The 57,408-nt window shown below is 58.9% G+C and carries 51 protein-coding genes and 2 pseudogenes (2 of these 53 cut by a window edge); 11 read left to right on the forward strand and 42 right to left on the reverse strand.

Going from position 1 to position 57,408, the window contains the following annotated elements; all coding sequences use genetic code 11:
• Positions 1–798, reverse strand: partial view of an acyl-CoA reductase gene (locus ACF8O8_RS17530; protein ID WP_392510062.1) — the 5' portion only. 609 nt of this gene lie to the left of the window's left edge; the window shows 798 of its 1,407 coding nt (coding positions 1–798); the start codon lies at positions 796–798; its stop codon lies off the left edge, out of view.
• A complete protein-coding gene (locus ACF8O8_RS17535) occupies positions 795–2,153 on the reverse strand; it encodes a hypothetical protein (protein WP_392510063.1) in 1,359 nt (452 codons plus the stop codon). Before ACF8O8_RS17535 ends, ACF8O8_RS17530 begins: the two co-directional genes overlap by 4 nt.
• A gap of 201 nt (positions 2,154–2,354) precedes the next feature.
• On the opposite strand from ACF8O8_RS17535, the gene ACF8O8_RS17540 reads away from it, so the two are divergent.
• Positions 2,355–3,170: a metalloregulator ArsR/SmtB family transcription factor gene (locus ACF8O8_RS17540; RefSeq protein WP_392510064.1), complete on the forward strand. Its 816-nt coding sequence runs from the start codon at positions 2,355–2,357 to the stop codon at positions 3,168–3,170.
• A 27-nt stretch (positions 3,171–3,197) separates the two neighbouring features.
• Here ACF8O8_RS17540 and ACF8O8_RS17545 read toward each other — a convergent pair whose 3' ends face one another.
• The 15 genes from ACF8O8_RS17545 to ACF8O8_RS17615 form a co-directional block, all read right to left on the reverse strand.
• Entirely contained in the window at positions 3,198–4,175 is a 978-nt protein-coding gene (locus ACF8O8_RS17545; protein ID WP_392510178.1) for an NAD(P)H-dependent flavin oxidoreductase, read from the reverse strand.
• A gap of 85 nt (positions 4,176–4,260) precedes the next feature.
• Positions 4,261–5,235 (reverse strand): NAD(P)H-dependent flavin oxidoreductase, encoded by a 975-nt coding sequence (locus tag ACF8O8_RS17550; protein ID WP_392510065.1) that lies wholly within the window; start codon positions 5,233–5,235, stop codon positions 4,261–4,263.
• 56 nt (positions 5,236–5,291) lie between these two features.
• Entirely contained in the window at positions 5,292–6,833 is a 1,542-nt protein-coding gene (locus tag ACF8O8_RS17555; protein WP_392510066.1) for a carboxylesterase/lipase family protein, read from the reverse strand.
• Between the two features lie 94 nt (positions 6,834–6,927).
• Positions 6,928–8,427: an aldehyde dehydrogenase family protein gene (locus ACF8O8_RS17560; protein ID WP_392510067.1), complete on the reverse strand. Its 1,500-nt coding sequence runs from the start codon at positions 8,425–8,427 to the stop codon at positions 6,928–6,930.
• Positions 8,428–8,505: 78 nt separating this feature from the next.
• Entirely contained in the window at positions 8,506–9,333 is an 828-nt protein-coding gene (locus ACF8O8_RS17565) for an SDR family NAD(P)-dependent oxidoreductase (RefSeq protein ID WP_392510068.1), read from the reverse strand.
• 116 nt (positions 9,334–9,449) lie between these two features.
• On the reverse strand, positions 9,450–10,457 hold the full coding sequence (locus ACF8O8_RS17570; RefSeq protein ID WP_392510069.1) for a phytanoyl-CoA dioxygenase family protein: 1,008 nt from the start codon (positions 10,455–10,457) through the stop codon (positions 9,450–9,452).
• 146 nt (positions 10,458–10,603) lie between these two features.
• Complete coding sequence (locus ACF8O8_RS17575) at positions 10,604–11,353, reverse strand: SDR family NAD(P)-dependent oxidoreductase (protein ID WP_392510070.1); 750 nt, start codon at positions 11,351–11,353, stop codon at positions 10,604–10,606.
• Between the two features lie 41 nt (positions 11,354–11,394).
• Positions 11,395–13,299 (reverse strand): sulfate adenylyltransferase subunit CysN, encoded by a 1,905-nt coding sequence (gene cysN, locus ACF8O8_RS17580; protein WP_392510071.1) that lies wholly within the window; start codon positions 13,297–13,299, stop codon positions 11,395–11,397.
• Positions 13,299–14,201: a sulfate adenylyltransferase subunit CysD gene (gene cysD / locus ACF8O8_RS17585; protein ID WP_392510072.1), complete on the reverse strand. Its 903-nt coding sequence runs from the start codon at positions 14,199–14,201 to the stop codon at positions 13,299–13,301. Before cysD ends, cysN begins: the two co-directional genes overlap by 1 nt.
• Positions 14,194–14,970 (reverse strand): 3'(2'),5'-bisphosphate nucleotidase CysQ, encoded by a 777-nt coding sequence (locus ACF8O8_RS17590; RefSeq protein ID WP_392510073.1) that lies wholly within the window; start codon positions 14,968–14,970, stop codon positions 14,194–14,196. The genes cysD and ACF8O8_RS17590 overlap by 8 nt, the downstream gene beginning before the upstream one ends.
• A 30-nt stretch (positions 14,971–15,000) precedes the next feature.
• Positions 15,001–16,164: a sulfotransferase family protein gene (locus ACF8O8_RS17595; protein WP_392510074.1), complete on the reverse strand. Its 1,164-nt coding sequence runs from the start codon at positions 16,162–16,164 to the stop codon at positions 15,001–15,003.
• Between the two features lie 60 nt (positions 16,165–16,224).
• Entirely contained in the window at positions 16,225–17,013 is a 789-nt protein-coding gene (locus ACF8O8_RS17600; protein ID WP_392510075.1) for an SDR family NAD(P)-dependent oxidoreductase, read from the reverse strand.
• Between the two features lie 12 nt (positions 17,014–17,025).
• A complete protein-coding gene (locus tag ACF8O8_RS17605; RefSeq protein WP_392510076.1) occupies positions 17,026–18,210 on the reverse strand; it encodes a DUF1214 domain-containing protein in 1,185 nt (394 codons plus the stop codon).
• A gap of 67 nt (positions 18,211–18,277) precedes the next feature.
• A complete protein-coding gene (locus tag ACF8O8_RS17610) occupies positions 18,278–19,258 on the reverse strand; it encodes a zinc-binding dehydrogenase (RefSeq protein WP_392510179.1) in 981 nt (326 codons plus the stop codon).
• Between the two features lie 161 nt (positions 19,259–19,419).
• Complete coding sequence (locus ACF8O8_RS17615) at positions 19,420–20,241, reverse strand: metalloregulator ArsR/SmtB family transcription factor (protein ID WP_392510077.1); 822 nt, start codon at positions 20,239–20,241, stop codon at positions 19,420–19,422.
• 172 nt (positions 20,242–20,413) lie between these two features.
• Between ACF8O8_RS17615 and ACF8O8_RS17620 the strand changes: the two genes are divergently transcribed.
• The 3 genes from ACF8O8_RS17620 (at position 20,414) to ACF8O8_RS17630 (ending at position 22,676) form a co-directional block, all read left to right on the forward strand.
• Positions 20,414–21,013 carry a TetR/AcrR family transcriptional regulator gene (locus tag ACF8O8_RS17620; protein ID WP_392510078.1) on the forward strand — a complete coding sequence of 200 codons (600 nt, stop codon included), beginning with the start codon at positions 20,414–20,416 and terminating at the stop codon, positions 21,011–21,013.
• A 46-nt stretch (positions 21,014–21,059) separates the two neighbouring features.
• A complete protein-coding gene (locus ACF8O8_RS17625) occupies positions 21,060–21,539 on the forward strand; it encodes a VOC family protein (protein WP_392510079.1) in 480 nt (159 codons plus the stop codon).
• A gap of 99 nt (positions 21,540–21,638) precedes the next feature.
• Positions 21,639–22,676, forward strand: coding sequence for a GlxA family transcriptional regulator (locus tag ACF8O8_RS17630; protein WP_392510080.1), 1,038 nt, complete (start codon positions 21,639–21,641; stop codon positions 22,674–22,676).
• Here ACF8O8_RS17630 and ACF8O8_RS17635 read toward each other — a convergent pair.
• Positions 22,620–23,396, reverse strand: coding sequence for an SDR family NAD(P)-dependent oxidoreductase (locus ACF8O8_RS17635; RefSeq protein ID WP_392510081.1), 777 nt, complete (start codon positions 23,394–23,396; stop codon positions 22,620–22,622). The two genes, ACF8O8_RS17630 and ACF8O8_RS17635, sit on opposite strands and share 57 nt — an antisense overlap.
• A gap of 198 nt (positions 23,397–23,594) precedes the next feature.
• Between ACF8O8_RS17635 and ACF8O8_RS17640 the strand changes: the two genes are divergently transcribed.
• On the forward strand, positions 23,595–23,918 hold the full coding sequence (locus ACF8O8_RS17640; protein WP_392510082.1) for a 2Fe-2S iron-sulfur cluster-binding protein: 324 nt from the start codon (positions 23,595–23,597) through the stop codon (positions 23,916–23,918).
• Between the two features lie 9 nt (positions 23,919–23,927).
• On the opposite strand, the gene ACF8O8_RS17645 is transcribed toward ACF8O8_RS17640, so the two are convergent.
• From ACF8O8_RS17645 to ACF8O8_RS17655, 3 genes are read right to left on the reverse strand one after another with little or no spacing between them, the layout of a single operon-like run.
• Entirely contained in the window at positions 23,928–24,857 is a 930-nt protein-coding gene (locus tag ACF8O8_RS17645) for an HpcH/HpaI aldolase/citrate lyase family protein (RefSeq protein ID WP_392510083.1), read from the reverse strand.
• Positions 24,811–25,659 carry a MaoC family dehydratase N-terminal domain-containing protein gene (locus ACF8O8_RS17650; protein WP_392510084.1) on the reverse strand — a complete coding sequence of 283 codons (849 nt, stop codon included), beginning with the start codon at positions 25,657–25,659 and terminating at the stop codon, positions 24,811–24,813. The genes ACF8O8_RS17645 and ACF8O8_RS17650 overlap by 47 nt, the downstream gene beginning before the upstream one ends.
• 16 nt (positions 25,660–25,675) lie before the next feature.
• Positions 25,676–26,566: an enoyl-CoA hydratase/isomerase family protein gene (locus ACF8O8_RS17655; RefSeq protein WP_392510085.1), complete on the reverse strand. Its 891-nt coding sequence runs from the start codon at positions 26,564–26,566 to the stop codon at positions 25,676–25,678.
• 413 nt (positions 26,567–26,979) lie between these two features.
• Between ACF8O8_RS17655 and ACF8O8_RS17660 the strand changes: the two genes are divergently transcribed.
• The 6 genes and pseudogenes from ACF8O8_RS17660 to ACF8O8_RS17685 all read left to right on the forward strand — a co-directional run.
• Positions 26,980–28,659, forward strand: a complete 1,680-nt coding sequence (locus ACF8O8_RS17660) for a DUF1302 domain-containing protein (RefSeq protein ID WP_392510086.1) — start codon at positions 26,980–26,982, stop codon at positions 28,657–28,659.
• Between the two features lie 14 nt (positions 28,660–28,673).
• Positions 28,674–30,044, forward strand: a complete 1,371-nt coding sequence (locus ACF8O8_RS17665) for a DUF1329 domain-containing protein (protein WP_392510087.1) — start codon at positions 28,674–28,676, stop codon at positions 30,042–30,044.
• 103 nt (positions 30,045–30,147) lie between these two features.
• Positions 30,148–31,200, forward strand: coding sequence for a WD40/YVTN/BNR-like repeat-containing protein (locus tag ACF8O8_RS17670; RefSeq protein ID WP_392510088.1), 1,053 nt, complete (start codon positions 30,148–30,150; stop codon positions 31,198–31,200).
• Between the two features lie 76 nt (positions 31,201–31,276).
• Complete coding sequence (locus tag ACF8O8_RS17675; protein WP_392510089.1) at positions 31,277–33,757, forward strand: RND family transporter; 2,481 nt, start codon at positions 31,277–31,279, stop codon at positions 33,755–33,757.
• 1,025 nt (positions 33,758–34,782) lie between these two features.
• Positions 34,783–35,076, forward strand: a pseudogene (locus tag ACF8O8_RS17680) (methyl-accepting chemotaxis protein); the annotation flags it as partial.
• A gap of 315 nt (positions 35,077–35,391) precedes the next feature.
• Positions 35,392–35,931: pseudogene (locus ACF8O8_RS17685) on the forward strand (methyl-accepting chemotaxis protein); the annotation flags it as partial.
• Between the two features lie 49 nt (positions 35,932–35,980).
• Here the strand turns inward: ACF8O8_RS17685 and ACF8O8_RS17690 are convergent.
• The 21 genes from ACF8O8_RS17690 to ACF8O8_RS17790 form a co-directional block, all read right to left on the reverse strand.
• Positions 35,981–36,406, reverse strand: a complete 426-nt coding sequence (locus ACF8O8_RS17690; RefSeq protein ID WP_392510090.1) for a carboxymuconolactone decarboxylase family protein — start codon at positions 36,404–36,406, stop codon at positions 35,981–35,983.
• 57 nt (positions 36,407–36,463) lie between these two features.
• Entirely contained in the window at positions 36,464–37,753 is a 1,290-nt protein-coding gene (locus ACF8O8_RS17695; RefSeq protein ID WP_392510091.1) for an MFS transporter, read from the reverse strand.
• Between the two features lie 60 nt (positions 37,754–37,813).
• Positions 37,814–38,986, reverse strand: a complete 1,173-nt coding sequence (locus tag ACF8O8_RS17700) for an NADH:flavin oxidoreductase (RefSeq protein ID WP_392510180.1) — start codon at positions 38,984–38,986, stop codon at positions 37,814–37,816.
• 28 nt (positions 38,987–39,014) lie between these two features.
• Entirely contained in the window at positions 39,015–39,575 is a 561-nt protein-coding gene (locus tag ACF8O8_RS17705; RefSeq protein WP_392510092.1) for a nuclear transport factor 2 family protein, read from the reverse strand.
• Complete coding sequence (locus ACF8O8_RS17710; RefSeq protein ID WP_392510093.1) at positions 39,572–40,384, reverse strand: SDR family NAD(P)-dependent oxidoreductase; 813 nt, start codon at positions 40,382–40,384, stop codon at positions 39,572–39,574. Before ACF8O8_RS17710 ends, ACF8O8_RS17705 begins: the two co-directional genes overlap by 4 nt.
• 14 nt (positions 40,385–40,398) lie before the next feature.
• Positions 40,399–41,184, reverse strand: coding sequence for an SDR family NAD(P)-dependent oxidoreductase (locus ACF8O8_RS17715; protein ID WP_392510094.1), 786 nt, complete (start codon positions 41,182–41,184; stop codon positions 40,399–40,401).
• A complete protein-coding gene (locus tag ACF8O8_RS17720) occupies positions 41,181–41,798 on the reverse strand; it encodes an SDR family oxidoreductase (protein WP_392510095.1) in 618 nt (205 codons plus the stop codon). The genes ACF8O8_RS17715 and ACF8O8_RS17720 overlap by 4 nt, the downstream gene beginning before the upstream one ends.
• Before the next feature lie 143 nt (positions 41,799–41,941).
• Positions 41,942–43,063 carry an acyl-CoA dehydrogenase family protein gene (locus ACF8O8_RS17725; protein ID WP_392510096.1) on the reverse strand — a complete coding sequence of 374 codons (1,122 nt, stop codon included), beginning with the start codon at positions 43,061–43,063 and terminating at the stop codon, positions 41,942–41,944.
• Positions 43,064–43,073: 10 nt separating this feature from the next.
• The gene (locus ACF8O8_RS17730; RefSeq protein WP_392510097.1) at positions 43,074–44,288 is read right to left on the reverse strand and encodes an acyl-CoA dehydrogenase family protein; all 1,215 of its coding nucleotides are present in this window, start codon (positions 44,286–44,288) and stop codon (positions 43,074–43,076) included.
• A 56-nt stretch (positions 44,289–44,344) separates the two neighbouring features.
• Positions 44,345–45,886, reverse strand: coding sequence for a class I adenylate-forming enzyme family protein (locus tag ACF8O8_RS17735; RefSeq protein ID WP_392510098.1), 1,542 nt, complete (start codon positions 45,884–45,886; stop codon positions 44,345–44,347).
• A gap of 70 nt (positions 45,887–45,956) precedes the next feature.
• A complete protein-coding gene (locus ACF8O8_RS17740; RefSeq protein WP_392510099.1) occupies positions 45,957–46,766 on the reverse strand; it encodes a 2-oxo acid dehydrogenase subunit E2 in 810 nt (269 codons plus the stop codon).
• Between the two features lie 22 nt (positions 46,767–46,788).
• Complete coding sequence (locus ACF8O8_RS17745; RefSeq protein WP_392510100.1) at positions 46,789–47,019, reverse strand: biotin/lipoyl-containing protein; 231 nt, start codon at positions 47,017–47,019, stop codon at positions 46,789–46,791.
• 22 nt (positions 47,020–47,041) lie between these two features.
• Positions 47,042–48,031: an alpha-ketoacid dehydrogenase subunit beta gene (locus ACF8O8_RS17750; protein ID WP_392510101.1), complete on the reverse strand. Its 990-nt coding sequence runs from the start codon at positions 48,029–48,031 to the stop codon at positions 47,042–47,044.
• Positions 48,028–49,011, reverse strand: coding sequence for a thiamine pyrophosphate-dependent dehydrogenase E1 component subunit alpha (locus ACF8O8_RS17755; protein WP_392510102.1), 984 nt, complete (start codon positions 49,009–49,011; stop codon positions 48,028–48,030). The genes ACF8O8_RS17750 and ACF8O8_RS17755 overlap by 4 nt, the downstream gene beginning before the upstream one ends.
• 45 nt (positions 49,012–49,056) lie before the next feature.
• Positions 49,057–50,763: an FAD-dependent oxidoreductase gene (locus tag ACF8O8_RS17760; RefSeq protein ID WP_392510103.1), complete on the reverse strand. Its 1,707-nt coding sequence runs from the start codon at positions 50,761–50,763 to the stop codon at positions 49,057–49,059.
• Complete coding sequence (locus tag ACF8O8_RS17765) at positions 50,760–52,121, reverse strand: SRPBCC family protein (RefSeq protein WP_392510104.1); 1,362 nt, start codon at positions 52,119–52,121, stop codon at positions 50,760–50,762. The genes ACF8O8_RS17760 and ACF8O8_RS17765 overlap by 4 nt, the downstream gene beginning before the upstream one ends.
• Before the next feature lie 273 nt (positions 52,122–52,394).
• Positions 52,395–52,559, reverse strand: coding sequence for a rubredoxin (locus tag ACF8O8_RS17770; RefSeq protein WP_392510105.1), 165 nt, complete (start codon positions 52,557–52,559; stop codon positions 52,395–52,397).
• Positions 52,556–53,770 (reverse strand): cytochrome P450, encoded by a 1,215-nt coding sequence (locus ACF8O8_RS17775; protein WP_392510106.1) that lies wholly within the window; start codon positions 53,768–53,770, stop codon positions 52,556–52,558. Before ACF8O8_RS17775 ends, ACF8O8_RS17770 begins: the two co-directional genes overlap by 4 nt.
• Positions 53,771–53,828: 58 nt before the next feature.
• Entirely contained in the window at positions 53,829–54,992 is a 1,164-nt protein-coding gene (locus ACF8O8_RS17780; protein WP_392510107.1) for a serine hydrolase domain-containing protein, read from the reverse strand.
• Between the two features lie 57 nt (positions 54,993–55,049).
• Complete coding sequence (locus ACF8O8_RS17785; RefSeq protein ID WP_392510108.1) at positions 55,050–56,654, reverse strand: GMC family oxidoreductase; 1,605 nt, start codon at positions 56,652–56,654, stop codon at positions 55,050–55,052.
• 4 nt (positions 56,655–56,658) lie between these two features.
• Positions 56,659–57,408, reverse strand: partial view of a cytochrome P450 gene (locus ACF8O8_RS17790; RefSeq protein WP_392510109.1) — the 3' portion only. It continues 498 nt past the right edge of the window; the window shows 750 of its 1,248 coding nt (coding positions 499–1,248); the start codon falls outside the window, past its right edge; its stop codon occupies positions 56,659–56,661.

Below are 57,408 nucleotides of genomic sequence, written 5' to 3' on the forward strand. Positions count from 1 at the left end.
GAACGACACCAGTTCAAAACCAGGGCCAATGTACTTGCTGACACTGCGGATGGCGCTATCCCCGCCCCAAGCGACCACCTTGTCGAAGAACTGCGGCCTGAACAGTGCACGCTCGACCTGCTCATCGCCTCCTCGCCAGTACACTGCCGAGAACGAGCGCGTCAGCGGATGCCCAGGTGCCACGCTCGCCATGGCCCGCAATATAGCCGGCGCGGTGAACAGGTCGTTGGAAGGCAGCTTGAGCAGGTGGACGCCCTTGGTCAGTGCTCCACGTACAACCGTCAATGCAGAAACGCCCGGGGCGTTACCTGCAACGATATGGATCAACCTGGGTGGAAATGCGCGTATACGGCTCTGGCGGCCACTGGGCGAATCCTTGATCTCGCGCCAGCCGTCGAGCACATCCGCGCCGCCGAGTTCAGTGCGGATCTGAAATTCCAGCCCCGCCCGATTGAACGGCGCTGAAATATTTTCATAGGAAAACTCCATGATATGCCGCGGCAACGGCCCTGTTTTGAGGGAGTTCTCCAAGGCTTGGGCTACCAGCCCTTCAGGGTCTGCCTTGAGCCACTGGCCGGTCTGTTCCAATACATCAATGATCTCGCTGACTGGGGTATCGAAGGCCGGGCCAGGCTTGTCCCGTGTCCAAACCAACTGATCGAGGTCAATTCGAGGGGTCGCGAAGCGCGCCTGAGCAGGACCATGCACCGACTCGGCGCCTACTACCACATCGCCTTTGATGATATGGCATACAGCAACCGCTTCGGATGCGGGTTGTGCAACTGAGGAAGTAGTCATTCTGCAAGCGCTCCGCGAATGTAGGCATCGAGCGTACCCGCGCACCCGATATGGTCGTCCTGGCCGATCTGGGTAAAACGCGTGATGTTGTCGAGCAAGGTGGGACCGTGGCGCCCGCAAGGGCACTGGTCAGAGAAGTCGACGGTCACTTTGTCGCCGGTGATCACGCCTCCCCAGCGCCCTTCGAACAGCAGGTCAAGGAATGCAAAGCGGCCTTCGACCCTGCCGTTTTCGTCGGCATCCGCTGGCGTCAGCAAGCGCTCCCCCGGCTCATCGGTAATCAACCAGATCAAGCCAGGGGCGCGATGGTAGCGCCCGGCTTCACAGCGGGGCATCAGCTGGGCCATTTCAGTCATGCCGTAGGCCGCCGGGCGGATGACGTTGCCGTAGAAGCGCTCCACTTGCTCTTTGTAGTCTTCAGGCAGTGCGACGCCTTTGATACCGCCACCTGCCTGAATAATGGCCCCAGGGTGGAATTCACCATCGCCGATACCGCGCTCACGCGCGCACTGGATAATCATCATGTGTTGGGCCCAAAGGCCACTGACCATGATCGGTTCATGGCGGTGGTCGAGGATTTTCTCGGCAAGCAGGCGCATGGCCGCTGCGCCCTCCTGCGCTTTCAGCCGTGCTGAGGCTTCAAACGCCTGGATTTCTTCAGGTAGCGCTGTGCCCTCGGCGATGGCTTTGCGCATTGCCGCAGCACGGCTCACTTCACTGATCAGCAGCGGCTCTTCAGTCAGAGCAAACATGGCGCCCGGCCGCCCCCAATTAACGCGACCGATCTGCGCCGATTCGATAGCGCTGTTGTACCCCTTGATCGGGCCCAACCAGAACAACGCACGATTTGGCTCTGCCTTCGCAAATGGCCAGGCCGTGGCATGCTTGTAATGCAGCGCCTTGTTTTCCTGGTCGCCGGCCGTGTGGTTGAGAAATGAGCACTTGCCACTCGAGCCGCTGGTGGCCAATGGGCGATGGCCAGCTTCATACAGGCGCTCAAGCCATTCATCAACATCGCGCACGCCGTCCACGTTTACATTGCTGACGTCAGCAACCGATAGCGTTTGCAGCCACTGCAGCATCCGGTCCCAACGATTGTTATCGATGAAGGACTGCGGGTAGGACTTGTAAACCGTGTGTGAGAACAGTAGGGGCACCAGCTGTTCGAGGCTGTCGATGCGGGTGATCCCGGCTTCCTCGGCCCGGTGACGCAGGAGCGGTATCTGCTCAATGCGCTCCTGGAACAGCTCTTGGGCAGCCTGGACCTGCATCTCATGCACTTTAGCTGGCGGCTGATCGAACGCGCTGTCGGGGTCGAGTATGTGCGACAACAATTGCTTACGTACGGGAGTCATTGCTTACCTCACAGTGTTGTTCTTTTATGTGAACGGCGTTTTGTTTTCCCGTGGAAATTAATATACCGGTTTTTATTCTGCGTCAACGGCACAAAATGCGCTGTCTTTACGGGAATAACCCGCATGAGAAATAGAATTGGCCAGTATCAAGTACTGCTGATAATGTATGGAACACATACCTTCGAGATTTATTAGTTAGTTATGACTAACCGATCTGAGTGTCTCCAAGCTGTATTTATTGCTCTGGCTGATCCCACCAGGCGCACCTTGTTGGAAATCCTCGCCCAGGCTCCAAGCCCTGTGGCCGCGTTGGCACAGCAGGTGCCAGTGTCACGGTCAGCGGTGTCGCAGCACCTGAAGGTGCTCAAGGACGCAGGATTGGTGCAACAAGCCAAGCGGGGCCAGCAGCGCATTTATGCGGTGATGAACGAATCGCAGGGGGCACTCAAGGGATTAAGCGATTATGCGATGTCGCTCGTTGCCCCGCCGCCAGGCGACGCGGATGCGAAAAGTGCCCCATCTGTCCTTCAGGAACGAGGCGAGTCGAGGGCATTGGATTGGTCAGCCGTGAACGACGAGGTTGACGCTCAAACCGTCTCATTGGCCGGGCGGTTTTATGTGGCGGGTCACCGTATGGAGCGTCTGCTCGCCCGCACCGCAGCCGCTTACCAGCTGAATGTTGGCGAAGCGATGATCCTGGGCACTTTGAAAAGACTCGGGAATGACAACACCTGCACGCCGACCGAGTTAGGTCGGCATTCGCTGATATCCGTGACGGGCATCGCCAAGCGCCTGAATCGTCTTGAACAGGTAGGTTTGATTGAGCGTAAGCATGACGAACAGGATCGTCGGTCGGTAAAAGTGCGCTTGACGGCGGCGGGCGCCCGCACCTTCGAGGCAATCAGCCATGAGCAGTTCACTCACAGCTACGTCGGGTTCAACGCGCTTTCGCCGACGCAGCGCGAGGGCCTGGACAGCGTATTGGAAAGTCTGCTGGAAACTCTTCCCGAAACCTGACTGCCGGTTTCGGGAAGAGCAGACGCCTCAGGGCTCTACGTAGCGCTGCAGCCGCTCATTGATGATCGCACGGGCATCAGCAATGATGGTTTGCACAAGCGTGTCGCAGCTCGGGATGTCGTGAATCAGGCCAGCCCCCATACCGGCTGCGTAGGCGCCATCATCCGCGTCGCCACGCTCCACCGCACTTACCCAGCGCTGGCTGCTCGCCAAGGTCATCAGTTGGTCGTGGTCCGCCCCTGCCCGCTCCAGCTCCAGAATCTGATCGGTCAGTGCATTTTTGAGCACACGGGTGGAGTCGCCGATGCTGCGGCAGATCAGCGTGGTATCACGCTCCGTCGCCGCCAGATACCGGGCTTTGACTGCTTCGGGCATAGGTGACTCGCGGGTCATCAAAAACCGCGTTCCCATGGCCATCCCTTCTGCACCCAATGCCAATGCAGCCACCAAACCACGGCCGTCAGCGAACCCGCCATTGGCTACCACGGGGATAGTGAGTTGGTCGACCGCCGCTGGGACCAGCACCATATTGGGCACTTGGTCCTCGCCCGGATGCCCGGCCGCTTCAAACCCGGTCAAGCTCACTGCGTCTGCACCGAGCTGCTGTGCCTTCAAAGCAAAACGCACGGCAGTGCATTTGTGAAGTACCTTGATCCCTGCTTCCTTGAAAGCGGCAATAAAGTACGCGGGATTGCCACCCGCCGTTTCCACGCATGTCACGCCAGCGTCCAGAATCACTTTGGCGCTGTCCTCAGGCTTGACGCTGAGTTTGGACAAGATCGTAAGGTTGACGCCGAATGGTTTGTCAGTGAGGCTGCGAACCTTCTCGATTTCCTCTCGCAAGGCAACAGGTGAAGGGAAACTGTGCGCAGACAGAAAGCCAAGCCCGCCGGCGTTCGCAACCGCCGCTACAAGTTCTGCACGCGAAACGAAGCGCATCCCGCCCTGAATCAAGGGGTAATCAACACCGAACAGTTCTGTGATTCTGGTCTTGAACATGGCAATTCCAAGAGTTTGGTTCTGAAGTGCAGTGACCCTGAACCGCTTTACTCAAATGAGCTGTGCACGGTCACTGCCTACGGGTTCCCGTTCACGCCGACGCAACGAGGGATGCTTGAGCAAGCTGCTTGCGGCATTCGCCGATCATGCGCTCGAGCAAGTCTTTGCACGTCGGAATGTCATTCATCAACCCGATCGCCTGGCTCGCCCAGACCAAGCCATCGTTGACGTTGCCCGACTCCAGCGTCGCGCGTCCACGAGCACCCATTACCAATGGCCGGACATCCTCGAACGTGCAACCACCCGGCCGACGCTCGATCGCCACCACTTGTTCGGAAATCTCGTTACGGAAGACTCGACCACTGTTTTTCAACGTGCGGAAAATAACCACCGTGTCACGCTCGCTGCCTTGAACAACCGATTCCTTGATATTGGAATGGATGGGCGCTTCTTGGGTAAGCATGAATCGGGTACCCATGTTGACCCCCTGGGCGCCCAGTACAAGCGCAGCCGCCAGGCCGTACCCGTCAGCAATGCCGCCGGATGCAATCACAGGAATCGTCAGGGCTTTGACCGCTGCCGGTATTAGAACCAATCCACCAACATCATCCTCGCCCGGATGCCCAGCGCATTCAAAACTGTCGATGCTGATGATATCGACGCCGTTGCGCTGCGCGCTCAGTGCATGACGTACCGAAGTGCATTTGTGCAGGATTTTGATGCCAGCCGCCTTTAGCCGATCAAAAAACTCTTTAGGACAATTACCCGCGGTTTCGACGATCTTCACCCCACTGTCGATAATGGCCTGCAGGTAGTCGGCATAGGGTGGCGGGTTGGCTGACGGGAGTACCGTCAAATTGACCCCGAACGGCTGATCTGTCAGCCCTCGGCACCGGTCGATCTCGGCGCGCAAAGCATCCGGTGTCGGCTGAGTAAGAGCGGTCAGAATACCTAGCCCGCCGGCATTGGAAACAGCAGAGGCAAGTTCAGCGCGCCCCACCCACATCATGCCCCCTTGTACGATCGGGTAGCGGATGCCAAGCAGCTCGGTAATTGCAGTCTTCATGCAGCACTGTCTCCTGAACAATTGATCACGCATTTGTTCTTTTATGTGAACGATGTTCAATTTATCAGCTTATCGCGAGGCGAACAATGCTTATGCCGCTCAGTCGTTAGCTTCATGGATTCCGCCAATCCCGGCATTACATCCCGCCCAGCCCACGCCGTGTAACGTTCGGGCTCTGGTGCGCTGATGACTGATTCTCGCAAGTCAAATAGTCGTACGCTCGGGGTATTGGTGGTGTATTGCGGCCAGCCAGGCAGAGGGCAACCACTCCTCACGAAGTGCACCCAGTTGGCTTTCATCGAATTGCCGAGCGCCCCTCGCGCGCCGCGCATCGGGCCGCCTCTGATAAGGAAGCCAAAGATCCCCCGCACCGGCCACAGGAATGCAAGGTCGAGCGCATGACAGGCTCCCAGCAGCGGATGGCGGTAGTCGAATCGGTAGAACCAGGTAGGATTAGCTGCGCTGTGGCGCTCGGCAAAATGCCGCGTGGGCAGTATGAAGTTAAGATCCGAGGCTAAGGCACTCTGGCCTTCCCGTGTTCGGGGATAGCTGGCCAGAATACGCTCGACCTGATCGGAAGGAAGCTGGCTACGCAGTAGCTTTTCCATATCTAACCAGCGGACGGGCACCAGTTTGTTGCCCGGAAAAATTTCGAATCTACGCGCCTCATCCAGGTTGGCGCCGGCCAGCAGAGGTACCGGCGCGGTAGGCGCCGCATGTGCCTCCGCCAGTGAACCTGGTAACAAGTCGCCATCGAACCATGGGCTAGCAGGCAGTGCGTACGGCTCTTGCGAGTTGATCGCGGCCTGGGCTTCTAACAATTGCTCGAGGCTAACTTGACGCAAAGTATCAATCGTTACCGTTTCAAGCCCAAGTAACTTCGCATAGCGACGTCCAATCCCCCGACTTTTTTCACGATCCTGTATGAGATTCACTGCCCCGCTTTGCATGATGGCGCCATGGAACAGTGGCCAGGCTTTCGAACTAAGCATCAGCAAAGACACGCTAACGGATCCAGCAGATTCACCGGCAACGGTAATGCGGGTCGGATCACCGCCGAATGCCTGAATGTTAGCGCGAATCCACTCTAACGCGGCGATCTGATCGCGAAGTCCTAGGTTGGAGGGTATTTCAGGAAGGTCAAATGCCTCAGCGAAATTCGCGAATCCGAGGACGCCCAAACGGTAATTCAGGGTTACCACCAGCATGTCGCCGAGGGCCGCGAGTTCTGCGCCGTTATAGGGGTTGCTTCCGCCGATCAGGAAGGCGCCACCGTGGATCCAGACCATTACGGGCTTGAGCTCTGAACTTTTTCCTACGGGTGCCCAGATGTTAAGGTTGAGGCAGTCTTCCCCATAGTCGGGCGATTCCACCTGAGCACGCTTGGCTTCGCTGCCGCGCCTTTGTGGGCACTGAGCGGCGAAATGTATCGCGGGCCTGGTACCTTCCCAAGGCGTTACAGGCAGAGGCGGACCGAAGCGCTCCGCCTGCGCATACGGGACCCCCAACCAGCTTGAAATTTCTCCGTCACGCGCCCCCTGCAGGTAGCCCGACTCAGTTTTTCGGATCCCAAACAGCTCTGTAACTGCGGCCTTCATAACGCCCTCTCTCCCTGTGCTGGATCATGAATTGGTCTTAATCTGAGCGACATTCAAAATCATGAAACCACCGTGCGGGCGATGCTTGCGCTCCTTAACTTGGTGAAATACTGACACCCACACCTTTGGTGCGTATGAACTCATCCAAGCCAGCTTTGCCGCCCTCCCGACCAAAGCCTGAATTCCCTAATCCGCCGAAAGGCGAGCCCGGATGGAGTGTTGGCGTCGCGCGATTGACATATACAGTCCCAGCGTGCAGGCGATCGACCAGGCGCTGGGCAGTATTGAGGTTGGTGGTCTGAATGTATGCGGCCAAGCCGTACTCAGTAGCATTTGCCAGGGCTATGGCTTCCTGCTCATCATGAAACTTCAAGGCGCATAGCACCGGACCGAAAACTTCCTTCTGCGCAATGGAGGCATAAGGGTCGACATCTGCAATCAGCGTGGGCGGAATGAAATTACCGGGGGTACCTGCAGTTGTCGTCCCATTGAAGAATCGGCCAGCACCGCTTGCACGCGCGGCGTCGATCATGTCCTGTACACGCTCGCAGGCATTGGCATTGATTAACGGTCCGACGATCACGTTTTTGTCGAGCGGGTCGCCGTAAGGTATATGTTCAATAGCGGTTTGAAGCGCATCGATAAAGCGCTCGTAGATCGCCTCATGGATGATGAGTCGCGTAGGTAAGGCGCAGCCCTGCCCACTGCTGGACAACCCAAACGCAGCGCAGTACGCAGCGGTGGCGTCAATATCCACATCGGGGAACACTACATTCGCCGATTTGCCTCCTAACTCGAATACCAAGGGTTTGAGGGTATCCGAAGCCGAACGCATGATTGCACGCGCTGCATTCGGCCCTCCTGTAAATGAAATTTTGTCGACACAAGGATGACTCACGAGTGCAGCGCCTGCCGCAACTCCTCCTGGCAATACGTTGATGACCCCAGGTGGCACACCTGCTTCAAAGGCCAACTCCGCGAAAAGCTGGGAGCTGAACGGCGTGAACTCAGCCGGTTTGATGACAACGCAATTGCCGGCCGCAAGCGCAGACGGGACCTTCATGGCCAACGACAACAAGGGAGCATTCCAAGTGATGATATGCCCCACGACACCATACGGCTCAGGCACTGTGTACTCGAAGTGGCCGCCTCCCGCGGGGCTTCCCGTTACCAGTCCTTCTATCTTGTCCGCCCAGCCGGCGTAGTAGCGCACCCAGCTGCTGACCCGAGGTGCAATGCCCTCGACCATAGTGCTGATTGGAATACCGTTTTCGACCACTGCTATCTGGGAAAACCGTTCCATGTTCTGGTCGATCAGGTCTGCGAAACGGTCGAGAATCAACCGGCGGTGGGCTGGTTTCATGAGACGCCATCCTGGGTATGCGGCGCGAGCCGCAGCCACTGCCTTATCCACTTCGTTCCGTCCGGCCAGGGGTATATCTCTCTGGAACTGGCCTGTGGCGGCGTTACAGTGGCTGAAAGTCCCACCACTCCCTCGAACAATGGCCTGTTCACCGATCAATAGCTTGACTTCAGGCAGTGTCGAGGCAATTGCTGCGTGCGCCGCAGCGCTTGGAGCGATGAATTTCATCATCGTTGGAATTCCTTTCTCGATGCCTTATTGAATGGCTGTTGATGCCCTGCGCGACAGCTTTCTCGACCCCTGTCGGCGCTATTGCGCTGCGCCAGCCTCGATCAATGCATGGGCAGACAGAGGGCCGATTTCGGTCACTCCGCCGTCTACCGGGAGGTGCACGCCGGTGATGAAGCGCGCCTCATCACTGGCCAGGAAGCGCACGGCTAACGCGACATCCCATCCATCACCCTCGATACCCAGTGGGCCGACATTCCGCCGTTTGACTCGCATCTGTTCGGGTAGCAGCGACATCGCCAGCGGGGTGAGTACGTGGCCAGGTGCAACTGTGTTGGCCCGAATGCCTTGACGGCCATACAGCACCGTCAGCTCGCGCGCCAGTGCTGCCATGGCAGCTTTCGAAGGACCGTAGGCAATACTGCCGTGTGCGCGTATGCCCGCAATCGACGAAATGTTGATGATCGAGCCCCCGCCGTTCTGGGTCATTGCAGGCACCGAGTAACGACTCATCAGCATCGCGCTGGTCAAGTTGATGTTAAGCACACGCGTCCATGCATCTTCATCGTCTGCCTCCAGAGCGACCGGTGTAGCCACACCCACATTGTTCACCAGGATGTCGAGGCGGCCATAACGGCTCATGGTTTCCTCGACGATTCGGGCACAGTCATCACGCAGAGTGACATTTGCGCTGATAATGAACGCTTCAGCGCCCATGCTTTCTATCTGCTTGAGCGTGTCTTGCGCGCGCTGAGCGTCCAGGTCCACAAGGCACACTTTGGCCCCTTCCCCGGCGAGGACGACTGCAATTGCACGACCAATACCAATGCCGTCGCCTTCGGCGCCAGCGCCGGTGACGATAGCGACCTTACCGGCCATCGTTGAGTTGTATTGTTTGGGTTGAGGCATTATTCAGCACTCCAGATGCGAGCAGGTATTCAACCGGCAGCCGAACACCCCGCCGCGGCGCCCTTAAAAAGAGCTTCGCGCCGGGGCATTAATGACAAGCCCGCCAGGTAAAGGGGTTAGTGGATGGACCGCACCAGTGTTGCGACCAGTCCATCGTCGCTATTGACCAGCACTGTCTCGCCGATCTGGAAAGTTTTCGGGATATCATCGCCCTCGCGCTTCTTCCCGTCCGTCCCGCGCACATAAGTCTGCGGTACGATCGCAAAGCCCTTGTCCTGCTGAGTGCGCTGGTCACGCAAGGTGACCTGATCCGGCGTAATGCTGAGTACCTGTCCAATCGATGGCACCTTGCCCGAGGCTTCGGTGACGCGGATATCCATGGACATCCGGAAGCGGTCTTTCGACAAATTGGTCAAGCCACTGTGGGGCAGATTCAAATCGAAGATCACAATGTCGCCCGGTTCGAAATCAGCCCGCTTCCAGCCTTCTATGGGAATAAGGTCGGCCGGAATAGGGAATGAGGGAGGGTTGGTCACGTCATGCAAGATGGGGCCGCGGTGCGCGCCCTCAACCCAGGCGCAGCCACCCACTTCATCGTCAACCGTATCGATTGGCACCCAGCAGATTTTCATTTCCAGGCCGCGACTGTAGAAGCCATCCTGGTGAGGGTAGATGAAGCGGTTCTGGCCTGGATCCTCTACCGGTGGATTGGCTCGGTATTCTGCAATCGGCAGCCAGAACGGATCGTCACCAAGCAGCTCTTTCACGGTCGCGACGATCTTGGGGTTTTCGGTCAGCATGCGATGCATGTCGTTGTGGTTGAATTCGCTGACACGCGCGAGCTCGGCGGGGGAGACACTCTTGCCTTCAAAGCTGGAGCCGTTATAACGATTTTCGGTAACGCCTGGGTCAATCAGGCCATGGCGCTGCAGATAATCAATCCAGCGAGCACGCATTTCACCGATGACGCCCTTGTCCAGGACCCCTTTGAAGTACCAATAACCATCACGCTCCCACGCCTGATCAAGGGCTTTGCGGTCGCCGAGCAGGTGATTGGCAGTTTTCAATTGGCCCATTTTTTTGGGCGGGTTCAACGGTACGGTTTGTGCGTTGTTATTGTTCATACACCGTCTTTCCTTCTGACTTGAGTTCAGTCAACCAGGTTGATGATGTCCCATGCTGACATCGGAATTCGGGCCTCAATTAGTGTCGAATTCAACATAATTAGGGGGTGAATTCGACACGTCCTTGGCTGAGTTGTATCCATTGATTACGCTCCCGCTGTGCGGCCATCATCGATCACCTGCATTGCGCCGGTTATTCCTGCTGCTTCGTCACTAGCCAGGAACAGCGCCAGGCTTGCCACTTCGTGCGGTTCGATCATGCGGGCGCTGGTTCGCGCTAACAGGCTGGCCATACTCTCATCGGAAAGCCCCTCAAAAATCGACGTACGCGTCATGCCTGGACAAATGGCGTTAACGCGGATCCGATGGGGTCGATACTCCAATGCCGCGGCCCGCGTCATCATCAGCAGCGCCCCCTTGGATGCCAAATAGGCGATGGAATTGGTGGTGGCTGAAAAAGCACCGACAGAAGCGGTGTTTATGATCGAACCCCCACCTGAGGTCATCATCAACACCAAGGCGCTTCTCATCATCAGGAACGCACCCCGCTGGTTCACATCGATGACGCGATCCCAATCCGTGAGGGTCACTTCATGAGTGGGTACCCGCTGCGTGGGGCCGATACCGGCGTTGTTGGCCAGCACATTGAGCCGGCCATAGCGCGCATGAACATGCGCGAATAATGCTTCGACCGCCGCTGGGTCACTCACATCGCACGGCCATGACTCGAAACTGCCCATGGCGTTATCCCCCGTACCAGACGGCACAGGCTCGACCGTATCAAGGTCCACGGCTATTACCCGCGCGCCCTCCTGCACGAACCGTTGCGCCATTGCCCGGCCAATACCCGCTCCCGCCCCTGTGACCACTGCTACCTTGCCCGCAATTCGAGCCATGGAAATACCCTCCGATTGATCTCGTCCCAGCGCAACGATCCTTATCGTGCCACCACGCCCCGCTCACGCAGGCAGGCAACGATCTGCTGGGCAGCATCCACTGCGCTCTGGCTTGTCGTGTCGATATAGACTTCCGGCGAAAGCGGAATCTCGTAGGGCGAATCGATGCCGGTGAAGTTCTTCAACGTTCCCTGACGCGCTTTTTTGTAAAGCCCTTTGGGATCACGCTGCTCCACCACTGCCAATGGGGTATCGATAAAGACCTCGACGAACTCACCTTCTTCCACAAGGCTGCGCGCCAATTCGCGCTCAGCCCTGAACGGTGAGATGAATGCACTGATGACCACCAGCCCTGCATCGACCATCAGGTGGGAAACCTCGGCGATACGGCGGATATTCTCGACCCTGTCAGCGGCCGTGAATCCAAGGTCTTTGTTCAGGCCATGTCGTACATTGTCACCATCAAGCAGGTAGGTACGCACACCAAGCGCATGAAGCTGCTGCTCGACCAGGTTGGCAATGGTGGACTTGCCCGTGCCCGAGAGCCCTGTCAGCCAGAGAACGACAGGCTTATGGCCACTGAGCCGGCTACGGGCAGCCTTGTTCACTTCCACTGCCTGCCAATGAACGTTTTGCGCTCTGCGCAGGGCAAACTGCAGCATCCCCGCCCCGACTGTGAGGTTGGTGATACGGTCAATGACGATGAAGCTGCCCATGTCACGATTCTGGTTATAAGGGTCAAACGGCTGAGGTCGGTCAAGCGCCATATTGCAGACCGCAATATCGTTCAGCTGCAGTGTCTTGCCCGGTAGATGCTGCAACGTGTTGACGTCGACAAGGTGCTTCGGCGTCGAGAACGTTGCGTTGACTGTGCTTGCACCCATCTTCAGCAGATAGGGGCGGCCGGGCAGCATCTCGTTGGCGTCCATCCATACCAGCGTGACCTGGAACTGGTCCGAAACCTCTGCCGGATCGTCTGCTGCAACCAGTACGTCGCCGCGGCTGATATCGATCTCGTCTGCCAAGGTGACGGTAATGGACTGATGCCGCTGTGCGAGAGCCAGATCTCCGTCGAAGGTAACAATGCGTTTGACCGTACTGCAATTACCCGATGGCAACACCCGCACATTGTCACCTGGCCTGAGCGAGCCCCCCAGCATGCGGCCGGAGAAACCCCGGAAATCGAGATTGGGCCGATTGACCCATTGCACCGGCATGCGCAGAGGGGCGTCGTTACTCACATTGCCAATGTCGACGCTTTCCAGGTATTGCATCAGGCTGGGCCCTGCATACCAAGGCATATTGGGGCTGGGTTCGGTCATGTTGTCGCCCTTGAGGGCAGAAAGCGGGATGCTCTGGATGCAGCTGAACTCCAGTTGGTGAGCGAATGTACGGTAGGCCTGATCGATACGCTCAAACACTTCCTGTGCGTAATCGACCATGTCGAGCTTGTTCACCGCTAGCACCACATGCTTGATGCCGATCAGTGATACCAGGTAGCTGTGGCGAAACGTCTGGGTCAACAGGCCTCGGCGAGCATCAACCAGGATGATCGCGACATCGGCAGTGGATGCACCGGTCACCATGTTGCGGGTGTACTGCTCATGCCCGGGGGTATCCGCGACGATGAACTTGCGCTTGTCGGTGGAAAAGAACCGATAGGCGACATCGATGGTGATGCCTTGCTCGCGCTCGGCGCTGAGCCCATCGACCAGCAGGGCAAAGTCCAGCTGGTCGCCCTGGGTGCCAGACTTGCGGGAATCTGCTTCCAGGGCGGTCATCTGGTCTTCGAGCAAGGCTTTCGCTTCATACAGCAGGCGGCCGATGAGCGTGCTCTTGCCATCATCGACGCTACCGCAGGTAATGAACCGCAAAAGCGTCTTTTGCTCGTGAAGGTTGAGGTACTGCTCGATGTCTTGCTCGATGAGTGCAGTGTTTGCGTTCATTAGAAGTACCCCTCGACTTTTTTCTTTTCCATAGAGCCTGCACTGTCGTGATCGATCACGCGCCCTTGGCGTTCAGTGGTGGTGGACAGCAGCATTTCCTGGATGATGGCCGGCAGCGTGTCTGCCTGAGATTCCACCGCCCCGGTCAACGGGTAGCAACCCAACGTGCGGAAACGAACACTGCGCATTTGCACGCTCTCGCCGTCTCGCAGTGGCATGCGCTCGTCATCCACCATGATCAGCGTGCCGTCGCGCTCTACCACCGGCCGCTCAGCGGCGAGATAGAGCGGCACGATGGGGATGTTCTCGCGGTAGATGTACTGCCAGATATCCAGCTCGGTCCAGTTGGAAAGCGGGAATACGCGGATGCTTTCACCTGGGTGTTTGCGCGCGTTGTACAAACGCCACAACTCCGGGCGCTGGGCCTTGGGGTCCCAACGTTGCTGGGCTGAGCGAAAAGAGAACACCCGTTCCTTGGCACGGGACTTTTCCTCATCCCTGCGTGCGCCGCCGAATGCCAGGTCAAATTTGTGCAGGGCCAGCGCCTGCTTCAGCCCTTCGGTTTTCCACATGTCGGTGTGCAATGCCGAGCCGTGGGTGAACGGATTGATGTTCTGCGCTTCGGCCTCGGGGTTGCGATGAACCAGCAACTGCATGCCCGATGCTTTCGCCATCTCTTCGCGCATCTGATACATCGCCTGGAATTTCCAGGTGGTGTCTACATGCAACAACGGGAACGGCGGGCGAGACGGAAAGAACGCTTTGCGTGCCAAGTGCAGCATCACGGCGCTGTCCTTACCGATTGAGTAAAGCATTACCGGGTTTTCTGACTCCGATACCGCTTCACGGAGAATATCGATGCTTTCTGCTTCAAGACGTTGCAGGTGGGTCAAATCAGTCATGCTGGAGCTCCTCGTGCCGCTGGCACTCGGCAATGGTCGAAAGGAGAGCGGCTGCAACCTCTGGCCGGCAGATCAGGAGGTCGGGCATAAACACGTCACGCTGGTTGTAGCTGCAGGGCCTACCGTCAATGCGCGAGGCATGCAGCCCCGCCGCCAGCGCCACACCCACGGGGGCGCAAGAATCCCATTCGTACTGGCCGCCCGCGTGCAGATAGGCGTGGGCCTCACCACGCACCACCGCCATGGCCTTGGCGCCTGCCGACCCCATGGGCACCAATTGCGCGTTCAGCCGCTGTGCAACCTGCTCGGCGATCCGCGGCGCTCGAGTGCGGCTCACCAGAATCTTCATGCCCCCTACTGGCGCTGGAGGTAGAGCGATTGACGCAGCTGCGCTGAACACCTGGCCCAGGCCAGGCAGGCTCACAGCACATGCCGCGGCGACTTTGCCGTCCTTGACCAAGCCGATGTGCACGGCCCAATCCAAGCGGCCTTCCGCGTATTCCCGGGTGCCATCGAGCGGATCGACAATCCACACCCTTTGCTTGTGCAAGCGAGCATCGTCGGATGCCTCTTCTTCTGAAAGCAGGCCGTCATCAGGGCGATGCCTGCGCAACAAGTCGGTCAGCAAGGTATTCGCCAGGCGATCACCATGCGCGCCAAGGTCGCTACTCGATAACAGGCCATGCTCCCTCAGCTTGAGCAGATGTTCGCCGGCAGCGGTTGCCAGCCGTAACGCCAGTTCGGCGTCGTCTATAGTCGGATCGGCCATCGGGATACCTCTTGAAGTACAGGAAGTGGCTCAGGCCAGTGCCTGGCGCTGGATATAGGGGGCGAACCGTTGATTGATCAGGTCTGGGTCCAAACCATAGGTTTCAGCGCTATAGCGATGCTCACCGTGGCGGGCTTCTGGCGCAGCGGTTATCCGCGCAAGCATCCGCGCGTGCGCTTCATCGCTTAAGGTCAGGCCGAAGTGCTCGTAGATGGTCTGGATTACAGCCATCGGTTGCCGCTGGATGTCCTGTTGCAGAATGTCCAGGAACTGCCCTGGCGCCCTGGCTCTTGCGCGGTGAGCGTCCTCCACTGCCGCTCCCCAGTAGCTGGCTTCACGCTCACCGATCGCCTGAGCATCAACGCCCTCCTCCAGAATGCCGCGAGCTTCACGAAGCACACTGCACAGCGAAGGCAGTGCGCTGGCCGGGGCACGATGGGTCTGGATCACGCAAGCATCGGGAAACACGTCCAGCAAGTTGCCGACCTGGGCCACGTGCCCTGGGTTCTTCAACAGCCAGGTCTTCTCCGGGCTGTTGGCGCCGATCAATTGAATGACCTTGCGAAGACGCCGATAACTGCTCGCCTCGCTCTGCTCCAGCCACCAGCGGTCGTAGTCAGGTACACGCAGGGAAGAGCCGAAGAAGTTGCTGCAAAAGTTCTGCTTCAGCACTTCCAGGCATTCGTCCACGTCATCGGCTCGCATGTCATGGGCGGCACGCATGTGTGGCGCCGCTGCGAAAAACTGTTCGAGACCGGCGGCGCAAGCCTGGTACCAAGGGTTCGCGGCCCAAGTGGCGCGCTCTGGCCGCGGCATCGGAAACGCAGTGAGCCAGCGCTCCATCCCTTGGAATTGCGGGTCCATCGACAACAGCTTATGAAGTGCCGTGGTGCCCGTGCGCGGGATGCCGATCACGATCAGCGGGCGCGTTACTGGATGCTGCAAACAGGTTGGATGGTCTTTCCAGCCCTGCTGGCTGAGCAAGCGTGAAATCAGCACGCCGGCCAGCATGTTCCAGGCAAACTCGCGGCCACCAGGCTTGAAGACCGGGCCATTGTCATCCAGGGCAGCCAGCAGCCGTTGCAAGCCCGGGAGGTATTCAGCAGGGTCACCAAAGTCTGTCAAACCCGTTGCGGCGCTGGCGGCGGCGTGCAACTGCCCCTCCGCGCCCTTGAAGTTGGCGGATATCGTCACGATGTTCATCTCGTTAGCTAGTGATAGAAGGTGGCGGACGCCACGTTGCGGTCGCTGCAGTTACCCGGGCCGGGCGGTAGCGATAGCGGCCTGAATTTCGGCAAAGGTAGGATTGCGGCGCAGCGTCAGGCCGCCATTCACTTGCAAGGTCTGGCCGGTCATGAAGCACCCCTCGCCGGCCAGGAACAATGCCGCTTGGGCGATATCGTCCACGGTGCCCAAGCGGCCCAGCGGGTACTCCCGCTCGAAGGCCTGGCGCACGCCGGGCACTTCGGTGAAGCCTTGGGTCATTCCGCTCTCGGTCAGGCCTGGGGCGATGCTGTTGATACGGATACCGCGCACCCCGTACTCATCGGCGACCGCCCGCACTACATGCTCGCCGGCGGCCTTGCAGGCGCCGTACAACGTCTGGTCCTGGAAACCGATACGGGCGATGGCCGACGACAGCATGATCACCGAGCCCCCATCGGACATCGCTCCCAGCATGCTTTGCAAAAACTGGAACGAGCCTTTGAAAACAGTGCGATAAACCTGGTCCAAGTCCTCCTCGGTGGTCTCGGCAAACGGCTTGCTCAACCCCATGCCTGCAGCATTGACGGCAATGTCCAGCTGACCGTAGCGTTGCAATGTGATCTCGGCCAGGCGCTCAAGGTCAGCCTGACAGGTCACGTCGCATGCCAGGCAACTGCCGCCTATATCCCATGCAAGTTGCTCCAGGGGAGCGATGCGCCTGGCCGCGACCACTACCTTGGCGCCATGCGCCGCGAACAGTCGGGCGATAGCGCTGCCCATGCCCGGATTAGTGGAGGCACCCAGCACGACCGCCACCTTGCCATTGAGTTGTTCCATGCTGGCCGCCTCCTACCAACGCCGGCGTAATTGCGCCCCGACGCGACGCACGCGCAGAGCCTCACTGCGCTCCACCGCAGTGACGCGCAATGTATCCAATGGCAAATGCTCGTCCAGGTCGGCCAGTTTGACTTTCTTCAGGGTGGGCGTGGGATGAGAGCTGCTGCGGTACCATCGCCCGATCAACATACCCTTTAGATTGCCGCCGGTATCCAGCCAGTTGGCAACGCCTGGGTCTTCGATGGATAGCACAGCGCGAAACTTTCCGTCGCCATCCACATGTGCTTGATGACCGTTGAGGCTGCTCTGGCGATGAACGAGTTCGACCTGGTTCCACAAGGCATCGACGACCTGAACGTTCCAATACACCAAGCGTTCCGGCAGTTCGGTTTCCAGAATCAGCGCCTCGTCAGGCTGCAAGTCGTAGGTGCATTCGTAATAGGCCTGTGGCCAGTCATCTCCGTTACCCAGCTCGGCAAAGGTGACCAACTGCATCTGGTGCGACGGGCGGCTGGTGCGGCTGTTGGCGATGATCCCTTGGCACAGTTGTGACAGACGCTTCACGTAACCGCCAAACAGCTCACGCAGTTGCTGGTCAATGGTTGCCACGCTCATGCGTGGTTTTAGCGGCTGCGCCCCCAGGCGCTCGATACACACCTTGACCTCGCGTTCATTCCCCCAATCGTAGGAAAACTGGCGCAACAACAGGAAGCGCGATTCGGGGTGCAGGTACAGCCAATTGCCCACGTAACCCTCTGGCCGCTCATTGCTCAAAATGACTTCAAAACTGCCGTCCTCGGCGATATCCAGCTGGTTCAGGTCGTAGTTGTTGAAGCCCGGCCCGGGTGGGCTGGCCATGCCGATCATGTGTTTGCCTGTGGCGAAGCCCGCCACCGGCACGTTGCCCCGGTTGCCTGACACCCGGTAGGTCCCCTCGCCGCTGACGGCACTGAAGTGATACACGGCGTCCGGATTAGGCTGTGCGAGGAACACCGAGTTCTCGAAGGGTGCCCAGTCGGGGTAATCGGGGTCTGCCTGGAAATACAGAAAGTAACCTTGCGACAGGTTCATGGCGAATTGGCGGTACAGTTCGGCACGCAATTGTTCGTCAAGGGGGTCCCACAGCTGTTGTTCGACTTCGCTGGCGGCTTTGAGCAGGTCGACGTAAGCCGCCCACGGTTGCAGGGAAGCATTCATTCAGTCACCTCCGGTGGAGCGCGTCTGGATCGATAGATGAAAGAGCAGCACTGTGACCGCCGGCGGTTCAGGCCCAGGGATGAATCATGACCTTGCATTGCCCGCTGGGTGCGCGCAGCGCTTCGAACACGGATGGCACTTGGTCCAGCGAAACGTGCTGGGTGATCATTGCCCGCGGCTCCAGCGCCCCACGCGCAAGCACCTGCGCCACATGCTGGAAATCACCCACGGTGTATGTGTTGGAAAAACGCAAGGTGATTTCCTTCCATACCGCTGTCGCGGGCACAAAGCTGTCCGCTGTCGTACAGAAGCCCAGCACCACAACGGTTCCGCCGCGGTTCACGGTTTGGATGGCTTCACTGATGCAGCCTGGTTGGCCCGCGCATTCGAGCACGATGTCTGGCGCTGCACCGAAGGTTTCGATTACCGCGGCATCAAGCGCTTGCCCCTGGCCTTTGACGATGAAGGAATCAGCGCCCATTTGCAGTGCCAGCGCCTGTCGGCGGGTTGAATTGGCGGCGACTACAATTCGGCCAGCACCCAGTTTTCGCGCAAAAAAAGTCGCGGCCAGTCCGATAGGCCCCGCCCCCAGAACCAGCACCGTGGCGCCAGGAGTGATCCCTGCCATGGCTGCACCATGGAGGCCCACCGCCATAGGCTCCAGCAGGGCACCGTCATCGTAGGTCAAGGAGTCCGGGAGCTTGATCGAGGTACGCTCGCTGACTGCGACATATTCGCTAAAACCGCTACCCAGTCCGCGGAACCCCGCACAATGGCTCGGGCTACCACGCTTGCACGCCAGGCAATGGCCACAACCGGTAAAGGGCAAGGCACTGATCCTGTCGCCAATCTGCAGCCCCTGAACATCCGCCCCGACGGCCACCACCTCACCTGCATATTCATGCCCAGGGATCGTGCCGGCTGGGTAGTCAAAGCCGGGAGAATGGCCCTCGGTCATGTGAAGGTCCGTGCCGCAGATACCGCAGCTGTGAACCTTCATGACGACTTCACCTAGGCCAGGTGCCGGATCGGGACGCGTCTCGATCACCAAGGGCTCGCCGGCTGCGTGAAACACCGCTGATCTCATTATTATTCTCCGTAGGTGAGTACGTTTGGCGTAGCAACCGACCATCTTCTTGATGACAGGCCTCAACCGCCTTGGAACAATAGTTCACCAGGAAACATTTAACGTCAACAGTTTTTTGAACGCTATTCGGATTTATCTAGCGCAGCGCGGCGTGCCAACTCGTCCTCCATCAGGCCGTGAAAATGCTGCAGCAGATGCGCTAACTGGGTCAGCGCGTTGGCAGTCAGGCGCTTGGCGGCGGCATGGTCGGCACCATATTCATGGTGATCAAGAATGGTTTTCAGCGTGCCATGAGCCTTGGTGGTCAACGCAACATGGCTGATACGACGGTCCTGCTGGGAAGCCGATCGGCAAATCAGCCCCAAATGCTCGAGATTGTTCATCAGTTTGGTGACTGCGCCCTTTGTCAGGCCCAGCCGCATCTGCAACTGCGAAGGCGTAAGGCTATGCCCAGGCGTCAGATTGATCGCATCCAGCAGCAGCAACTCACTGCCTTGCAGGCCATGACGCTCAGCGGTTTCCTTCAGCGCCCGTTCCACATGGCGCCCCATCAACAGCAAACGCTGGGTCACTGCGTAGACATTCGGATCCTGGCCCGGCCACTCCTGCGCCCAACGCAGCGCGGCCAAGGCGATTGCATCAGCTTCGAACGCGTGCGGCAGCCCTGGCTCGGTGCTGGGAGTCGCTGCTGTCAGCCCCCCCAGATAGCTCACCAACTCATCCAGTGCTCCGGGCCTTGCCGCATACAACGTACGCCGTCCATCACGCTGCTGAGACACCAGCCCAGCTTCGAGCAGCACCTTCAGGTGCTGCGATACAGCCGGCTGGCTCAGGCGTGATTCCTCAGCCAGCGTGGCGGTATAGGCAGGCTCCCGCACCAGGCTTTCATAGAGGGCTCGCCGGCTAGGGTCAGCAAGCGCTCGCAACTTTTCATCATAAGCCATGACTTATGTATCCTTGGACCTTGATTCCATAGCGCATTAAAAATAAGCATCGGCTTATGTGTCAATCCGTGCTCCGTAAATTCGGAGAGGATTTTCTATAAAGCTATTGAATTTATCGAGTGGAGTCGCTTACCTTGGTAGAACATTTCTAAACTGAGCGCGGATGCTTCAGATGCCGATCAAGCCCACCACCGGCAAATTCACAAAGCGCCGGTTGGAAATCCTCATGGCCGCCGCCTCGGTTTTCGCTGAAAAAGGCTTTCATGGGTGCCGGACCCAAGATATTGCGGACCGGCTTGAGCTCAGACAGGCCAGCTTGTATTACTACTTCCCCACCAAGGAAGCCGCATTGGAGGCGGTGTGTCTACACGCAGTTGAAACGGCCATTGCCCGTCTGGCGCAGATCACCGAAAACCCAAGCGCTTCTCTGGCAGACCGGATCCGCGGGGTTATCCACGCGTACCTGCATGACCTGCACGCCCACCGGGACTGCTTGATCGTGCTTGCGGAGCAACGCCGCTACCTCAGCGGGGATCAACAACAGGCTGTACGCGCACAATCGCGCCACTACCAGGCACTGCTCCAGCAGATGTTCGAGCAGGCGGCCGCTCAGGGATTGTTGGATCCAGCTATAGATTGCCCTTTGGCCGTGCGCGCTTTGATTGACCTCTGCCATTGCGCAGCCTTGAGGCTGCAGCGCGATACCCAGCAAGACGTCACCCACATCATCGATCAATACACGCGGCTATTCTGCTCAGGCATCGAGCATTGATGCGCATCCAGCCGTTTTTTCAGCGTTTGAACGAAGGATCAAGACAATGGAGTTCGACGGTAAGCTCTATCAGATCGGGGTCGTAGTGCGCGATCTGGAAGCAAGCATGGAACATTATCGAACCTTGTTTGGGCTCGGCCCCTTCCGCAGGCTCGACACCGATTACACCGGGCGTTACCGGGGCACCGAGCAGCGGATTGCCAACCGCAATGCGTTCGCACGCTGGGGCGATCTTTATCTGGAAATGGTAGAGCCTGGCAGCGGCCAGAGCAGCGCGTCCGAGTGGCTGCAGACCAGGGGTGAAGGGATTTTCCACCTGGGTTACGCCACAACCAATCTGGACCAGCGCCCAGGGGGTGCGCAGGTCTGCTTCGAGACCATCGACAACCTCAACTCACAAGGCCAGCCCGCCATCATCCACCTCGACACTGTCACTCAGCTGGGATACTTCGTAGAGCTGGCGGACGCACAGCTGGCCGAGAGGCTGGCGCAATGGATCGATGGCGGCGCGGACCTGACCGGTTAGTCACAGGGCGAGCAGTCGCTGCCAGCGCTGCAAAGGTGTGCCGGACACTGCGCCTGGGGCATACTCCGGCAGCGGCTTTCCTGATTCAAGGACCACTCCATGTCGGGTTTTGCAGTAGTAGGCATCACAGGCGCATACCTTTCCAGCCTGGGCGTATTCCTCGATGCGTTCCAGCTCATCGGCCGGCAAGTCGTGGAGCTTTATCGCACGCGCCAACCCATTAGCATGCAAACCCGGGTGCATTTGCTCACAACCGATGGGCGCGCTGCAAAATTGGCCGGTGGCCGCACCCTACCCTCAGACGGCGGGCTGGAAGCGGGCTTGCAATTCGATCTGATTCACCTACCCGCTGTCATCCTGGACGAGCAGCTGTCTCTCCCTGATTGGCTTGCCAAGCACAGCACCCTGTGTGAGTGGTTGATCCGCCAGCACGCCGGCGGCGCGCTGATTTCAGCCAGCGGTTCAGCGGTGTTCATTTTGGCAGAGGCAGGGCTGCTAAACAGCGGTACGGCCACGATAGGACGCACTCTGCTGCCACTTTTCCGACGTCGTTACCCCAATATTCGCCTCGAGCATCGCAGCGCCGTGGTCGAGCATGGCCGGGTAATTACTGGCAGCGGGCTGGCGGCGGACATGCAGTTGATCACGCGCCTGATCGAGCATGTTACAACGCCGGAACTGGCCCGCTGGTTGAGCGATGTGACGAGTTTGCATCAGGCGGCCGAAGACCATCTCGCTGACGACGCCCTCACCGCGAACGCCCAGTTGTGGTTGGAAGAGCGATTCGCCCAGGACGTACGCATTTCCGAGCTGGCCAAGGCCATGGCGGTCAGCCAACAGACAGTGTTGCGGCATTTTCAGCGGCATCTTGGCAGCACGCCACAAGAGTACGTCAGGCAACTGCGTATCAAATCTGCACAAGGCTTGCTTGTGCGCACCAGTCGCTCGATCGCGCAGATCGCCACCCTCAGCGGCTACAGCGATGTGCAGACCTTCCGTAAGGTGTTCAAGGAGTGTGCCGGTACCAGCCCGAGCCAGTACCGGACGCTCCACAAGAGCAACGCGAGCCTTCAGGTGCCATCAGCTGACCAAGAACCCTCCGTCAACGGCCAGCAGTTGGCCAGTGATGTAACGTGACGCAGGGCTGGCCAAGAACAAAGCTGCATTGGCGATATCCTGCACATCACCCATCCCTCCCAGCGGAATGCGCCCTTCACCCAGTATCGGCCCCTTGAGTTCAATGGCCGCCGATGCTGTGCGCGCCCCTGGCGTGGGGATACCGCCTGGGAGCACGGCATTCACCCGAATTCCATCCGGGCCGAATTCGAGCGCGGTGGTGCGCGTCAGGCTATTTACCCCGGCCTTCGTGGCGTTATAGGTGCCATTGTGATGCACCACAGCCTGCATGGACGAAACCGAAGAAATATTCACAATCGAGCCGCCTTTACCTGCTTTCATATGGCGGATCGCTTCGCGAAGGCACAAGAATGTTCCACGCAAATTGACGGCCTGCAGGCTATCCCAGAACGCCGTATCGACCTCCAGAAAGGGTTTCTTGGGAAAGATGGCCGCATTATTCACCAGCACGTCCAGGCCACCGTGTTGCCCGACCACCGCCTCGAAGAGCGCGATTACCTCGTGTTCCTTTGATACATCGACGGCCAAGGCATGCGCCTGCCCGCCAGCTTCGGTAATAGCGTCAGCGGTCAGTTGCGCTGCAGCTGCGTCCAGATCTGCCACGATCACATGTGCGCCGGCGAGGGCGAAGGTTTCGGCGATGCTGCGGCCGATGCCTGCACCGCCTCCCGTTACTACGGCAATACGATCATCGAGACGGAAAGCATTATCCTGCGTCATTGAAAATTCCTGCACAGTGGGTAGTAATGAGAGCCTTCACAAGGCAGCCCGCAATCGGGCCGGTTTGACAGCGGCCTATTTGGTCGTTCAGTATTTCTAACGTCGTTCCAAATAACATATCTTTGTCACACGTATTTCACAACGGTGCCGGAGCCTCGGATTGACCGGCCCCAGCCAAGAGGCGGCGAGAGAACAAGAATGCCTACGATCACCTTTATTCAACATGATGGCAGCGAACAGCGCGTTGAAGCCGATGTCGGCCAGTCCCTGATGCAAGTGGCCTTGAACAATGGTGTGCCTGGAATCCTCGGCGATTGCGGGGGCAATTGCAGTTGTGCGACCTGCCATGGCTATATCGAGAGGGCAAACTGGGCCGCGCAAATTCCTGAAGCCCAGCAGTATGAGCGCGACATGCTCAGCTGTGCCTCGGAAGTCACCGAGAACAGCCGCCTCACTTGCCAGGTCATTGTCAGCCCCGCTCTTGAGGGGCTGATCGTGCGGCTGCCAGCATCACAGTACTGAGGGGCGTTTTCAGCCCTCTCCCACTACTGCCAGCAGACTCCGCGCCCTGACAAGCACCGGCAGGTCGACCATGGCGCCATCAACTGAAACTGCCGCACCCGCTGATCGGCTGCAGGCTTGCACTACGCGCCGTGCCCAGGCCAGCTCCTCGCTCGAGGGCGTGAATGCCAGGTTAACCATGGGCACTTGGCGCGGGTGGATACAGAGCTTGCCAGCAAAGCCCAGTGCACGACTGCGCTTTGCCTCGGCAGCAATCACCTCGCTGTCATCGAGTATGACCGACACCCCGTCGATAGGCGCTTGCAGGCCAGCCACACGGGATGCAAGTACGATCTGAGAGCGTGAATACAGCAGGGCATCGTCTGTGTGTTCACACCCGACATCAGCCTGAAAATCAATCGACCCGAACGCTAGCCGTTCTACGTTCGCCCCTCTGGCGACGTCCATAACCTGCCAAACACCCAACGCGCTTTCAATCAGCGGCACGATGGGGGCGGTGGTAACCGCTGCCAATGCGCGCAAAGGCTCGATGGATTCCGCCTTGGGCAGCATGATGGCCTTCACGGACAGGCGGCGGATCAACTCAAGGTCTTCGGCAAACGCGTCTGAGCCCTGGCTATTGATGCGGACCATCACCTGCGCGCCCTCCTCGACCGCCCTTGCAATGTGCTCCCGTGCGGCCCCTTTGTTATCTGGGGCTACCGCATCCTCAAGGTCAAGAATGACCCTGTCGGCACCGGCCGCCAAGGCTTTGGCAAACCGCTCTGGGCGATCTCCAGGTACGAAAAGATAAGAACGCATATTCACCTCGTGCCCATTAATGTCATGACGATAACCAGCGCCCACAGCAGCACCCATATCAGGTCGGTGCACAGCGGTTTGCGCCGTTGCATCAGGCAAGTTCTGCTCGGGCGTCCATGCACAGGAAGCCTTGCTCATCTTCCGCCCACAAATGCACCCTATTGGCTTCAGCGCGACCACATAGGCGCAGCGGCCGCTGGTCAAACGAGGGGCGCATTGCGCGGAAGGAAAATGCGGTTACTTGTGCCTGCGGTAACTGATCGCGCAGCAGGTTCATGAGTAGCGTGGCGATCAATGGCCCATGCACCACCAGGCCGGGGTAACCTTCCTCTTCTGTGGCGTACGGGCGGTCGTAATGGATGCGATGGCCATTGAAGGTCAAGGCCGAATAACGGAACAGCAGAACCGGGTCCGGCACAATCTCTTTTATCCAGTGTGAACCTGTCGGTGCAGGCTGGGGCGTTGGGGGCCGGTCATCCGGACCAGGCGCATCGCGATAGACGATATCTTGCTCTTCGCGCACGCGCACTTCGCCTTCAACTGACAGCTCGTGCAACAGCTTGACGAACACCAGCTCTCCGCTGCGGCCGGCTTTATGCGTGACATCAGTGATTGTCGTAATACGCTCTACTTCAGATCCTACCGGCAACGGGCCATTGAAACTGAGCCGCCCCCCCGCCCACATGCGCCTGGGCAGGCTAACCGGGGGCAGGAAACCACCCCGTTGAGGATGTCCGTCGGCGCCAACATTCGATTGCCGCGCCAAGGGCAGAAAATACAGCCAATGCCACAGCGGCGGCACTTGAGCACCGCCATCATAGGCGTCGTCTTCGTGATCCAGTACCGCTGCGAGGGCGCGAAGAGGAACGGACGTCAACAAGTCGCGCTGGGTTTCCTGGCGACCGATCCATTGTGTGAGCAGCTTTTCATCGATAGGCACGCTAGCCGATCCTCATTCATTGGGCCTTTGTGTCAGCCAGGGCGCCAGTGTCAGGTGCCCCAGCAAGAAATCGATCCCGGCCATGGCGCAGCGCTTCGCTGGACATAAGCTGGTCGTACAAGCGTCGAGCGCAAGCGAGCCCCGCATCGAAGTCTGGGCTATCGACAGCCGCTTGCACGGCTTGCAGTAACGCGTGGGAGGCGGCATCGGTTCTGCCTTGCAACAACTGCCTCGCCTCTATCAGATCCTGCTGCAGGTCATTGCCTGGGATGGGCATGGAACGCACCAGTCTCTTTTTCAGATCGGCATAGCACAACGGTGAAGCCGCCATCTCGCTGGCCCAGGCACAGGCGCTCGAAACCCCTTGCCCGGGGTCGACGACGCGATCAAACAATGCTGTTTGATGAAACTCAGATACCTTTTCTCGCTGCCCTTCGAGCATCAACTGCACAGCAGGAACAATGCCCAAAAGGCGTGGCAGGCGCTGTGTGGCCGACAATGGCAGCGTACCCAGAGTGACTTCTGGCAGACCGACCCAAGCATCTTTTTCAGCAACGCGGTAATGGCTCGCCAGTACGGTTTCCAAGCCACCTCCCAAGGCAAAACCTTGCACAACTGCGATGACAGGCTTGCGCAAACGTTCGATGGCAGCGTGGATGTGGCTTGAAAGACCTGGAAGCGCACTGGCGTCGGGCGTACCAAATTCGCGAATATCGCCCCCTGCACTGAAGCCTCGCCCGCTACCGGTGATAACCACCGCCTTCACCTGCCGATCAGCGCCGGCCCATTGCAGCGCGTCGTGTAATTCACGGCGCATACGCAGGTTGAAAGCATTGACTGGAGGACCGTCGAGCGTCAGCAGAGCGACCGGACCTAGGCATTCCCTATGCACCATGGACTGTGGCATCACGCAACCCCGTATATTCATAATTACGAACGTCGTTCAGCATATTACCATTCATGGAACCATGGCAAGCGCCCACACCGCCTCCGTTGAGCTGCCTCACTCCGATTAAAACGACCGTATGAAATTAGCGCGCACAATCACTCTAGAGAGCTTGCACTGCATCCGGGTTACTCATATAAATGGTGTGCGTGTATGTGAACGTGATTCACAAAAAGACGTTTTGGACCATCAGGGATATAGCCGCGGGAGAGGAGCAAAATCAGAGCATTCGCCATGAGTCGGCTGCCTCATGGGTTAGAAAGCAGAGCTCCCGATCTTGCACAGACTTACGAGCGCGGGTCCTCTATGCCACTGCGCTTCGATTGAAAACAAAAACAACAATTCAGAGGGCACTTCAGATGGACAAAAGGAAAATGCTAGTTTCTCGCCCCCTCACTGCCGCGCCGATGATGCTTGCTGGCCTTTGCCTAGCCATGGGGGCCAGCGATGAAGCGTTCGCCTTCCGCATTGACAGCGGCATCCCCGACCTCAACATGAGCTTGGACACGACCGTGCGCTACAACCAGGGCTGGCGAGTCGATGGGCGGGACAATCACCTGGCTAACAACCCGAATTTTGACGAAGGCGACCGCTTTGCCGACAAAGGGGATGTGTTCCTTTCGCGCCTTGATCTGTTCAGCGAATTCGACCTGAACTGGCAGGACAAGTACGGCCTGCGGGTGAGCGGTGCGGCTTGGTACGACCACAATTTCCCCGACAAAAGCGAAAGCGCACCCGGCCTCGAAGGCGTAGCCAACTACCGCAACAATCGCTATTCGAGCGTGGTGGACCGCTACTACGCAGGCCCCTCGGCCGAGTTTCGTGACTACTTTGTATGGGGCAACTTCAACATCGGCTCCACCGAACTCAACGCGAAGGTGGGTAGCTTCGCCTGGTTACCGGGCGAATTCTTGTTCGGTAACGGCAGCAGTGTGTCGTACTCCATGGCCCCCAACGATGGCCTCCTGAGCGACCTCAGCCCAGGCGCCTCGGCCAAGGAGACATCGCTCCCGATCGGCCAGTTTGCAACCACTTGGCAACTGGTACCGGAACTCTCGTTGATGTTCCAGTACACCTATGACTATGAACCATCGCGGGTCTCGGAAGGCGGTACCTACTACGCCGTTTCCGATGGTGCCCTGCGCGGTCCGGACTTCCTGGCGCCAGGCGTAGCACGCCACGATGCAAAAGAAGGCGATAACGGGGATGTCTCCGTCGGCCTGCGCTGGTCACCTAGCTGGGGCCTGGATAGCAGCTTTGGCCTGTGGTACCGCAAATTTGACGACAAGAACGCCAGCTGGGCTAACCAGGTCATCGTATCCAACCCCCGGGCTCCGTATGCACGGGCTGTGTACGCGAAGGATATCGAGTTGTACGGCTTGACCTGGAACGGGGTGTACAAGTCGGTCAGCATCGGGGCCGAAGTCAACTACCGTACCAACATGCCGCTTAACACCACTGGCCAGACCTTTGTAGCGATCGGCCAGCCAGAGCCTTCCAACCTGGACGGTGCGCGCGGCGACACTGTGCATGCCCTGCTCAGCGGCGTGTTCACCATCAACAAAAATTCATTCTTCGACAACGGGTCTGTGGCCGCCCAGCTTGATTACATGCATCTGGTCAAAGTGACCGATAACAAGGCATTCTTCAACGCCAGTGACAGCGAGGGTGGGTCGGTTGCAGGGCGCTGCGAAGATAAAGAGCTGCTGCGTGGCTGTTCGACGCGCAATGCGGCGTCTGCAAGTGTCTCGTTCACACCGGTTTGGCAACAGGTAATGCCTAGCCTGGATGTGTCCTTCCCAATTTTCGCCACCTACGGCTTGTACGGTAACCCGGCTGCCCAGAACGCAGGTATCCCGCCAGAGGATTCCTACCTGGTCAAGCTGGGCCCACGCCTGGAGTATTTCGCAGGTTCCATGAAGCACCAATTTGACCTTGCCTATACCGCGCGTCATGGCCGTACCGGCAATATTGGAGGCGCCAATGCCTATTCCGGGTTGGGCTTCCTGCATGACCGCGACACGCTGATCCTTACTTACCAGACTGCTTTCTGATCGGGAGTTCCAGCATGAAAATAACTACCCCAACGCTGGCTATCGCCATCCTTTCAGCCAGTACCGCTCATGCAGCCGTTTCGCCGCAGGAAGCCGCCGAGCTGGGTAAGTCTCTCACCCCCTGGGGCGCCGAGATCGCCGGCAACAAGGACGGTAGCATTCCTGCCTATACCGGCGGGCTTCCCACTTCGACCAAGCCCGCAGGCTTCCAGCCTGATTCCGGGCACTGGGTCAATCCATTCGCCAATGAAAAGCCGCTGTATGTGATTACTGCGAAAAACGTCGACCAATACGCTGACAAGCTGTCCGAAAGCACCAAGGCGTTGCTCAAGCGTTTTCCCGATACCTATAAAGTTCCGGTTTACCCGTCCCATCGGACTGCGAACTATCCAGACTGGATCAACAAGAACAGTATCGCCAATGCCACCCGCTGCAAGACCACCAAGGATGGCCTGGCCGTCGAGGGCTGCTTCGGTGGCGTGCCATTCCCGATTCCCAAGACAGGTCACGAGGTCGTCTGGAACGCTCAACTGCAATACAAAGGTGAGTCCAACATCACCAAGGGTGAAGGTTGGTACGTTGACGCCAAGGGCAGCCGCGTTCTGACAGGGGGCATCAACAACCGTGGCGACGCGCAGTACTACAACAAGGATCTCGATGCCGACAAGTTCAGCTCCATTGGCACCTACCTGACCCAGTTGAACATTTACACTGCCCCTTCGCGTAACGTGGGCGAGGGTAACCTCCAGCGCTTCTATGTTGACCCAGTTGCAACGCCAAACCCAACCTGGGCTTACTCGCCAGGTCAACGTCGGGTACGCCGCTCACCGGATGCCGAGTACGATTTCCCGGTTTCCACATCGGGCGGTGCCATGCTTTACGACGAAATCTACGGCTTCTCGGGCAAGCAAGACCGTTACGATTTCAAGTATGTTGGCAAGAAAGAGATGATCATCCCGTACAACAATTACGACTGGGCGTCGACATCGCCGGATGACCTTCTGCAACCGAACCACCCGAACCCTGAGGCCATGCGTTGGGAGCTGCACCGTGTGCACGTGGTCGAATTGACCCTCAAACCTGGTATGCGCCATGTCCAGCCCAAGCGCACCCTTTATTACGATGAGGACATCCTCGGCGCCGGTATGACAGATGCCTGGGATGCTTCCGGCAAGTTGGCCAAGGGTGTCTACATGCCGGCCTACCAGATGTATGACAAACAGATTCCGCACACTTCGTCGACCTGGCTGTTCGACTTCGCTACTGGGGTTTACTACCACTCCAGTATCACCGGCGGTGCCCGAGGCGGCATCTTCCCGCAAGCCAAGATGCAACCTGTGCAGTTCTTCACTCCCGAATCGCTGGCTCGTCAATCTCAGCGTTGATGCACACGACAGCAGCAGGCTGACTTGCTGCTGTCGTTCAGCGTTCAAAGCGATCACCGGCGACACAACGTAGACCGGTGCTCGGCAACACAGGGAGAAAATAATGAAAGCGCTATTCAAGGTGCTGGCGTTGAGCGGTGGGATGTGCACTTGCATGGCCCCTGCCCTGGCCTTCACTGACCCGCTCGATCAGCCAGCGATGATGTCGGACCGGGCGGCTGGTTCGGCCCTTTATGGGCTCGCGGCAAGTGGCAACGCTCAGATTGTGGTAGTTGGCCCGCGCGGGCACATTTTGCGCTCAGCCGATGCCGGCAAGCGTTTCAGCCAAAGCAAGGTGCCACTTAGCAGCGACTTGACTGCCGTTTATTTCCCAACCGCTTCACAAGGCTGGGCGGTAGGCCATGACGGCGTCATCCTGCACAGTGAAGACGGCGGTGAGAGCTGGGTCCGCCAACTGGATGGACGGCAGATCGGGGAACTGGCGAGCCACTACTACGCAAAGCTGGCGGGCAGCAGCGAAGCCTTGGATCGCGCCAAGGAGAATGCTCAGACGCTGCAGCAAAGCGGGCCCGTTCGGCCACTCATGGATGTCTACTTCGAGGATGAGAAGACCGGTTGGGCTGTAGGCGCCTACAACCTGATCCTCCACACCACCGATGGCGGCGAACATTGGCTGCCATGGATGGAACGTACCGAAAACCCTGATGAATACTCGCTGCATGCCATCAGGAAAGTTGGCGATCAAGTCTACATTGTGGGCGAATTGGGCCTGCTCATGCGCCTGGATCGCGATCAGCAACGTTTCGTCAAGTTGGAAAGCCCCTACCCAGGTTCGTTTTTTGGCCTGACCGGTCGAGAAGGCTTACTGGTCATTTTCGGCCTTCGCGGCAACGCATTCATCAGCCGCGATGACGGCAGCTCCTGGGTCAAACTTGATACAGGTGGCAGCGAATCGATCAACGCGGGCACTGTGCTGGCAGATGGCCGAGTCGTGCTCGCTACCGCTGGCGGCAGCTTATTGGTCAGCAGCGCTGATGGCAGTCGCATCGTCAGCAAATCATCGGCTGGCCGCGCGCCCGTCTACGGCGTGACCTCAGCCAGCACCGGCCTTGTGGCAATTGGCCCTGATGGCGTACGGATCGTCGCTCAACCCTGAACAACAATGAGTCGTGCGTCCTCTGGACAGCGCGAGCACTTGCTTCCCCATCGGAGAAACCGCGATGGCTATAAAGATGGACCATGCCACGGATAAATATCCCGTGATCAAGCATCGTCGAGACTTCGATGAGAAGACCGGCAACCGCATCGAGCGACTTATTTTCAATTACCGCGCGGTGATCATACTGATCATTGCATTGGTCTCTGCAGTTCTGGGCTGGCAAGCGACGCGTCTGGTCGTCAACGCAAATTTCGACCGGATGATTCCCACCTCCCACCCCTACATCCAGAACTTCATCGACAATCGCAACGAATTGAGTGGCTTGGGCAACAGCCTGCGGATCGTGGTCGAAAATACCGACGGCGATATCTTCGACCCCGCGTATTTGCAGACCTTGAAAGAGGTCAACGATGAGGTGTTCCTGACGCCGGGCCTCGATAGGCCATGGATGAAATCTTTGTGGACCCCGATCCTGCGTTGGAATCAGGTGACCGAAGATGGCATGCGCGGTGGCCCGGTCATGCCCGACCATTTCGATGGTTCTGCAGAAAAGCTCGCTGAGTTACGCGAGAACCTGAACCGCTCAGGCGCTCCAGGAAGGATCGTGGCGAATGACTACAAGTCCTCGATGATCACCGTGCCAGTGCTGGACCGCTACGCCGACACGGGTTTGCCTATCGACTACAAAGCGTTATCACAAGCTCTTGAAGAGAAAGTGCGGAGCAAGGAGCGCGACGGCATCAAGATTCACATCGTTGGTTTCTCGAAGCTGGTGGGTGATCTGATACAGGGCCTGGACAAAGTCCTGATGTTCTTCGGCATCTCCGCATTGATCGCTACCGTGTTCGTGTATGGCTACACGCGCTGTCTGCGCAGTACTCTGATGCTGGTGGCCGTTTCAATACTCGGCGTGGTCTGGCTGTTGGGCCTCATGCACCTGGCAGGCTATGAGCTGGATCCTTATACGATCCTGGTGCCTTTCCTTATTTTCGCCATCGGACTGTCCCACGGTGCGCAGAAAATGAACGGCATCATGCAGGATATTGGGCGCGGAACTCACAAGTATGTGGCGGCGCGCTACACCTTCCGGCGTTTGTTCATGGCGGGACTCACTGCCCTGCTCGCGAACGTGGTGGGTTTCGCGGTACTGATGATCGTCGATATACCGGTGATTCGGGATCTCGCGCTGACTACCAGCATCGGCGTCTCGGTTCTGATCTTCACCAAGCTCATCCTCATCCCTATCCTTCTTTCCTACACCGGCGTTGGTCAACATGCCGCAGAGCGGTCCTTGCGTGAGCAGAGCGGCGATCACAGCCGACCCACCGGGATATGGGCCTTCTTCGCAGCGTTTACCCAGCGCAAATGGGCCTGGTGTGCGGTAATCGTCGCTGCCCTGCTGACCACTGCCGCGCTGTTCGTTCGTCATGACCTGCAGATTGGAGACCTCAGTGCCGGCGCACCCGAACTGTGGCCAGAATCGCGTTACAACCGAGATGTCGCCTTCATCACGGCGAACTACGGACTGTCCAATGACCAGTTCGCGATCCTGGTCAAGACCCAACCTAACGTCTGTGACCATTTCAGCAACTTGCTTGAAGCCGATCGGCTGGGCTGGGAACTGAGCCATGTCCCAGGCGTGCAAGCCACTGAGTCGTTTGCCACGCTCACCAAGCGGGGGGTCGCGGGTACCTACGAAGGCTACTTCAAGTGGAACAGCATCATCCGCGAGCCGCGGTCGCTGGGCTATGCGGCGTCGCAAGTGCTGGTCAACAACCCGGACGTGCTCAACCCCAAGTGTTCGGTGTTCCCGGTCATGGCGTACCTGAGCGACCACAAGGCCAGTACGCTCAGCCGCGTACTGGAGCGCGCCGAAGCGTTTGCCAAAGAGCACAACAGTGCCGAGGTGCAGTTCCTGCCAGCCGCAGGTAGCGCGGGGATCGAGGCAGTCACCAACATCGTGGTGAAAGAGTCGTTCTACAAAATGCATGGGCTGCTCTATGTGGGCGTGATCCTGCTGTGCCTGATCACGTTCCGCAGCTGGCGTGCCGTGTTGGTCGCACTGATTCCGCTACTGATCACTACGGTGCTGTGCGAAGCGCTGATGGTCTGGCTTGGCATTGGGGTCAAGGTAGCGACGCTTCCGGTAATCGCCCTGGGGGTTGGCGTTGGGGTCGACTATGCGCTGTACCTGTTGTCGGTCCAGTTGCTGTTGCAACGACGTGGTTTCACCTTGTTCCAGGCTTACACCGCTTCGCTGCAGTTCACTGGGAGGGTTGTCGCATTGGTAGGCATGACCATGGCGGCGGGCGTGATTACCTGGGCGTGGTCACCGATCAAGTTCCAGGCTGACATGGGCATCCTCCTGGCATTCATGTTCCTGTGGAACATGCTGGGCGCGCTGATTCTGATTCCTGCATTGTCCTACTTCCTGCTGCAAAGCCGTGAACAGCGCAAGCAAGCACAGACGGCCAGCCTGGAGGCGCATGAAATGCGACCAGAAATGGCAGCCGAGCCGAGTCACAAAAAGGCTGCAACGGCCAGAACTGCTTAAGTATTAGCGTTACAGCGGCCTGCCCGCCCGGGCAGGCCGCTCCAATTGACCTCTCTCTCTCGACACCTCTGACCGCACTCACCTGCAACCGGTGTTGCACCCATTCGGCCGTGAGCCGGATGTACCCGTCCCTTCCAACAATAAGAACCGATACCCAATCGGGAAAGGAAGTCAACATGAAATTCTTGCTGACCCCAGCGATCGCGTTAATGAACTGTTTGAATTTCACCTTGAAATCCAGCTTGATCTGCGCACTGCTGCTGGCGCCATTGCTGGCAGCCGAGTATTACCTGACCCGCGATATCTACGAACAAATCAGTACAACGCGGGTTGAACTCGATAGCCTGCCCACACTACGCACGGCACTGGATGTCAGTCGTGACCTTCAAGCGCTGGTCGACCTGTCTGAGTTGCTGCTGGTACATGGCACTACAGGTCGCGCCGCCGATGCAATCAAGCAGGCAGAGGCGCTTGAAGCTGCGGCCATGCAGCGGCTGGCTGGCATGCCTTGGGACGCGGGTAGTGCACTCGGCGAAAAGCGTAACGCTATCGTTAAAGGGCTAAATGCAGCCGGCCAGGAGGCACGCTGGTCAACCAAACTGGAAATCCGCCGCAAGCAATTGGCAAATGCATTGAACCTGAACAAGGCAATCATTTCCGAAGCCGGACTATCTCAAGACGGTAGCCGTGCGATACGGCAACTGGTCGACCTGGTGACCAGCAGTACACCGCGGGTCCTCGCAGCGCTGGGCACAACCCGAGGGCTCGGCGCTTTGGTGATGCTTGATCAACAACTTGGATCGGCCAACGCCACACGGCTGGAACAAAACCTGATGACCCTGGGCGGCCTTGAAGACGAATACCGCCAGACACTTGCGGATCTGCAAGAGCCAGCCCTCGCCCAATTGGGCTCATACAGCTTGCAAACGCTGGTGCAACAGCAGCGCCTGCTGGCCAATGACTTGCTGGTCGGCGATGAACTGAACGCTTCCTGGCAAGCTTTTTTTGCCCAGGTCAGCGAAGAGATGGCCAAGACCTATCAGTTGAACAGCGCAGTGATCGATCAGATTGATGAGAGTCTGCAACTGCGAATCGACCGCCAAGGCACCAACCTGTTGACCTTTCTCGCCCTGCAGGCGCTACTCCTGTTGGCGATCGCCTACTTGTTTGGTGGCTATTACCTGTCCATTCGTACATCGCTGCGAGGGCTGGGCAAGCTGCTCGATAAGGTCGCCAATGGGGACATGACGGCCGGCTACGTACCGTCGAGCCGGGACGAACTAGGCGAGCTCGGGCACACGCTAACTCGCGCCCTTGCCCGTATACGCGAAATGATTGTTGACGTAAGCGCCACCGCCGCACAGGTTGCACACAGTACCGCGCAGGTCGAAGTGCACTCCGTTGACGGCTACCAGGCAATTTCAAGTCAGCGCGATCAGCTCGGCATGCTGGCAACGGCCATGAGCCAGATGTCGGCGAACGCTGAGTCGGTTGCGGGGAATGCGGCACTGGCTGTGGATAGCGCTCAACAGGTCAATCAGCAGACTATTACCGGCCAAACCTTGGTGGATTCACAGGTATGCGCGATTGCAGACCTTAGCGGGGAAATGGAAAAATCGGTCATGGCCATCAACCAGCTTGCCCAGAACAGCCATGAGATAGGTCGCATCGTCGATGTCATCAACAGCATCGCACAACAGACCAACTTGCTCGCCTTGAATGCCGCCATCGAAGCGGCGCGAGCCGGCGAGCAAGGCCGTGGTTTTGCAGTGGTTGCCGATGAAGTTCGTACCCTCGCCAAGCGCACCCAGGAGTCCACCCGCGAAATCGAGGGCATGATCGAAATGCTAGGACAAGGAGTCGGTATCGCTGTCAAGACCATGAACGCCAGCCACGAAAAAGCGAACCTGTGCAGGGCCCAGTCACAGCTGGTGGAAAGTGCCTTGGGCAACGTCCTGACTTGTACCGGCGCCATCCTGGATCAAAGCCGACAGATAGCCGCTGCGGCTCAGCAGCAGAATGCGGTTGCCATTGAAATGGATCGCAATATTTTGGAAATCAACCGTGCCGGCGAGTGCACTGCGGCGGGTGCAGGTCACTCCGAGAAGGCGTCCCGACAACTGTCAGTGTTGGTTTCACAGCTAAAAGACGCCGTAGGCCGCTTCAGCGTATAGGAGACTGAAGGGGCGATCCTGGCCGCGGCCGCCCCTTTTGATGACAGAGTTACAACAGGCCTGTCTCAGCAGCGGTCTGCACACCGCCGTCCATACCCCGCTCGCGCAGTACCTCTACCGCTACAGCCAGAGCACTGGATACCGCAGGAAACCCTACATAAGGGACGGTCTGGATGATCACTTCTTGAATGTCATCGGCTGTCAGACCATTGGTGATCCCGAAGCGCAAGTGATTACGCAGTTCCTCAGTCTGGCGCAACGCAATCAATGTGCTGATCACCACGACGCTACGGGTCTTCAGGTCCAGCCCTGGGCGTGACCATACGGCACCGAAAGCATGTTCCACTGCCATGCGCCCTACATCCGCAGCAAAACGCCCGGAGTTGACATTGGCCTCCATGGTTTTGGCGAACTCAGGGCCCATCATGCGGACCATCAGGTCATAGCCGGCTTTCCAGTTTTCATTGTCAATCATTTTCAAAGCTCCTGGTCGAATACGAGGCCGGCAGCGCTTGCCGGCCTGTTTTGGCTGTCATTTCGAGGGCGCAGCGCTCGCGCCAGAGGAGACCCGGGTATCAATTGCAGCTGCCGATACCTGATCGCCGGTCGGGTACCGACCCATGCCCAGGTAACTGAGCGCCGCCAGCACGAAGCAGCCCGCTGCCACCATCAACGCCACGTTGTAGTTGCCGAAATAGTCGTACGAGAGTCCTATCAGCGACCCTTGTATCGCAATCATCACGGCGATACAGAAAACGCTGATGCCGTAGATCGAAGCGTAGGAACGCATGCCGAAATAGCGCGCGATCATGAATGCCACCACATCGATTTCGGCGCCCTGCCCTAGTCCCAACAATACCAACGCAATGATCGCTACCCACGGTTCAAGCGATCCGGGTAGCAGTAACAGACATCCTGCCGCGGGTCCCAGGGTGAAGATGCAGGCCACAAGTGGTGCCCAAATGCGGTCGACCAGCATTCCGGTGACAAAGGCGCCAATCAGCGCTGAGACACCCACCACGCCGATCAGTGCAGCAGCGCTGGCTGCCTCCAGCCCCTTGCCTACCAAAAGCGGCTGAAACTGCGAGAGCAAAGCAACGATCGGCGCATAGTTCAATGCCGAGGCCAGGCACACCAGGACCACTTTGTGGTTTTTCAATAACCCCCAGAGTGAGATCTGGGCTTTTGCGCCCGCAGGCGCCGAGGTGGGCGCTACGCTCGCACCCCGTATCCAGAGCCAGGCCGTGGGTAATGCGACCAACAAAATCAACGTTCCGAGGGCGACGAAGCCCATGCGCCAGCCGTAGGTAGCGATAATGGCGAACACCGCTGGCGGTAACAAAGCGCCTGATAGCGCCAGGCCAGAGCGAGTGATGGCCAGTGCCAAGCCGCGAGAGCCCACGAAAGCGCCCGTGACTACGCGGGTGAAGGTCAACCCCGTAGTCGCCGCACCGACCACACTTAGCAGCCCATACAACAGGTAGTAAAGCGGTAGCGGCCCATGCATCAGGGCCAACGAAAAGTACGCGCAAGCTGTTAGTAACAGCCCGCCAATCAACACCGGGCGAACGCCAACGCGGTCCACCAGCCGGCCAAGTACCGGTGCGATCAGTGCGGCGGCAAGGCTGGCGTTCTGTGCCAGCGATATGTCGCCTCGGCTCCACCCGAAAGCTTCCTGAAGCGGTGCCACGAACAGACTGGACACGGATGGCCACACCGAAAGGCACAGTCCTGTCCCTATCAGTGCCGCCAGCCCAAGGCGCCAGTGCTCGCGCCATTCGCGCATCGCGACACGCCATTGATCGTTGTTATGGGCAGTCATGCTGCACCCTCTTGTTATTGGAATGAGGCGACGCACATTAGGTGATCGCAGCTGGATGTGTCAGTTAAGGACCGACAACGCTTCGTTGGTAAATGCATCGAAACCAAGGCCCAGGCGTGCCTTGCGCGCCCAGTGCGGATCCTGTAGCAGTGAACGACCGACACCCACCAGGTCGAACTCACCGCGATCGAAACGCTTCATTAATGCAGGCAAGTTGTCGCTGGGCTGCGCCCCGCCCTTTTTGTTGCTGTCATACATCCCGTTGTTCAGGCCAATGCCGCCAACTGTCATGGACAGGCACCCGGTCAGCTTCTTGGCCCAGCCGGCGAGGTTCAAGAGGCCATCCTCGCCACCTTGATCGGGGAACTCGGCACGGTCGAAGAAGCGCACGCTGGCGTCGAAGACGCTGACGCCCGCATCGGCGATCGGTGTCAGTATCTGTTCCAGCTCTTCGGGGTTGTAGGCAAGCTTCGCCTTGAAATCCTGCTGCTTCCATTGTGAAAACCGGAACACGATAGGCATGCCCGGGCCCACAGCGCTGCGGATGGCACGCACCACCTCGGCTGCAAAGCGACTCCGTTCGCGATGGTTGCCACCCCAGCTATCGCGACGCTGGTTAGTGACCGACCAGAAGAAGTTATCGATCAGGTAGCCATGACCGCCATGAATGGCGATGCCATCGAAACCACAGTCACGGGCGTGCGCAGCACTACGTGCGTAGGCCTGGATGACGTCGGCGATGTCGCGCTCTGTCATGGGCTGGGTAGGCACCAGTTGGCTTTGCACATAGCTATCCGGGGATGAGGTAAGCCCTCCATGGGGCCCCCAGATGCCCGATGGCCGCATGGAGGCGACCTCTGGGTGAGGGCCTGTGCCCTGGCGCCGCATTACCCCTTGGTGCCAGAGTTGCGGGAAGACCACACCACCTGCCTCATGAACCTGCTGTACCACCTGACGCCAGGCGGCGAGCGCGCTTTCACCGTACAAGTGAGGCAAATCCGATTCGCCGATCCCGGCCTCGCCCAAGGCTGCAGGGTGGTCGATCCCGACGGCCTCGGTGATGATCAACCCGGTCTCACCTTCAGCACGCCGCCGGTAATATCCGGCCACCCTCTCGCCGGGTACACCCGCGGGGCTAAAATTACGGGTCATCGGCGACATGACGATGCGATTTTTCAGCTGAAGCGAGCCGATGCGCAGGGGTTCGAACAATGGAGCAAGTAGCGAGTCCATGGTGTGACACCTCAGATAGAGTGGCGGATCATCGGCGAGGGGCATTGCTGCCAGAACCAGACCAAAAACCTTCCCAGGTTGGAAAACTCGAAGGCAGGCGCGGTTGGTGGCGCTCGGTTGTATATTTGCCCGGCCAGTTCTGCCACTGGGGATTGCCAGGGCGCTGCAACCAGTCGGTCGAATACCAGTGGCGCTCATCGCGCCGAACGAAAAACCATTGCCCATCTCGGCGCTGGTAGTGGTCGAAATAACAGATGGCCATGACCACCCAGTGCTCACCATCCTCATGCTCCGCCCGGCAATACACGGTGCCGGTGGCATGGTCCGCATCCTGAAAATCGATGGTTTGCCCGCAGATCTGATGAACGCAGCGATGGAACGCCTTGAGAATCTGCTCGGAGCCATAGAACGCAGCGAGCGCCTCTCGCCCCTTGCCCCAGCGGCCGCAATCGACATCGTCCACGAACAAGCCAACCAGGCCGTCAAGATCGCGGGAATCCACGGCCAGGGCGTAGCGTGCAGGTAACTGGCCTATGGCTAACTGTGCTTCCACCCGCTCCAGACGCTGCAGCAATAGATCCTGGCTCATGCAGACTGCTCCGCAGTCCAGCGACGCTCATCGGCCACGTAGGGTTGATGGGCCAGCAAGCCGCCATCGACATTTATTACCTGGCCCGTGATGAATTCGGCTTCCTCACTGGCAAGGAACAGCGCCGCGTTGGCTATGTCCGCGACATTGCCCAACCTGGGCGTCAGGTGATGGGACAACATCATCTCGCCCGCCGCCCCTGCATAGTCATCTTCTGTGGCTGGCGTCAGGATCAAGCCGGGCGCTACGGCGTTGCAGCGGATGCCTTGCTTGCCGTGTTGTGTCGCCACATAGCGGGTCAGATTCTCGATACCTGCCTTGGATACTGCGTAGGCGCTGTAGCCCATCGCCCCTGCCTGCGCTGCGCCAGAGCCGATATTGATAATCGAGCCGCCTCCGTTTTTCAGCATCGGCGCGAGCCCGTACTTAATGGCCAGCAGGGTGCCGCGCAGGTTGATACGCATGGTGTCGTCCCATACCTGAACATCCATATCCAGAACCGGCGAATCAAGCCGGGATGACAGATGCGTGGCAGCCGCATTGTTGAAAAGAATGTCGAGGCCGCCGAATGTGGCCACTGTCCGCTCGATCATGGATCGGATCGAGCTTTCGTCACCGAGGTCCACGCGCACAGAGCTGACCAGCAGCCCGCTGCGGTACAAGGCATCAGCCTGCTCCGATGCACCTTCTTGGTTGATATCGGCCAGCATCACCCGAGCACCTTCTTCCGCGAAGCGGCGGGCAGTCGCCAAACCGATACCGGACGCAGCCCCGGTCACGATGGCAACCTTGCCTGTAAGTCGATTCATCTTCATTCCCCGCTTCAAACGGCGGTATAGAGGCCGCCATCGACCTGGATTACCTGCCCCGTGATGTACCCCATGCCCTGACCACAAAGCCCAACCACCGCCCTGCCGATATCGTCACGTTCATGGCCCATGCGACCGAGGGGGAAGTTGGCGATGTACGCGTCGCGCAATGCCGGGTTGCTGTCGAAGAACGCTGCCGATGCCGCTGTCAGCGCCGATGGCGAGATCGCATTGACCGTGATGCCCTGCGGGCCCCATTCGCGTGCCAGTGCCTTGGTCAAACCACGAATGCCGCCTTTGATCGCGGCGTAGGCAGGATTTAGAGCGGCGCCGTGTAAGCCGAATGTCGAACACAGCAGAATCATGCGCCCGGCGCCGCTGGCGCTTAACGCTTCATAGGCCGATATTGCGCAATGGTGTGCCCCCACAAGGTCAACGGCGACCTGGGCGTCCCAATCCTCGTCTACAAAGTCCTGCAGTTGTTTAGGATGACCAGAGGCGCCGTGGGTGGCGTTATGGACGAGGATATCCAGCCCTCCGAAATGTTCCAGGGAGGCCTTGACTGCGGATTGCATGTCCAGCAGAGACGTGACGTCTGCTTCAATTGCCAGCGCTTCCCCGCCCTCGGCCTGCACCAGTCGAACGGTCTCCTCGCCGGTAGCACCGCGGCGCGCCGCTACCACTACACGCGCACCCGCGGCGGCCAGCTCCAGGGCGATACCCCGCCCGATACCTCCGCCCGCTCCGGTAACCAGGGCAGTCTGCCCCACCAGGCTGTTGCTAGGCATTGTCTTTTTCATGGGACCATCCATACGCCACCGTCCACTGGGATTGATGCACCTGTCACGGCGCTAGCGCCGACCAGCATCGCGATGGTTTGCACAACCCCCGTCTCGATCCCTGGGACGAACCCTAGCGCAGGCGGTGGTGGGCCCATTTCCGGACTCAGCGGCAGTGCAGCGCCCACCAGCTGTCCAGCGAATACAGTGGGATCGAGCCCAAGCCAATTGAGCCGGATAGCCTGCCCTCCCCACTGACGCGCCGCCGACTTCATCATTGCGCGCTGCGCCTCGCTCAAGGCAGACAGGGCAGCAAATCCGCCCGCCCCTGTGAGTGAAAAGTTAGGGCCGATCAGCACCACACTTGCCGAGCCAGGGGTCAATGCTCGCCATACTGCTTGCAAGCAATGACGGCTGGTGCGCAGGGGAGCCAACAAGGCCGAACTCCATTGCTCAGGCGAAAGCGCCACCACGGGCTGGGCATCGCGGCTCTGCGCATTGCCCACGGCCAGAACAACCGCGTCTATACCGCCCAATGCCAGCTTGGCCCGAGCGACCGCTGCTTCGACAGCCGCAAGGTCAGTGAAATCCTGGTCGGCGTCGAGTACCTGGCAGGCCGCTCCTTGATCACGCATGGCATCCGCCAGGCCGCGTAAACCAGGGCATCCGGGTATCGCTACCAGAACCCTGGTGGTGTTCAGCAACGGCGTGTTCCGTCCTGCCTTACTCATGGCTAGCCCGTCTCATTCAAGTGAAATGGTGGGTGACTACACGACCGTCAGTACCCCTTGGCAAAGCGCGCAAGATGGTGATCAGTGTCACCGAAGCGCTTTTCCAGCAGCGTCATGAAGCGGAAATAGTGGCCAACCGGATACTCTTCCGTCATGCCAATACCACCATGCAACTGCACGCCCTGGGCGCAAACAAACCGCCCAGCCTTGCCAGTCGCGGCTTTCGCCGCCGAGACTGCTCGGCGGCGTTCATTGGCGGGCTTGTCGAGGTACGCCATGCCGCGGAACAGGATGGAACGCGCGTGCTGCGCCTCTACGAACATTTCAGCCATACGATGCTGCAAGGCCTGGAACTTGCCGATAGGCTGGCCGAACTGATTGCGCGTCTTGATGTATTCGGCCGTCATGTCCATCACCCCGTGCATCACGCCAAGGCTCTGCGCCACCACAGCCAACGCCGAACGGTCGAATGCTTCCTCAAGAATCGGCTGGCTGCGGGCAGGCTCGATGAGCAAGGCAGCCGTATCCAGTTCAACGCGGTTGAACCGAACATCGGCAGCCCGCGTACCATCTACCAGGGCATATTCAATGACCTCAACGCCGGGAGCCTTGCGGTCGACGATGAACACGGCCGGGTGCTGATAGTCATCCAGGCGTGCAGTGACCAGCAGCTTGTCTGCGGAGGGCGCATCAAATACCAATGTCTTCAAGCCATCAAGCTGATAGCCCTCGCCAGCGCGACGCGCTACCGTATCGTCGATGCAGCCCAGCGTGAAGCGTGATCCAGATTCGCTGTCTGCAAACGCGAGCAACATTCGCCCTTCGACCAGGGCTGGCAGCAGGTCCTTGCGGTGGTAGTCGCTGCCCGAGCGGTCGACGATGCGCGCGCACAACATCACGCTGCTGATGAAAGGCTCAAGCACCATGCCCCGGCCAAACGATTCGAGCACGACTGCAGCCTCGACGAATGAGCAGTCCAGCCCGCCAACATCCTCTGGCAGTGTCAATGCAAGCCAGCCAAGTTCGGCAAAAGTTTGCCAATGCTCACGGCTGAAGCCTTCACCAGCAGTGGCCTGATGTCGGCGCTGCTCAAAACCGTAATCCTCGCGGATATAACGCTCTACACCATCGCGCAGCATCAACTGCTCTTCGGAAAGATTGAAATCCATGTGAAAACCCTCAGAGTCCGAAAGCCAGTTTGGCGATGATGTTCTTCTGCACTTCACGTGCCCCGCCGTAAATGGTCGCGGCGCGTTGGAAGAAGTACATGTTGGTACGTCCCAGCATATGGCCTGGCCAGAGATCATCCGCAGCTTCGGGTGCGTCTTGCTCCAACATGTCGTGGGTGAAGAAGCGCAGCGCGCGAGGCCCCATGGCATCGACCTGCAGCTCCGTTACGCGCTGCTGCAGTTCTGAACCTCGCACTTTCAATGTCGAGACAACAGCATCGAGGTTATCGCGCAGTTCTTCCTTGGCGAGAATGCGCAGTACCGACCATTCGAGCGCCAGAATATCGCATTCGATTTCCGCCACTTTCCGAGCGAACGCAGGCGTTTCCAGCAGCGGTACACCGTCAACCATTTCAGAGCGGGCGATGGCCTTGGCTTTCTCAAGCTCGCGCTTGTTGAAATAGATGAATGCGCTGGAGGTCCGCTCCTTCTCCAGAAGGTACTTCGCATAGGTCCAACCCATGCCCGGCTCGCCTACCAGTTGCTCCTTGGGAACTCGGACGTTTTCCAGGAACACCTCGGTCAAGCCATGCCCGCCGTCGATGGAAATGATCGGGCGCACGGTTATGCCGGGGGTTTTCATATCGATGAGGAGGAACGAGATGCCCCGCTGCGGCTTGACTGTCGAATCGGTGCGAACCAGGAAAAAGCCCCAGTCGGCAATCGTCGCATCGCTGGTCCAGATTTTCTGGCCATTGACTACGTAGTGCGTCCCGCTTTCGTCGAGTTCGGCACGGGTTCTCAGGCTGGCCAAATCCGAGCCAGCGTTGGGTTCGGAGAAGCCCTGGCACCAGAACACCTCGCCTGACAGCAGAGGCGGTAGGAAGGTTTGCTGCTGCCACTCATTACCAAACGCAATCACCACCGGGGCCATCATGTGGGTGCCTTGCCAGCCGTAGTCCAGGCCATTGGCGTTAAGCATTTCCTCAAGGAAGATGTGCTTGCGGATGGGGGACCAACCAGTGCCGCCATGGGCCTCAGGCCAGTGCGGGGCGCCCCAACCCCTTTCGTGAAGGGTTTTCTGCCACTGGCGCAGAACATTGCGGGGCGGAGGGTGCGCACCCACGTAGCCGAAGTGGGCAACCTCGGGGCTTACACTTTCCTGAAAAAACTGCCGGACTTCCTGACGGAAGCGCTCATCCTCGGTGCTGAATTCGAAATTCATACTGCAGTCTCTCATTGTCGATGAAGGGTTGGTCTTGGCGGCAGCATGATCTTCACCTAACCATGGCTAGCTTGTGCGCGTTGCCGCAGAGCCACCTTGTTGATCTTGCCGGTGGCTATGCGCGGTAACTCACTGACAAATTCGATGGCCTTGGGGCATTTGTATCCCGCGAGGACCGACTTGCAGTGGCCAATCAGTTCGGCCTCGCTGAGGTGTGCTCCAGCTGCCGGCACGATGAAGGCTTTCACTGACTCACCCCATTTGCTATCCGGGATGCCGATGACTGCGGACTCAACAACTTGGGGATGCAGCTCAAGCGCGACTTCTACCTCCCGGCTGTAGATGTTTTCACCACCCGAAATGATCATGTCTTTCTTACGGTCGACCAGGAAAAGGTAACCATCGGCATCCTGGTAGCCCATGTCACCGGTGTGATACCAGCCATCACGCAGCGCTTCCATGGTGGCTACTGAGTTGTTCCAGTAGCACGCAAGTTGGGTATCGGAGCGCAACAACACCTCGCCGGGTACGCCTTGGTCGCAGTCACGCCCTTCGTCATCGACGATGCGCAGGCCGAATCCAGGGGCCGGAATGCCGACTGACTCCAGTCTCCTGATCTGGTCGGCGCTGCCGTACGGGTTTACTTCATGGCGCGGTAACGCACAGGCATTGCTTTCGGTCATTCCGTACTGGACAGAGAAGATCGGACCCAGCTTTTCGATTGCGCGTTTCAACAGCGGGACCGGAATAGGCGCCGCAGCTGTGACCACATGGTCAAGTGACTTGAGGCTGAACTGATCTATCTGTGGCAGATCGAGGAATGATTGCAGCATCGCGGCAACCATAAAGGTGAATGTCACCCGCTCATCTTCGATTGCGCGCATTGCAGCGAGCGGATCAAATCCCGTCTGCACAACCGTTGAACCACCGACCCAGGCGGCGGAATTGATAAAGCCGATGCCACCGATATGAAAGGCCGGTGTCGTTTGCAATACCCGCGTCGCGCCGCTGAAACCGGTAACCAAGGCACAACTTTCCGCCGTTCTGCACATCGCGTGATGCGTACGGACAACGCCTTTTGGCGTACCGGTAGTGCCGCTCGTGTACATCAGGTATGCATAATCCTCAGGCTGCGAGCGGATAGGCGGCCCTGCTTCATCGCCCGCGTTGACGGCTTGCTCGAATGGTGTTGCCCACTGGGGGGTTACACCAATGCAGATGAACAGTTCAATCGAGGGAAGTTCGCTTCGCAGCTGATCAACCAACGCTGTGTATTGAGCCTCGAATACCAGTACCTTGGGCGAGGCATCCTGCAGAATGTATTGAATCTCCCGTGGGGCTAATCGGAAGTTGACCGTGGCGGCGATGAAACCTGCCCATTCACAAGCACGGTAGGTTTCATAGTATTCGACACAGTTGGTCGACAGGATCGCCACGCGGTCCTGGCGGCGCAGGCCGGCTCGATAGAGATGGGATGAAAGCCGACGCGCACGCACGGCTAAATCAAAATTGCTAACCCGGCGCGACGCGCTGGTGAAAGCATTGCCAGCAGGAAAATAGCGAGCGTTGCGCTCGGTCATCTCACCAAGAGTCTTCATCGATATTCCGTCATTCTTATCAGGCTGTTGTAGAACGGATTACGTTTATGCAGGTGCAAACAGTGTGCGATCAGCACTCCAGGGCGTCAGGGTCTGCCAGCAACTCGGCCAGCCTGGCAGTAAAGCGTGCGGCATCGGCACCGTTGATTACCCGGTGGTCATAGCTCAATGACAACGGCAGCGTTTGGCGCCATTCAATGGCGTCGCCAGCACCGCGACGGGGTTTTTCCTGTGTTCGCGTAACCCCAAGAATGGCCACCTCTGGCGCGTTGACTATCGGCGTGAACGCGGTGCCGCCAAAGCTTCCCAACGAGCTGATGGTGAAGCAACCGCCGGTCATTTCGCTCATGGCCAGGCCTTTGTCCCGCGCCTTGGCAGAGATGGTCTGCAGCTCGGCCGCCAGCTCATGAATGGTCTTGCGGTCGCAATCACGAAGCACCGGTACCAGCAGGCCAAACTTCGTATCGACAGCCACACCGATGTGGAAATACTTCTTCAACACCAGGTTTCTGCCACTGCCGTCCAGGGATGCATTGAACTGTGGCAAGCTCTGCAAAGCGCCGACAACGGCCTTGATCAGGTAGGGCAGCAGGGTGAGCCTGGTAGTGGCGCCGGCCTCGTTAAGCGCCTTGCGGCGGACGTCGAGCTCGGTAATGTCAGCATCGTCATGGTGCGTGACGTGGGGAATCATCACCCAGTTGCGCGCCATGTACTTGCCCGTCAACGCTTGCACACGACTAAGTGGGCGCGTCTCGATCTCGCCAAATTCGCCAAAGTCGACCTGCGGCCAAGCCGGCAGATCGCTACCGAACTTTAGCGGTGCAACTGAAGCGGCTTGGGTGTTACTGGGCTGTTTGGCCGCGGGGCTCTCGACACTCATTGGTTTCTCCCTACCTGACGTTTCAGACGATCTCGGCCAACACCGTACCAACCTCGTAGGTTTCACCGGCCTGAGCGATGATCTTCAAGGTGCCGCTCGCCGGCGCCTCGACCTCCTGAATCGACTTGTCGCTTTCCAGGGCATAGATGATCTGCCCTTCCTCGACGGTGGCGCCATCTGCAACCAGCCATTCGGACAACGTACCTTCATTCATCGAAAAGCCCAGTTTGGGCAGCAGGATCTGGGTGCTCATGGCTGTTTCCTTAGGTTGAATTTCACTTGAGCGTTGCGCGGACTGCCGCTTCAATCTGCTCGAGGCTGGGAACATGTGCGTCTTCAAGCGGCTTGGAGAAAGGCACAGGCGCATAGTTGGACCCTACACGCTGAACGGGTGCCTTGAGCTGCCCATAGAGCGATTCGTAGATCAACGAGGCGATTTCCGCACCGACCCCGAACGGCTTGACCGCTTCATGGACAATCACTGCACGGCCGGTTTTGCCTACCGAAGCGAGGAATGTGTCGGTGTCCAATGGCGAAATGGTGCGCAAGTCGATCACTTCAGCCGAGACACCATCAGCCGCCAGTTTCTCTGCCACTGCGCAGCAGTCCAGGACGCGGCGGCTGTAGCTGATCAGCGTGACATCGCTACCTTCGCGCAGGACATTGGCCTTGCCCAGCGGGATCTTCTTTCCACGCTCTGGCGCAGGGCCTGGTGCCCAGTAGGTCGGCATGTTTTCGATGAACAGGACCGGGTCGTCGTCCTCGATCGCCGAGAGCATCAAGCCGTAGGCATCAGCAGGGCTGGACGGGGCCACGACCTTGATACCGGCGGTGTGGGCGAACCAGGCCTCCAGGTAGTCGGCGTGCTGCCCGCCGGTGCCGAAGCCCGCACCGGTCATGGTACGGATGACCATCGGTACGTGGGTTTGGCCGCCTGACATGAAGCGCAGCTTCGCGGCATGGTTGATGATCATGTCCATGGCCACGGTGGTGAAGTTCATCAACATGATTTCTGCCACCGGGCGCATGCCGACGATGGCCGCACCGATAGCTGCACCGATGATCGCCTGCTCGGCAATAGGTGTGGACCGTACCCGCGAATCGCCGTACTTGCTGGACAGGCCGCGGGTTACCCCAACGATACCGCCCTCCTCCTTGTCACCTACATCCTCACCCAGGACGATGACGTTGACATCGGCAGCCATGGCGTCGTCGATTGCCTGGTTGATCGCTTGAATGCTGTTGATCTTGGCTGGCTGGTTCATACGTTCACCTCGTCCTTGAAGATGTCGCGCTTTAGCTCCGCGAGATCCGGATAGGGGCTGTTCAAAGTGAATTCCACGGCTTCGTCGATTTCGCGCTCGATGGCGGCTTCCATACTGGCCAGGTAGTCTTCGCTGGCAAGGCCAGTGGCTATGAGCCAGTTACGCAGCAGCGGCACCGGGTCCTTGGCCATCCAGGCGTCTTTTTCGCCCTTGTCCATGTAGCCGTCGGCGTCACCGAAGACGTGACCATGGAAGCGGAAGGTCTTGGCCTCGATCAGTGATGGCCCTTGGCCGTCACGTGCGCGATCGACCGCTTCTCGGGCTGCGCGATAAGTAGCCACCGGGTCGTTGCCGTCCACAGTGATGCCGGGCATCGAGTAAGCCGCCGCGCGTTGTGCGATGTTGGCCACGGAAGTGCCGTAGGCATATTTGGTGTGCTCGGCATAACCGTTGTTCTGACACACGAATACCACTGGCAACTTCCAGACCGACGCCATGTTCAGCGCCTCGTGAAAGGCGCCAATGTTGCTTGCACCGTCACCAAAATAAGCAACACTCACGCGCTTCTCACCGCGAATCTGCGCAGCGAGGGCCAGGCCATTGGCAATGGGCATGGAGCTGCCGACGATACCGGTGGTAACCATCACCCCGGTGGCCGGGTGGGTGACATGCATAGGGCCACCTTTGCCCTTGCAGGTGCCGGTTGCACGGCCACCAAACTCGGCCCAGAGATCCTTGAGCGGGATACCTTTGGCGATCATGTCATGCACGCCGCGGTAAATTGTGCAGATGTAATCTTCGTCGTTCAGGCATGCCGACACTGCCGAGGGGATCACTTCCTGCCCGCGCGGCGAGTAATACGGCATGACCAGCTTGCCGGACTTCAAGACCGCTCGAAAACGGTCGTCATTCTGTTTGATCCGCGTCATGCGCTGGTAGATGCCGACCAGGATCTCGCCTTCTGGAATTGAGGCTGTCATTTCAATGCTCTCCATTCGAACCGAATCACAAGGCTGAGTACTTACTCACCAGATCTTTTCTTGTCCTGCCGAATGCGCTGCAGCGATGTAGGCAAAGATGAACGAGGCCGCGATGCTGGTACCGGCACCTGGGTACGCTCGCCCGCTTACCCCTGCGGTCGCATTGCCCGTGGCGTAGAGCCCTGCAATGGGCTGGCCGTCTTCACGCAGCACCCGTGCATACTCATCGGTCACCAGGCCGCCCGCAGTGCCAACGTCGCCTGGGTACATGCGCACCGCATAGAACGGGCCTTGCTCGATCGCCCCCAGGTTGGGGTTGGGCTTGATGGTCGGGTCCCCATGACAGCGGTCGAAGGCCTTGCCACCGCGGGCAAAATCCTCGTCCTTGCCAGTGATACAGAATTGATTGAAGCGTTTGACGGTCCTGAGCAGGCCGGCGGTTTCGATGCCGCACTTGCTCGACAACTCTTCGAGCGTATCGGCCTTGATCATGTAACCGCTGTCCAGCCACTGTTGGGGGATTTGGCCAGGCATCGCAGTGCCCCATGGGTAGAACTTGCGCTGTCGGCTATCCATCACTACCCAGCTTGGAACAGCCTTGCCCGTTTCGGCCTGGCGCTGGTACATGCGCTGGCCGATTTCCATGTACGACCCGGCTTCGTTGCAGAAGCGCTCGCCGTCCTGATCGACCATGATCGAGTAAGGCAGTGACAGGTCCAGGTGATGCATGAATGGCAATGGCTCACCGGCAGGCGTGCGCGCCCCTTCGGGCAGCGCCTCGCCTGGACCGAGGGATGTCACCACCCACCATGCCTCGTCCATGCAATCTGTTGCTGCCCCCAGGCGCATGGCGGCTTCGATCACTTCACCGGTGTCACCTGGGTTGGCGTTGGTCCACGCCACCGACGCCGGTTGCGGCTGGTAGCGCTTGCGCATTTCGGCATTGTGCGAAAAGCCACCGGTGTTGATCAGCACGCCATCATGTGCCTGAATGCGCCGCAACTGGTCGCCCTTGCGCACGGCTACGCCCACCACCCGGCCTTGTTCAACGATCAGTTCTTCGACCGGCGACTCGGTCCAGATGGGCAGTTGTTCACGTAGCGCGATCTGCAGCATCCGCCCCTGAATGGCGGCGCCACCGCCGAGCACATGCTGGCCGCGTACTTTCTGCTTGAGCAGGCGCAAGCCCAATTGCATCGCTTTTCGCTTGCCTGCCCACGTGCGCTTGAGCAGGAACAGTGTTGGAAACTCATTGGAGTTAGCTGGCATCGCAGCGCCGCGGTAACGCGACAGACGCCCTTCCCACTCCCCCAGTTCGCTCACATCGAACAGTTTGGCCACAAGGGAGCGGCCGCGTGGCTCACCACCTGGGCGGTCATCGTAATAGTCCGACCAACCGTCGGCATATTCGAATGCCATGCCCTTGCGCTCGAGAAAGTCGACAATCACAGGGCCCGTACGCAAGAACGCTTCACGGCGCGGGACACTGGTAGATGGACCTTCGTAGGTGACGACACTGTCGAAGTACTGACGGGCGCGCTCGTAGGAATCCTCAACGCCGTGACGCTTCATCACCGCATTGTTTGGCACCCACCAGACACCACCGGAGTAACCAGTCGAACCACCGACCTTGCTTTGTTTCTCGATGATCAGCGCACGCTTGCCCAGCTCCTTGGCCTTGAGCGCCGCACACATGGAGCCTCCACCGCTGCCTATGATCACCAGATCATAGGACTCATCCCATTGGCTCATTGCGCGGACTCCGTGCCAAACAGGTATTCATGCAATTCACGGTGGAAGTTGGAGATCGTCGACTCCTGCAGCGGATTGGTGCGCGCGCCGCTGAAGCCCCGTGACTTCATACCCATCTGCACCTGGCCCATGTTCTGGAAGTCCTGACTAAGGATCAGGCCGAAGTTCTTCACGGTGTCGTTCTTCCAGTCGTCTACACCGTGATAGAACTCGCGCTCCAGCTTCGGCTCCTGGCCAGGCGCATACCGCTTCAACGACCAGATGTCGTAGATACAGGAATCGGGGTTATCGCCGTCAGGCCGGGCGCGGTAGAACAGCGCCCCGTCCGGATAGAGCAGGAACACAAGGTTCGGGAATACATGCCAGTCGGTGCCCGCACGAGCCATTTGCTCCATCGATATATTCGGCCAGCCAGCGCCGTCAGCGATGGCCGCTTCGACTTGGAACTGCATGGCCTTGCCCAGCACCAGCATCTGGTCCTGTGTAGGCTCGACCTCCGTCAACAGCCGTTTGCTGGCTTCGCAGTCACGATCGGTAATAATCGCCTTCAACTGGTCTTCCAGGATCTGGTAGAACTTCACCATGCCAGGGCGGATGTCATCCGGGATCGGTTTACCCGTGCGCGGTGACGGCGTGCCAGGAAGGCGGGTCGCGGTTGAATAATCGAACATGCCGTGTTTGCCGAAGGCAAAGCTGCGGGTGACATCGTCGCCTTGAGTGTCAAGAATCTGTGGGTGGGTTGCCGCGACGTGATAGCCCTCGTTGAAGGCTTCAAGCGCGACCTTCCAGTTGCATGGCAGGCGCACAGACTTGTACCAGCGGTAACGCATGTTCTCGAATTCGAAGCAATCGGTAATTTCAGGAACGGGGGCAAGGTACTTGGCCAGTGGTTCGGCGTGCGGGTCCATATTGATGAACACAAAGCCTCCCCAGGTATCCACCAGCACTTCCTTGAGTGCCAGTTCTTCATGGCTCATGTTTGGGCAGCCGGACCAGTCTGGCTCATCCAGGATACGCAGCACGCTACCGTCTAGGTTCCACTGCCAGCCGTGGTAGTTGCAGTGAAACTTGGTGGCATGGCCACAACCGCTGGTAAGGCGACGGCCACGGTGTTGGCAGACGTTGTAGTAGGCTTTGATCCTGTCACCGGTAAGGCGGGTGACAATGATGGACTCGTCGATGACGTCGAAGGTGACGTAGTCACCGACATTGGGGATTTCTTCGAGACGGCAGGCCACCTGCCAGATCTTCGGCCACATCCGCTCTTTTTCGAGCTGGACGTAATCCTTGGACAAATAAGCTTCGCGGGGTACAAAGTCAGGCCGTACGGTCTTCGGTGCCGATTCTCGAGCAGACATCTGCAAACCTCCTTCATCGGCAGCCTGTGAAATGCTGCCTGGGCTCGTATTTTTGTTGGAGAGCCGGCATTACCGACCCTGCATTATTGTGAACGATGTTCAAGACTATAAACGGGGCGACATTGGGTGTCAACGCGTCAGCAACTACTGACCAACGCGAAATACCCATTGCAAACAAGGCGGGCGGGGATTGGCCTGGCATGGACAACTGCAGGTTACTCTCCGTGAAATAAAGAAAGGGGAAATGGGCGCTGCTTCGGTGCCCTCCTCCGATCAGACCTCAACCATCGTGTAATCGCTTTTGGTGGCCCCGCACTCGGGGCAGACCCAGTCATCGGGCACGTCTTCCCAGCGGGTGCCTGGGGCAATACCGTCATCAGGCCAACCCAAAGCCTCGTCATAGGTGTGCCCACAGAATATGCATTGCCACTGTTTCATTTCATCCTCCCTCCTGCCACTTGCCAGCGCAGCGGCAGATAGAGCAGGCCGTTGACCATGCCCGACGCGCATCGAGGTGGGTCGGCAGGCACGGTTTCAAAGTCGGGAATGCGCTTGAGCCACTCCTGCAGGAAAACCTTGATTTCCATGCGGGCCAGAAATGAGCCAGGGCAGCGGTGCGGACCGTTGCCGAAGGCAGCATGCAAAACCGGCTTGCGCTCCAGGTCCACCATCATTGGGTTGCTGAATCGCCGCTCATCAAGGCCGAACAGCGCGTTTGGCACTTGGATCTGATCGCCTTGCTTGAGGCTTACGCCGTTGAACTGCACATCCTCTACAACCACTCGCGCAGTATTGGTAACGCCGTGTCGCCGGATCAATTCATCGACTGCGGTCAGAATAAGCGCTGGTTGCTCTACCAGGCGTTTGCGCTCGGCGGGATGCTCTGCCAGAAAACGGCAAATGAAGCTCATCATTGCTGCAACTGTGTCCAAGCCACCGAATATCACCACAGTGAGCAGGCCAAACATGCGCTCAGGTGCAATCGGCTCTCCATTGACCTTGGCGTTGACGATCCGACTTATCAGGTCGGCGCCAGGGTCACGGCGCCTGGCCTCGATCCATTTACCGATGTAGCCCGCGAGCATCTGCTGGGAGCGATGTCGTTCATCAACGCTGCCACGCACGGCCAACTCGGTCATTTCCAGTAGTTCCAGTCGATCCTCCTGCGGCAAGTTGACCAGCTGCAAAAAAATCACGATGGGCAGCATCTTGGCGAACTCACTCACGAACTCGCATCCGCCCTTCCCCGCGAAGCCCTCGATCAGCTCGACCGTCAGGGCGCGAATGTCATCCTCCAGTTCGGCGATGGCTTGTGGCAGAAATGCCGGCGCGATCAGTGCTCGGTAGCCGGTGTGCTCGGGGGGATCGAGCTCAAGGGGCACCAGGGGAAGGTCCTGGCTCGGCGGTACATTGACCTGGGCATGAGAAAAGCGCTGATGGTCTTTCTGAATGGCCTCGATATCGTCGGCCCGAGTGGCAATCCAGTGCCCCCCGTTGTACGGCGACCAAACGATATCCGGTCCTTCGTGCAGCTTCTTCCAGGCCAGGTGAACATCGTTGACCGCGTCGGGCGGGTTCATGAAATCAAAATCGACCACTCGGTCTTCGGGGACATGGTCTGGTACGGTCCATGTTGTAGGTTGGATCATCGGGGCCTCCACGGGTGCTTGCAGCTTTGTAGTTGTATTGTCTGGCTGGTTATTCACTTCAACGCAGCAACGCGGCGGCTTGACGAATCGCCTGCGCTACAGGGAAGAGCGGGTCTTGTGCGACAGAGGTGGGGTTGAACAGTCGGTTGTGGCAAATGGCGACCGCCAGGTTCAGGTCAGGGTCAGCCCAGCCGATCGAATTACCTTGCCCCGGGTGGCAAATAGCCCTCGGGTTTTGCACGCAACCGACTGGCGGATGATCGCCGCCAAACCAGAAGCCGCCCTCCGTGATGGGAATAGGGAAACCAAACATCACAGCGTCCGCTTCCTGGCTGTTGGCCCGGGGTGTGCTGAATGAAGCCACCCGCTGTGCTGAAAGCAAACGTACGCCATCGAGCACGCCACCATTAGCCAGCAAGGCCCAGAAACGCGCCTGTGAACGCGCGTTGAAAATGCCGCCCACCCCTGCCACCTCCGCGCGGCGCACATCTGCTCGCTCAAACACCTCGGGCACCAGCGCGACCTGTTCTGGCATCGAAGCCAGAAACAGCGGCGGCAGGCCTTGGATGGGGCTGACAACCATGGCATTGACCTGCGTCGCAACGCGGTGCTCGACAGCGTCAGGAATACCGATCCACAGATCATCGATACCCAAGGGTATGGCGATTTCCTCGCGCACGAACCGGCCGAGCGAGCGTTGCTCCGGGTCCGCCCGACGCACCAGTTCGCCGACGATCCAGCCAAACGTCATGGACAAGTAAAGGGTCTTGCTGCCAGGCTCTGCCAGCGGCTTCAAGTTCGCAATAGCATCGGTCATCCAAGCCCAGTCGCACATTAACTCAGGCGTAACCCCCGCTGGCATCTGCGGAATACACGCCCTGTGGGTGAGCACATCCCGCACGGTAGTGGCCCCTTTACCTTGGGCCGCGTACTCGGGCCAATACCGGCTTACCAACGCGTCGTATTCGATGTGCCCCCGCTCTGCCAGGATATGCAAGGCCGTTGCCGCTACGGCCTTGGTTACGGAATAGACGTTGAACAGCGTGTCACCGTCCACTGGGCGCCGGCTGCGCGGGTCGGCAATGCCACTCCAGGCATCGATGATCAACTTGCCGTCCAGATACGCTGCTACTTGCAACCCGACCTCGCCGCCGGCAGTGGTAGCGTGGTCCAGCGCATGCTGCACCATCGCCTGAGCGCGCGGATCCAAGTTCTGCTGCATGACTTACCTCTCTCATGTGCCGTGAAACGAAGTGAAGGATCAATACTGGAGGCGGGCTCAGCGAACATCCTCCAGGATGAGCTCCGCTGCGCGCCATGCCATGGCCATCATCGGGCCGTTGGTGTTGCCGGAAATCATTGACGGGATAACCGACAGGTCCATTACCCGCAGCCCCTGCACACCCCTGACACGTAACCTGGGATCCAGTACCGAGGCGCTATCCGCACCCATCGCGCAGGTGCCACAGGCGTGGTAGCCCGACTGCCCCCGTTGGCGGAATTCTTCAAGAATCTGCTCGTCGCTCTGCACCTGCGCGCCGGGGTAGGTCTCGGCCGTTACCAGATGCTTCATGGGGGCGCTGGCAACGACCTTGCGCATGACTCGAAAAGCCCCAATCGATACCTGCCGGTCGTACTCATCGGCCAGGTAGTTGGTGACGATCCGCGCAGGCTGTGCAGGGTCCGCAGACTCGATCGTTACGCTGCCCTGGCTACGCGGACGCAGTGGATAGGTGAACAGCTGCATCCCCGGATGGGGCTCGAAGCGGTAAGTTGGCGAGGAAAAGTCCATCGAGTAAGGGGCCATCATCAACTGGGCATCGGGGCGATCAAGATCCGGGCGAGTCTTGAAAAACCCGCCGACCGGGAAGGAACCGAGCGCCATGACGCCGCGCCGGGCGAGCCCATACTGGATGACGTTCTTGAGCAGCCGCACGCCTGAAAATTCTCGGTTCTGGCTGCCGCGCCAGGTGCTCAGGCGTGCTTGCAGGTAGCACAGCAAGTGCTCGCGCATGTTCTGTCCGACATTGGGGCTGTGCGCAATCACAGGTATCCCCAATCGTCCCAGCAAGCTACTGTTGCCGATGCCGGACAACTGCAGCAAGCGAGGCGATTGCAACGCACCGGCGCACAGTATTACCTCCCGACGGGCGCGGTATTCACAGGGCGCTGCATTCCCGTGGCGTGCACTGACACCGACAGCCCGCTGCCCTTCGAAGAGCACGCGCTGCACCTGCGTATCGGTCAATACCTTCAGATTGAACCGTTTTCGGGCCGGTTCGAGAAACGCATGCGCAGCGCTCTGCCTCACTCCCCCTGACAGGGTATAGGTGAGGTAGGCGACACCTTCGTGGTCCAGTTCGTTGATATCGAGCTTGCGGGGCAAGCCCAGGCTCTCACAGGCCTGTATCACCGCCTCGCTGACGGCACACCGCTGGGCATAGGGCCCAACCTTCAGCGGACCCTTGCCGCCCCTGAGCGCCGTCTCGCCCAACGCGTGGTCCTCGATGCTGCGAAACGCCTTGGCCATGGTTTCCCAGCCCCATCCGCTGGCACCATTGGCGGCCCACTCGTCATAGTCCGCAGGATGCCCGCGCATATACACCATGCCGTTTATAGCGCTGGATCCACCCAGCATCTTGCCGCGGGCCCAGATTTCTTGGGTGCGCCCACTGGCGGGGTCCACCGTGACGGGTAGATGCCAGGCGTGAGTGGGGTCGCTCAGCAACTTGCCAAAGCCTCTGGGCATCCGTACCAAGGGGTTGCGATCCTCAGGCCCCGCTTCTATCAGCAGAACCCGATGAAGCCCATTGGCGGACAGTCGATCGGCCAAGACGCAACCGGCAGAGCCGGCACCCACGATGATGTAGTCGTAATCGTTCATAGGCTCAACCGAACTTCACATGGATCGAGTGCGGTACCCGCATCATCGCGCCACGTATCTGTGGGGCAGGTTTGTCCGGATCCAGACGCAGGTTGGGCAATTTATCCAGAAGTGCATTGAGTGCGCGGGTCATCTCGACACGTGCCAGGTGTTGGCCAATACAGACATGGGGGCCGAAGGCAAATGCGAAGTGGCGGTGTTGGGGCTTGCGGAAAATATCGAAGCGGTCAGGGTCGGGGAATCTGCGCTCATCGCGGTTGGCGGAGCCGGCGATGACATCGATGAAAGCACCTTGAGGGATTTCAACACCCCCGAGCGTGACCGCCTTGCTGGCAAAACGGGATTGCATCAATACCGGACCATCCCAGCGCACGGCCTCTTCGATCGCCTGCGGAATCAAGGAGCGGTCCTGGCGGACCGCCTCCAGCTGCTGCGGATGACGCAGCAAGGCACTCAGCAACACGCTGGTGGCACGGTAAGTAGTGTCCCCCGCCGCGTTGACCAACTGGCGCAGGAAGGAAATCAATACATCCTCGGGCAGACGCTCACCATCGACCTCGGCGTGGGCCAAGGCGCTGACCAGGTCACTCCCCGGGTTTCGCCGGCGCTCGGCGATGAGGTTCTTGAAGTAGACACCCAGCTTGCGTGATGCCTCCGTTCCGTGCGCTACATCCACGGCAACGATAGTTTGTGCAATGGCCATCTTGTGAAAGGTTGCGACGTCTTGCGGCGGCAGCGCCAGCTGCCGATAAAT

The sequence above is a fragment of the Pseudomonas sp. TYF_14 genome, from assembly GCF_043105275.1.
GTDB lineage: Bacteria > Pseudomonadota > Gammaproteobacteria > Pseudomonadales > Pseudomonadaceae > Aquipseudomonas > Aquipseudomonas alloputida.

What these genes read in the sequence shown, in the direction of transcription:
- ACF8O8_RS17780 (WP_392510107.1), bottom strand. Translation starts at nt 54,992, where the DNA reads ATGCAGCAGAACTTGGATCCGCGCGCTCAGGCGATGGTGCAGCATGCG.
- ACF8O8_RS17535 (WP_392510063.1), bottom strand. Translation starts at nt 2,153, where the DNA reads ATGACTCCCGTACGTAAGCAATTGTTGTCGCACATACTCGACCCCGAC.
- ACF8O8_RS17590 (WP_392510073.1), bottom strand. Translation starts at nt 14,970, where the DNA reads ATGGCCGATCCGACTATAGACGACGCCGAACTGGCGTTACGGCTGGCA.
- ACF8O8_RS17665 (WP_392510087.1), top strand. Translation starts at nt 28,674, where the DNA reads ATGAAAATAACTACCCCAACGCTGGCTATCGCCATCCTTTCAGCCAGT.
- ACF8O8_RS17630 (WP_392510080.1), top strand. Translation starts at nt 21,639, where the DNA reads ATGTCGGGTTTTGCAGTAGTAGGCATCACAGGCGCATACCTTTCCAGC.
- ACF8O8_RS17635 (WP_392510081.1), bottom strand. Translation starts at nt 23,396, where the DNA reads ATGACGCAGGATAATGCTTTCCGTCTCGATGATCGTATTGCCGTAGTA.
- ACF8O8_RS17740 (WP_392510099.1), bottom strand. Translation starts at nt 46,766, where the DNA reads ATGAGTGTCGAGAGCCCCGCGGCCAAACAGCCCAGTAACACCCAAGCC.
- ACF8O8_RS17765 (WP_392510104.1), bottom strand. Translation starts at nt 52,121, where the DNA reads ATGTCTGCTCGAGAATCGGCACCGAAGACCGTACGGCCTGACTTTGTA.
- ACF8O8_RS17730 (WP_392510097.1), bottom strand. Translation starts at nt 44,288, where the DNA reads ATGAATTTCGAATTCAGCACCGAGGATGAGCGCTTCCGTCAGGAAGTC.
- ACF8O8_RS17720 (WP_392510095.1), bottom strand. Translation starts at nt 41,798, where the DNA reads ATGCGTGATCAAGGAGCGGCCTGCCAGGTACTCGACGCCGACCAGGAT.
- ACF8O8_RS17750 (WP_392510101.1), bottom strand. Translation starts at nt 48,031, where the DNA reads ATGAACCAGCCAGCCAAGATCAACAGCATTCAAGCGATCAACCAGGCA.
- ACF8O8_RS17620 (WP_392510078.1), top strand. Translation starts at nt 20,414, where the DNA reads ATGCCGATCAAGCCCACCACCGGCAAATTCACAAAGCGCCGGTTGGAA.
- ACF8O8_RS17640 (WP_392510082.1), top strand. Translation starts at nt 23,595, where the DNA reads ATGCCTACGATCACCTTTATTCAACATGATGGCAGCGAACAGCGCGTT.
- ACF8O8_RS17560 (WP_392510067.1), bottom strand. Translation starts at nt 8,427, where the DNA reads ATGATGAAATTCATCGCTCCAAGCGCTGCGGCGCACGCAGCAATTGCC.
- ACF8O8_RS17675 (WP_392510089.1), top strand. Translation starts at nt 31,277, where the DNA reads ATGGACCATGCCACGGATAAATATCCCGTGATCAAGCATCGTCGAGAC.
- ACF8O8_RS17735 (WP_392510098.1), bottom strand. Translation starts at nt 45,886, where the DNA reads ATGAAGACTCTTGGTGAGATGACCGAGCGCAACGCTCGCTATTTTCCT.
- ACF8O8_RS17705 (WP_392510092.1), bottom strand. Translation starts at nt 39,575, where the DNA reads ATGAGCCAGGATCTATTGCTGCAGCGTCTGGAGCGGGTGGAAGCACAG.
- ACF8O8_RS17605 (WP_392510076.1), bottom strand. Translation starts at nt 18,210, where the DNA reads ATGAATGCTTCCCTGCAACCGTGGGCGGCTTACGTCGACCTGCTCAAA.
- ACF8O8_RS17625 (WP_392510079.1), top strand. Translation starts at nt 21,060, where the DNA reads ATGGAGTTCGACGGTAAGCTCTATCAGATCGGGGTCGTAGTGCGCGAT.
- ACF8O8_RS17575 (WP_392510070.1), bottom strand. Translation starts at nt 11,353, where the DNA reads ATGGCTCGAATTGCGGGCAAGGTAGCAGTGGTCACAGGGGCGGGAGCG.
- ACF8O8_RS17700 (WP_392510180.1), bottom strand. Translation starts at nt 38,986, where the DNA reads ATGGACTCGCTACTTGCTCCATTGTTCGAACCCCTGCGCATCGGCTCG.
- ACF8O8_RS17555 (WP_392510066.1), bottom strand. Translation starts at nt 6,833, where the DNA reads ATGAAGGCCGCAGTTACAGAGCTGTTTGGGATCCGAAAAACTGAGTCG.
- ACF8O8_RS17615 (WP_392510077.1), bottom strand. Translation starts at nt 20,241, where the DNA reads ATGGCTTATGATGAAAAGTTGCGAGCGCTTGCTGACCCTAGCCGGCGA.
- ACF8O8_RS17755 (WP_392510102.1), bottom strand. Translation starts at nt 49,011, where the DNA reads ATGACAGCCTCAATTCCAGAAGGCGAGATCCTGGTCGGCATCTACCAG.
- ACF8O8_RS17600 (WP_392510075.1), bottom strand. Translation starts at nt 17,013, where the DNA reads ATGGAACAACTCAATGGCAAGGTGGCGGTCGTGCTGGGTGCCTCCACT.
- ACF8O8_RS17645 (WP_392510083.1), bottom strand. Translation starts at nt 24,857, where the DNA reads ATGAGCAAGGCTTCCTGTGCATGGACGCCCGAGCAGAACTTGCCTGAT.
- ACF8O8_RS17550 (WP_392510065.1), bottom strand. Translation starts at nt 5,235, where the DNA reads ATGAAGACTGCAATTACCGAGCTGCTTGGCATCCGCTACCCGATCGTA.
- ACF8O8_RS17695 (WP_392510091.1), bottom strand. Translation starts at nt 37,753, where the DNA reads ATGACTGCCCATAACAACGATCAATGGCGTGTCGCGATGCGCGAATGG.
- ACF8O8_RS17670 (WP_392510088.1), top strand. Translation starts at nt 30,148, where the DNA reads ATGAAAGCGCTATTCAAGGTGCTGGCGTTGAGCGGTGGGATGTGCACT.
- ACF8O8_RS17660 (WP_392510086.1), top strand. Translation starts at nt 26,980, where the DNA reads ATGCTAGTTTCTCGCCCCCTCACTGCCGCGCCGATGATGCTTGCTGGC.
- cysN (WP_392510071.1), bottom strand. Translation starts at nt 13,299, where the DNA reads ATGAACGCAAACACTGCACTCATCGAGCAAGACATCGAGCAGTACCTC.
- ACF8O8_RS17715 (WP_392510094.1), bottom strand. Translation starts at nt 41,184, where the DNA reads ATGAAAAAGACAATGCCTAGCAACAGCCTGGTGGGGCAGACTGCCCTG.
- ACF8O8_RS17775 (WP_392510106.1), bottom strand. Translation starts at nt 53,770, where the DNA reads ATGATCCAACCTACAACATGGACCGTACCAGACCATGTCCCCGAAGAC.
- ACF8O8_RS17540 (WP_392510064.1), top strand. Translation starts at nt 2,355, where the DNA reads ATGACTAACCGATCTGAGTGTCTCCAAGCTGTATTTATTGCTCTGGCT.
- ACF8O8_RS17565 (WP_392510068.1), bottom strand. Translation starts at nt 9,333, where the DNA reads ATGCCTCAACCCAAACAATACAACTCAACGATGGCCGGTAAGGTCGCT.
- cysD (WP_392510072.1), bottom strand. Translation starts at nt 14,201, where the DNA reads ATGACTGATTTGACCCACCTGCAACGTCTTGAAGCAGAAAGCATCGAT.
- ACF8O8_RS17690 (WP_392510090.1), bottom strand. Translation starts at nt 36,406, where the DNA reads ATGATTGACAATGAAAACTGGAAAGCCGGCTATGACCTGATGGTCCGC.
- ACF8O8_RS17760 (WP_392510103.1), bottom strand. Translation starts at nt 50,763, where the DNA reads ATGAGCCAATGGGATGAGTCCTATGATCTGGTGATCATAGGCAGCGGT.
- ACF8O8_RS17725 (WP_392510096.1), bottom strand. Translation starts at nt 43,063, where the DNA reads ATGGATTTCAATCTTTCCGAAGAGCAGTTGATGCTGCGCGATGGTGTA.
- ACF8O8_RS17745 (WP_392510100.1), bottom strand. Translation starts at nt 47,019, where the DNA reads ATGAGCACCCAGATCCTGCTGCCCAAACTGGGCTTTTCGATGAATGAA.
- ACF8O8_RS17570 (WP_392510069.1), bottom strand. Translation starts at nt 10,457, where the DNA reads ATGAACAATAACAACGCACAAACCGTACCGTTGAACCCGCCCAAAAAA.
- ACF8O8_RS17770 (WP_392510105.1), bottom strand. Translation starts at nt 52,559, where the DNA reads ATGAAACAGTGGCAATGCATATTCTGTGGGCACACCTATGACGAGGCT.
- ACF8O8_RS17785 (WP_392510108.1), bottom strand. Translation starts at nt 56,654, where the DNA reads ATGAACGATTACGACTACATCATCGTGGGTGCCGGCTCTGCCGGTTGC.
- ACF8O8_RS17655 (WP_392510085.1), bottom strand. Translation starts at nt 26,566, where the DNA reads ATGCCACAGTCCATGGTGCATAGGGAATGCCTAGGTCCGGTCGCTCTG.
- ACF8O8_RS17710 (WP_392510093.1), bottom strand. Translation starts at nt 40,384, where the DNA reads ATGAATCGACTTACAGGCAAGGTTGCCATCGTGACCGGGGCTGCGTCC.